At 45.3% G+C, this 57,671-nt stretch carries 44 protein-coding genes and 1 tRNA gene (2 of these 45 running past the window's edge); 26 read left to right on the top strand and 19 right to left on the bottom strand.

Going from position 1 to position 57,671, the window contains the following annotated elements:
- Positions 1-270, top strand: the final stretch of a protein-coding gene (locus tag GK108_RS26605) for a type III PLP-dependent enzyme domain-containing protein (protein ID WP_163954622.1). Its footprint begins 1,212 nt before the window's first position; 270 of the gene's 1,482 nt are visible here — the last part of the coding sequence; its start codon lies off the left edge, out of view; the stop codon is at positions 268-270.
- A 122-nt stretch (positions 271-392) separates the two neighbouring features.
- Complete coding sequence (locus GK108_RS31445) at positions 393-521, top strand: hypothetical protein (RefSeq protein WP_262887463.1); 129 nt, start codon at positions 393-395, stop codon at positions 519-521.
- Positions 522-577: 56 nt separating this feature from the next.
- Here GK108_RS31445 and GK108_RS26600 read toward each other — a convergent pair whose 3' ends face one another.
- Complete coding sequence (locus tag GK108_RS26600) at positions 578-1,096, bottom strand: D-glycero-alpha-D-manno-heptose-1,7-bisphosphate 7-phosphatase (RefSeq protein WP_163954621.1); 519 nt, start codon at positions 1,094-1,096, stop codon at positions 578-580.
- 169 nt (positions 1,097-1,265) lie between these two features.
- The gene (locus tag GK108_RS26595; protein ID WP_163954620.1) at positions 1,266-3,908 is read right to left on the bottom strand and encodes a valine--tRNA ligase; all 2,643 of its coding nucleotides are present in this window, start codon (positions 3,906-3,908) and stop codon (positions 1,266-1,268) included.
- 156 nt (positions 3,909-4,064) lie between these two features.
- Between GK108_RS26595 and GK108_RS26590 the strand changes: the two genes are divergently transcribed.
- The 5 genes from GK108_RS26590 to hisF all read left to right on the top strand — a co-directional run bounded on the left by GK108_RS26590 (position 4,065) and on the right by hisF (position 7,819).
- Positions 4,065-4,976, top strand: a complete 912-nt coding sequence (locus GK108_RS26590) for a DUF72 domain-containing protein (protein ID WP_163954619.1) — start codon at positions 4,065-4,067, stop codon at positions 4,974-4,976.
- A 177-nt stretch (positions 4,977-5,153) separates the two neighbouring features.
- Positions 5,154-5,756 carry an imidazole glycerol phosphate synthase subunit HisH gene (hisH, locus tag GK108_RS26585; protein WP_163954618.1) on the top strand — a complete coding sequence of 201 codons (603 nt, stop codon included), beginning with the start codon at positions 5,154-5,156 and terminating at the stop codon, positions 5,754-5,756.
- 85 nt (positions 5,757-5,841) lie between these two features.
- Positions 5,842-6,564 carry a 1-(5-phosphoribosyl)-5-[(5-phosphoribosylamino)methylideneamino]imidazole-4-carboxamide isomerase gene (hisA, locus tag GK108_RS26580; RefSeq protein ID WP_163954617.1) on the top strand — a complete coding sequence of 241 codons (723 nt, stop codon included), beginning with the start codon at positions 5,842-5,844 and terminating at the stop codon, positions 6,562-6,564.
- A 2-nt stretch (positions 6,565-6,566) separates the two neighbouring features.
- Entirely contained in the window at positions 6,567-6,992 is a 426-nt protein-coding gene (locus GK108_RS26575; protein ID WP_163954616.1) for a GNAT family N-acetyltransferase, read from the top strand.
- Complete coding sequence (gene hisF / locus GK108_RS26570; RefSeq protein WP_163954615.1) at positions 6,992-7,819, top strand: imidazole glycerol phosphate synthase subunit HisF; 828 nt, start codon at positions 6,992-6,994, stop codon at positions 7,817-7,819. Before GK108_RS26575 ends, hisF begins: the two co-directional genes overlap by 1 nt.
- 60 nt (positions 7,820-7,879) lie before the next feature.
- Here the strand turns inward: hisF and GK108_RS26565 are convergent, their stop codons facing one another.
- Complete coding sequence (locus GK108_RS26565) at positions 7,880-8,776, bottom strand: porin family protein (protein ID WP_163954614.1); 897 nt, start codon at positions 8,774-8,776, stop codon at positions 7,880-7,882.
- A gap of 39 nt (positions 8,777-8,815) precedes the next feature.
- Here GK108_RS26565 and gldB point away from each other — a divergent pair, with 39 nt between their 5' ends.
- From gldB to GK108_RS26545, 4 genes are all read left to right on the top strand, one after another.
- Positions 8,816-9,793: a gliding motility lipoprotein GldB gene (gene gldB, locus GK108_RS26560; protein WP_163954613.1), complete on the top strand. Its 978-nt coding sequence runs from the start codon at positions 8,816-8,818 to the stop codon at positions 9,791-9,793.
- A 93-nt stretch (positions 9,794-9,886) separates the two neighbouring features.
- Entirely contained in the window at positions 9,887-11,707 is a 1,821-nt protein-coding gene (locus tag GK108_RS26555; protein ID WP_163954612.1) for an ABC transporter ATP-binding protein, read from the top strand.
- Positions 11,708-11,808: 101 nt separating this feature from the next.
- Positions 11,809-12,225 carry a Fur family transcriptional regulator gene (locus tag GK108_RS26550; RefSeq protein WP_163954611.1) on the top strand — a complete coding sequence of 139 codons (417 nt, stop codon included), beginning with the start codon at positions 11,809-11,811 and terminating at the stop codon, positions 12,223-12,225.
- Between the two features lie 98 nt (positions 12,226-12,323).
- Positions 12,324-14,132 carry a MutS-related protein gene (locus GK108_RS26545; RefSeq protein WP_163954610.1) on the top strand — a complete coding sequence of 603 codons (1,809 nt, stop codon included), beginning with the start codon at positions 12,324-12,326 and terminating at the stop codon, positions 14,130-14,132.
- Here the strand turns inward: GK108_RS26545 and GK108_RS26540 are convergent.
- Together GK108_RS26540 and GK108_RS26535 are read right to left on the bottom strand one after the other, a co-directional pair.
- A complete protein-coding gene (locus GK108_RS26540) occupies positions 14,123-15,010 on the bottom strand; it encodes a DUF2279 domain-containing protein (protein ID WP_163954609.1) in 888 nt (295 codons plus the stop codon). The two genes, GK108_RS26545 and GK108_RS26540, sit on opposite strands and share 10 nt — an antisense overlap.
- Before the next feature lie 292 nt (positions 15,011-15,302).
- Positions 15,303-15,375: transfer RNA gene (locus GK108_RS26535), tRNA-Phe, on the bottom strand.
- 143 nt (positions 15,376-15,518) lie between these two features.
- Here GK108_RS26535 and GK108_RS26530 point away from each other — a divergent pair.
- The 6 genes from GK108_RS26530 to nadD all read left to right on the top strand — a co-directional run bounded on the left by GK108_RS26530 (position 15,519) and on the right by nadD (position 21,021).
- Complete coding sequence (locus GK108_RS26530; RefSeq protein WP_163954608.1) at positions 15,519-16,910, top strand: 4Fe-4S dicluster domain-containing protein; 1,392 nt, start codon at positions 15,519-15,521, stop codon at positions 16,908-16,910.
- A gap of 63 nt (positions 16,911-16,973) precedes the next feature.
- Entirely contained in the window at positions 16,974-17,777 is an 804-nt protein-coding gene (locus tag GK108_RS26525; RefSeq protein WP_246225191.1) for a (Fe-S)-binding protein, read from the top strand.
- A 104-nt stretch (positions 17,778-17,881) separates the two neighbouring features.
- Complete coding sequence (locus tag GK108_RS26520; protein ID WP_163954607.1) at positions 17,882-18,394, top strand: hypothetical protein; 513 nt, start codon at positions 17,882-17,884, stop codon at positions 18,392-18,394.
- A gap of 247 nt (positions 18,395-18,641) precedes the next feature.
- A complete protein-coding gene (locus GK108_RS26515; RefSeq protein WP_246225189.1) occupies positions 18,642-19,322 on the top strand; it encodes a sigma-70 family RNA polymerase sigma factor in 681 nt (226 codons plus the stop codon).
- Positions 19,323-19,789: 467 nt separating this feature from the next.
- Positions 19,790-20,389: a guanylate kinase gene (gene gmk / locus GK108_RS26505; protein WP_163954606.1), complete on the top strand. Its 600-nt coding sequence runs from the start codon at positions 19,790-19,792 to the stop codon at positions 20,387-20,389.
- A 59-nt stretch (positions 20,390-20,448) separates the two neighbouring features.
- Positions 20,449-21,021: a nicotinate (nicotinamide) nucleotide adenylyltransferase gene (gene nadD, locus GK108_RS26500; protein ID WP_163954605.1), complete on the top strand. Its 573-nt coding sequence runs from the start codon at positions 20,449-20,451 to the stop codon at positions 21,019-21,021.
- A 16-nt stretch (positions 21,022-21,037) separates the two neighbouring features.
- On the opposite strand, the gene GK108_RS26495 is transcribed toward nadD, so the two are convergent.
- From GK108_RS26495 to cysS, 3 genes are all read right to left on the bottom strand, one after another.
- Positions 21,038-21,418: a hypothetical protein gene (locus tag GK108_RS26495; RefSeq protein WP_163954604.1), complete on the bottom strand. Its 381-nt coding sequence runs from the start codon at positions 21,416-21,418 to the stop codon at positions 21,038-21,040.
- Between the two features lie 80 nt (positions 21,419-21,498).
- The gene (locus GK108_RS26490; RefSeq protein ID WP_163954603.1) at positions 21,499-22,521 is read right to left on the bottom strand and encodes a M28 family peptidase; all 1,023 of its coding nucleotides are present in this window, start codon (positions 22,519-22,521) and stop codon (positions 21,499-21,501) included.
- 1 nt (position 22,522) lies between these two features.
- Positions 22,523-24,010: a cysteine--tRNA ligase gene (gene cysS / locus GK108_RS26485; protein WP_163954602.1), complete on the bottom strand. Its 1,488-nt coding sequence runs from the start codon at positions 24,008-24,010 to the stop codon at positions 22,523-22,525.
- Positions 24,011-24,269: 259 nt separating this feature from the next.
- On the opposite strand from cysS, the gene GK108_RS26480 reads away from it, so the two are divergent.
- From GK108_RS26480 to GK108_RS26450, 7 genes are all read left to right on the top strand, one after another.
- A complete protein-coding gene (locus tag GK108_RS26480; protein ID WP_163954601.1) occupies positions 24,270-25,466 on the top strand; it encodes a hypothetical protein in 1,197 nt (398 codons plus the stop codon).
- A 67-nt stretch (positions 25,467-25,533) separates the two neighbouring features.
- Positions 25,534-26,448 carry a PfkB family carbohydrate kinase gene (locus GK108_RS26475; protein WP_163954600.1) on the top strand — a complete coding sequence of 305 codons (915 nt, stop codon included), beginning with the start codon at positions 25,534-25,536 and terminating at the stop codon, positions 26,446-26,448.
- A 197-nt stretch (positions 26,449-26,645) separates the two neighbouring features.
- Complete coding sequence (locus GK108_RS26470) at positions 26,646-27,854, top strand: glycosyltransferase (RefSeq protein WP_163954599.1); 1,209 nt, start codon at positions 26,646-26,648, stop codon at positions 27,852-27,854.
- Between the two features lie 351 nt (positions 27,855-28,205).
- Entirely contained in the window at positions 28,206-29,027 is an 822-nt protein-coding gene (locus GK108_RS26465; RefSeq protein WP_163954598.1) for a TolC family protein, read from the top strand.
- Between the two features lie 7 nt (positions 29,028-29,034).
- On the top strand, positions 29,035-31,224 hold the full coding sequence (locus GK108_RS26460; RefSeq protein ID WP_163954597.1) for a GumC family protein: 2,190 nt from the start codon (positions 29,035-29,037) through the stop codon (positions 31,222-31,224).
- A gap of 97 nt (positions 31,225-31,321) precedes the next feature.
- A complete protein-coding gene (locus GK108_RS26455; protein ID WP_163954596.1) occupies positions 31,322-38,038 on the top strand; it encodes a polyketide synthase in 6,717 nt (2,238 codons plus the stop codon).
- A complete protein-coding gene (locus GK108_RS26450) occupies positions 38,039-42,103 on the top strand; it encodes a non-ribosomal peptide synthetase (RefSeq protein WP_163954595.1) in 4,065 nt (1,354 codons plus the stop codon).
- Between the two features lie 16 nt (positions 42,104-42,119).
- On the opposite strand, the gene GK108_RS26445 is transcribed toward GK108_RS26450, so the two are convergent.
- The 4 genes from GK108_RS26445 to GK108_RS26430 form a co-directional block, all read right to left on the bottom strand.
- Positions 42,120-43,013 (bottom strand): cupin-like domain-containing protein, encoded by an 894-nt coding sequence (locus GK108_RS26445; RefSeq protein ID WP_163954594.1) that lies wholly within the window; start codon positions 43,011-43,013, stop codon positions 42,120-42,122.
- Between the two features lie 247 nt (positions 43,014-43,260).
- The gene (locus GK108_RS26440; RefSeq protein ID WP_163954593.1) at positions 43,261-44,700 is read right to left on the bottom strand and encodes an MOP flippase family protein; all 1,440 of its coding nucleotides are present in this window, start codon (positions 44,698-44,700) and stop codon (positions 43,261-43,263) included.
- A gap of 45 nt (positions 44,701-44,745) precedes the next feature.
- Complete coding sequence (locus tag GK108_RS26435; protein ID WP_163954592.1) at positions 44,746-47,058, bottom strand: T9SS type A sorting domain-containing protein; 2,313 nt, start codon at positions 47,056-47,058, stop codon at positions 44,746-44,748.
- A 113-nt stretch (positions 47,059-47,171) separates the two neighbouring features.
- Positions 47,172-48,176 carry a gliding motility-associated C-terminal domain-containing protein gene (locus tag GK108_RS26430; RefSeq protein ID WP_163954591.1) on the bottom strand — a complete coding sequence of 335 codons (1,005 nt, stop codon included), beginning with the start codon at positions 48,174-48,176 and terminating at the stop codon, positions 47,172-47,174.
- 117 nt (positions 48,177-48,293) lie between these two features.
- Between GK108_RS26430 and GK108_RS26425 the strand changes: the two genes are divergently transcribed.
- Both GK108_RS26425 and GK108_RS26420 read left to right on the top strand, forming a co-directional pair.
- Entirely contained in the window at positions 48,294-49,064 is a 771-nt protein-coding gene (locus GK108_RS26425; protein ID WP_163954590.1) for a 4'-phosphopantetheinyl transferase family protein, read from the top strand.
- A 110-nt stretch (positions 49,065-49,174) separates the two neighbouring features.
- The gene (locus tag GK108_RS26420; RefSeq protein ID WP_163954589.1) at positions 49,175-50,047 is read left to right on the top strand and encodes an alpha-1,2-fucosyltransferase; all 873 of its coding nucleotides are present in this window, start codon (positions 49,175-49,177) and stop codon (positions 50,045-50,047) included.
- 5 nt (positions 50,048-50,052) lie between these two features.
- On the opposite strand, the gene GK108_RS26415 is transcribed toward GK108_RS26420, so the two are convergent.
- The 7 genes from GK108_RS26415 to GK108_RS26385 form a co-directional block, all read right to left on the bottom strand.
- Positions 50,053-51,267, bottom strand: a complete 1,215-nt coding sequence (locus GK108_RS26415) for a glycosyltransferase (protein WP_163954588.1) — start codon at positions 51,265-51,267, stop codon at positions 50,053-50,055.
- A 21-nt stretch (positions 51,268-51,288) separates the two neighbouring features.
- Positions 51,289-52,149 carry a glycosyltransferase family 2 protein gene (locus GK108_RS26410; protein ID WP_163954587.1) on the bottom strand — a complete coding sequence of 287 codons (861 nt, stop codon included), beginning with the start codon at positions 52,147-52,149 and terminating at the stop codon, positions 51,289-51,291.
- Positions 52,150-52,217: 68 nt separating this feature from the next.
- Positions 52,218-53,672: an O-antigen ligase family protein gene (locus GK108_RS26405; RefSeq protein WP_163954586.1), complete on the bottom strand. Its 1,455-nt coding sequence runs from the start codon at positions 53,670-53,672 to the stop codon at positions 52,218-52,220.
- A gap of 53 nt (positions 53,673-53,725) precedes the next feature.
- Complete coding sequence (locus GK108_RS26400) at positions 53,726-54,820, bottom strand: glycosyltransferase family 4 protein (RefSeq protein ID WP_163954585.1); 1,095 nt, start codon at positions 54,818-54,820, stop codon at positions 53,726-53,728.
- 50 nt (positions 54,821-54,870) lie between these two features.
- A complete protein-coding gene (locus tag GK108_RS26395; protein ID WP_317166581.1) occupies positions 54,871-56,109 on the bottom strand; it encodes a sugar transferase in 1,239 nt (412 codons plus the stop codon).
- A gap of 363 nt (positions 56,110-56,472) precedes the next feature.
- Positions 56,473-56,982 (bottom strand): response regulator transcription factor, encoded by a 510-nt coding sequence (locus GK108_RS26390; RefSeq protein WP_163954584.1) that lies wholly within the window; start codon positions 56,980-56,982, stop codon positions 56,473-56,475.
- A gap of 489 nt (positions 56,983-57,471) precedes the next feature.
- Positions 57,472-57,671, bottom strand: the 3' portion of a protein-coding gene (locus GK108_RS26385; RefSeq protein ID WP_246225187.1) for a hypothetical protein. Its footprint extends 4,834 nt past the window's final position; the window shows 200 of its 5,034 coding nt (coding positions 4,835-5,034); its start codon lies beyond the right edge, outside the window; the stop codon is at positions 57,472-57,474.

Genomic DNA, 57,671 nt, shown 5'->3' with positions numbered 1-57,671 from the left:
GTTGGCTTATTCCATACAGGAGCTTATCAGGAATCGCTTGGCGGCTACGGAGGTATTCAGCATTGCCTGATTCCGGCCCCTCAGCACGTAATAATTGATAAAGACGAAGAAGGTAACCTTCGCTCCAGATTATTCGCTCCTGAGCAAAATAGCGAGGTTATGCTTAAAATCTTAGGTTTTGGCAATGCTGAACCCGGAATGACTGAACTGGAAGCGACAGAAGCTGCCGAAGAGCGTATAGAGGAAGAGTTAATAAAAGACGATAATTAAAGGGCTGTCTGCTAACAGGTCTGTAATATAGCCCGGACGATAAAGCGAAGAATGATTGTATGCTTTCTGGCACTATTTTCGTTTATTATTCTGAATTAAAGGCAAAACGGAACCGATATTTCATGAAAAAACTACTGATTCTAGGCGCTACGCTGGCGACACTGTCGCTCGGATCGTGTGCTCGTAAGGCAAATTGTCCAGCGTATGGTAGTGTGCATAAGCCTGCACCAACGCAACAGGCTAAGGTGTAAAGAAGATACGTAACATGAAAAAGGGCCAGCATTTCGAACGCTGACCCTTTTTTATGTTACGTATAATTAAGTACTAGTTTCGACGCTTCAAGTAGATTTGGAGCTTGTTTATCGGAGTCTGTCGGTAGTTCAGCGTTGTGAACGATATGTAGCGTTCGAACACCAACGCGTTTCCCCGCCTGAATATCCCGTGGTGCGTCACCGATCATCCAGGATTCATCGGGCGTAATATTATATTTCGCCATTGCTTTTTCAAGCAGTAGCGAACCTGGTTTACGGGTTAACGACTGTGTATCATAACTTGGGTGGTGGGGGCAGTAGTAGATATCATCGATAAGATGACCGCACTGTTCCTGAAGGTAGTCATAGCATTTCATTACGTCATCACGCGTATACAAACCTTTGGCTATACCTGCCTGATTCGTGATAACGATGAGTAAATAACCAGCCTCTTTTAATAATCGTAATGCTTCGGGTACACCATCCGGTATAATGAAGTCTTCAATCCGATATACATAATCGGGCCTGTCTTCATTTAAGACACCATCTCTATCCAGAAAAATACACTTATTCATTAGTAGTGACAATCTGCAATTTGGGCAATAATACAAAAAGGTATTAAAATTATTGTATTATCATGAATGCGTGTTCTATACATTATTTCTGAACGGCCGCAAAAAAGCATCTATGACAGATAATTGTAAGTCATAGATGCTTCCTTAACGTATTAAAATGAACGTATGTTTACGATTGTAAATCCCGTAAACGTTGTTCTAAAGCCTGAATTTTGGCTTCTGCATCAGCAAGTTTCTGGCGCTCACGGTCAACTACATCCGCTTTCGCATTCGCAACGAATTTTTCGTTTGATAGCTTTTTTAGCGTTGCGTCCCGGAAACCAACGTTATACTCCAGTTCTTTCTGAGTAGCAGCAATCTCCTGTTCAACGTCAATTTCGCTGGCGATATCAACAAAAAACTCATCGCCCTTAATAAGGAAGGATAAACCATCGGCCTTTTCTGCTACGTAGGAAATTGCCGAAACATTGGCCATTTTCTGAATCAATAACTCAAGCGCATTAAATCGCTCAGATGCTGAAGTTTTTATAGCTAAAGGCAATTCCGTTTTAGGCGAAATCTGTTTCGCATTACGTATGTTTCGCACGCTGCTGATGATCTCGAACAGCGTTTCGAAGTCGGTGAGAATCTTCGTATCAGCATCATTGGCTTTTGGGAAAGCGGAAACACAGATACTAGTCCCTTCACTACGTTCGCGGATTTCCTGCCATATTTCTTCTGTAATGAACGGCATGAATGGATGAGCCAGACACATCAGTTGTTCAAAGAAGTTGATGGTAGCCTCATACGTAGCACGATCAATGGGTTGTTCAAAGCCTGGCTTGATCAGCTCCAGATATTGCGAGCAGAAGTCATCCCAGATCAGTTTATAAATGGCCTGTAGCGCATCCGAAATACGGAATTTGCTGAAATGATCTTCAATTTCGACTAACGTAACGCTCAGTTTCGATTCAAACCAACGTATCGCCAGTTGTTCGCTGCCAGCAGTTGGCTGATCGCTAACCGTCCAGCCCTTTACTAACCGGAATGCGTTCCAGATTTTGTTGCTGAAATTTCGACCCTGTTCGCACAATTTCTCATCAAATAAAAGATCATTACCGGCAGCCGAGCTAAACAACATACCAGTCCGTACGCCATCTGCGCCATATTTATCAATAAGATCGAGCGGGTCGGGTGAGTTGCCGAGCTGTTTCGACATTTTACGACCCAACTTATCGCGGACCATCCCGGTAAAATAAACGTCCTTGAATGGCCGTTCTCCCCGGTATTCATAACCAGCGATGATCATACGGGCTACCCAGAAGAAAATAATATCAAAACCGGTAACGAGCGTGCTGGTCGGATAGTAGTAGTTAATATCGGCATTGTTTGGATCTTTTAATCCGTTGAAAACCGATATAGGCCACAACCACGATGAGAACCAGGTATCTAATACGTCCTCATCCTGCACAAGATCAGCTTCCGTTAAGGCAAACAATTGATAATCGCGCTGTGCTTTCCGGAGAGCTTCCCGCTTATTTTTCGCAACGATAATAGTACCGTCTTTCATGTAGAAAGCCGGAATACGCTGCCCCCACCATAGTTGTCGGCTAATACACCAGTCGTGAGGATTCTCCATCCAGGAACGATACATGTTCTTGAATTTAGACGGATGGAGCTGAATAGTATCGTTCATTACGTTCTCGAAAGCTGGTTTCGAGATCTCATCCATTTTCAGGAACCACTGTAGTGATAGTCTGGGCTCAATAACGGCATTGGTACGTTCCGAGAAGCCAACGTTCGATTTGTAGTCTTCGGCCTTAACCAGATTACCCGATTCTTCAAGTAGTTTGATAATGGCTTTTCGGGCCGCAAAACGATCCTGACCAACCAGAATCTGAGCCTTGTCATTCAGTGTACCGTTGTCGTTGAGAATGTCCAGAACGGGTAGATTATGTTTTATCCCCAGTGTATAGTCATTAGGGTCATGGGCGGGCGTAACTTTCAGCCCCCCCGTTCCGAAATCCATCGTTACGTAGTCATCCAGGATGATTGGAATCTCACGATTAACGAGCGGAATAATAGCCTTTTTACCATGTAAATGCTGATAGCGGTCATCATTCGGATTGACGGCAATAGCCGCATCGGCCATAATCGTTTCCGGACGAACAGTAGCAATCGTGATAAAGTCATTGCCCTGGCTTCCGGCAATCTCATAACGAATGTAAACCAGTTTCTGCTGAACCTCTTTGGTGATAACTTCTTCATCCGAAACCGCCGTAAGACCTTGCGGGTCCCAGTTCACCATCCGAACACCCCGGTAAATCTTTCCTTTTTCAAATAAATCAACAAATACGTCGATAACAGAGTCATACAGGTCTGGCTCCATCGTAAACCGTGTCCGATCCCAGTCGCAGGAGGCACCAAGTTTACGTAGCTGCTTCAGAATGATGCCGCCATATTTATGCGTCCATTCCCAGGCATACTCCATAAATTGCTCACGGGTCAGATCATGTTTATTGATGCCCCGTTCTTTAAGCATAGCCACCACTTTCGCTTCGGTAGCAATGCTGGCATGGTCGGTTCCCGGAACCCAGCAGGCATTTTTTCCTTCCATACGTGCTTTACGAATCAGTACGTCCTGAATCGTATTGTTGAGCATGTGGCCCATATGGAGCACGCCCGTTACGTTGGGTGGCGGAATGACAATCGTGTAGGGTTCGCGTGTATCAGATGGATCGCTGGGTGGAGTCGATTTAAAAAACTGGTTATCAAGCCAATATTGATACCATTTTTCCTCAATGTCCTGTGGGGTGTATGTTTTTGAAATCATAAAGCAGTCGGAACTACTTCGTTTTCCTACAGTAAATTGTTGTAGGTAATATGAAGCAGAATTACAGATATAACAGCAAAATTAGCTAAATTGGATAGGGTGTAAAAACGAAAGGGCTTCTTTCAGAGTTTTAACCACATACTTCATGGCTTGCCTATGGAATTTGGAAAAATACATAACCTCGACGCTATCAATCTTACCCTACCGCCTGGTCCGGCATTCAATGCGCGTCTATGGGCAGGAATAGAACCTACGAAACACCCTAATATATTTATTGGGGGACCAATCTGGGCCAATAAAGATTATGTCGGAAAAGTGTATCCTTCCAATGCAAAGGAACGTGATTTCCTGCATTATTATACCCGGCAGTTTAACACGATTGAGCTAAATCTGACCCATTATCAGATTCCAACCGTGAATATGATTGACAAATGGAAAGCAGAGGCAACATCAGGCTTTACGTACTGTCCCAAATTTCCTCAGATTATCAGCCATGAACGCCAATTAGTAGCAACCGAAGGGCTGACAGAAGAGTTCGTAAACGCCATATTCGGTCTGGAAGAATATTTAGGGATGACATTTTTACAACTGCCACCCTCTTTTGCCCCTGCTAAGTGGCCATTGCTGGAAGCATATCTAAAAAGTCTGCCCGATGATCTGGACGTAGCTGTCGAATTCCGGCATCCAGACTGGTTCAGCAAAGCCGCCTTTTGGCAGCAAACGCTCGAACGACTTCAGGCGTTGCATCGGCACTTAGTGATTACCGACGTAGCGGGTCGACGGGATGTGTTACATATGAGTTTGAGCAGTCCCGTTCTAACGCTACGTTTCATTGCCAATGAAGGTCATTCGAGCGACTATACACGTACTGATGCCTGGATACAACGGCTAAAAACCTGGTTTGACAAGGGACTGCAAACAGCCTACCTATTTATTCATGGTGGAGGAGACAACGATACGGCACCCGAACTGATTCTATACTGGATTCGGGAGTTAAATAAGCATTGTGGGCTGAATCTGCGCGAGCCTGTGCTTCAGCCCAAAGTAGTCCAGGGCAGTTTGTTTTGATTTGACTACACTACCCATTACTTTTGTTTCATGATACGTACTTACATAAACCATCGGCATCATCATTCTGGGCGGTAACGCGGCAGAACAAGATGCATGTGTTTGTGAGTTTGGAATGATAATCCCGATAACACAATATACAAAGCCCGGTTCTGCAAAGAGCTGGGTTTTTTCATTATGAAAACTGTCATAATAAAATACAACGCTGGTAACGTACAGTCGGTAATGTACGCGCTGGAAAGGCTGGGGGCAAGCTACGTATTAACTGACGACGAAGCCGAAATCCGATCGGCCGACAAGGTCATTTTTCCGGGTGTTGGAGAAGCCAGTACGGCCATGACTTATTTGCGGGAACGAGGTTTAGATAAGCTCATCCCATCGCTGAAACAACCTGTGCTGGGGACATGCGTTGGCATGCAGTTGATGTGCCGCTATTCCGAAGAAAATAATACAACCTGTATGGGGATCTTTGATATTGACGTTCGTCGATTTCCGGCCCGCCTTGGAGACGGGCTGCCTGGATTTAAAGTGCCCCATACAGGCTGGAATAATATTCATTCGCTGCAGGGACCACTAACAGAAGGGCTTTCTGAAAATGCCTATGTGTATTTTGTTCATAGTTACGCAGCTGATGTGTGTGCTGAAACAACGGCTATTTGTGATTACGTCCGGCCGTTTAGCGCCATGTTGCACCGGGATAATTTCTACGCAGCTCAATTTCACGCTGAAATCAGTGGAAACGTCGGACAGAGAATACTGGAGAACTTTCTGAAATTATAACCTTATAATCAATATATAAGCGATGTTATCCACAGAATTTTTTCTCAATTGTGGATAACATTGTGGATAACCTCTGACTTCACGAATGTATATCATACCTGCCATTGACCTGATCGAAGGTAAAGCGGTCCGGCTAACACAAGGCGACTATAGCCAGAAAAAAGAATATAATGCCCGGCCACTGGAAGTAGCTCAACAATTTGAAGATGCCGGGTTAACTCGCTTACATCTTGTCGATCTTGACGGGGCCAAGGAAAAGCGGGTTATCAACTGGAAAGTGCTGGAACAAATAGCTTCCAAAACAAGACTGCATATTGATTTTGGTGGCGGTGTTCAGTCGGACGATGATTTGCGGGTTGTGTTTGAATGCGGAGCTAAACAGGTAACAGGCGGTAGTATTGCGGTGAAGAAGCCCGAAGTTATGGAGCGCTGGTTGTCGCGTCACGGTGGCGACACTATTATTCTGGGTGCCGATGCCAAAAATGAAAAAATAGCTGTCAGCGGCTGGGAGGAGTCGACCGAAGTTTGGGTGTATGATTTTGTTGGCCAATGGGTTGAGAAAGGAATTCAGTACGTTATCAGCACCGACGTAGCAAAAGATGGCTTGCTGCAAGGACCTTCATTTGACTTATACCGAAATCTTCAGGATCAGTTTCCTGGCTTGAACGTAATTGCCAGTGGCGGAGTCAGCAATATGACCGATATAGAAACGCTGGCCGATATGAACGTTTATGGTGTTATTGTTGGCAAGGCGATTTATGAAGGACGCGTTACGTTGAAGGAGTTATCAGCTATTAATGGGCAATAGTCATGACCTCTAACTATACCATCAGCGCTGATAAAACGAAACTGAACGTTCCTGTTATTCATCGCTTTTTGAGCCAGGACGCGTATTGGTGTCAGAATATTCCCGTCGAGATTGTTCAGCGATCCATTGACAATTCGCTTTGTTTCGGTGTTTATTCGAACAATGATCAGCAAGTTGGCTTTGCGCGCGTTGTTACAGACCACGCTACGTTCGGCTATCTGGCTGACGTGTTTATTCTACCCGAACATCGGGGTAAAGGTTTATCAAAACAACTGGTGGCATTTATTATGGATTATCCGTCATTACAGGGGTTACGCCGGATAATGCTGGTTACGAAAGATGCACACGGCTTATATACACAGTTTGGTTTTAAGCCCATTGAGGAGCCTGAAAACACAATGGCTATTAAAAAATTTACCCATTACTAATGCTCACGAAACGTATTATTCCCTGTCTTGATATTAAAGATGGACGTACCGTTAAAGGCACCAACTTTGTTAATCTCCGCGATGCTGGTGATCCAGTCGCCTTAGCTGCCGTCTATGCTGAGCAAGGAGCCGACGAACTGGTTTTTCTGGACATTACGGCGACTGTTGACGAACGTAAAACGTTGATCGAGCTGGTACGTAACGTAGCGCATACGATCAATATTCCGTTTACGGTTGGTGGCGGAATTTCGTCGGTAGCTGACGTATCAGCCCTATTAAATGCAGGTGCTGACAAAATCTCGATCAACTCATCCGCTGTTCGAAATCCAGATCTGATCAATGAGCTAGCGTTGGAATTTGGGAGCCAGTGCATTGTTGTAGCTATCGATACACGCTGGATCAATTTGGAAGAAGGTGCTGGTAGTGCCGAACATGGAGCCGGAACGCTTAATGATGCAGAACCGCTGGCGGCACGCTACGAGCATATTGTGCATACGCACGGCGGACGTAAACCGACAATTCTTCGGACAATTGCCTGGGCGAAAGAAGTAGAAGAACGGGGCGCTGGCGAAATCTTGCTGACGTCGATGGATACGGATGGAACCAAAGCGGGGTTTGCTCTGGAATTAACAGCACAGATTTCGGGATCGGCTAATATACCCATTATTGCTTCGGGCGGGGCCGGTACAATGGATCATTTTGTGGATGTGTTCACGACAGGGAAAGCCGATGCCGGTTTGGCAGCCAGCATTTTCCACTTTAAAGAAATTGAGATACCGGCCTTAAAAGGCTATTTACGCGAAAAAGGAATCGAGATGCGGTTATAACGTAATAGCCTCTGGCTGTTTGAACAGGATGATGTCAAACCACCAGGGGCTAGTTGGAACTCAAAATTTGAATCCTAATTCCAGGGCAACAACCCGGTTTTTGGAAACGAGCTGGCTACCGCGAACAACATTGATCAAGCCTCGCTGATAACTCATGCCAATATTAAAAGCGTTGTTCTGATTGATTTTGTATTGAATGCCTGTGCCTAGCAGCATTTCAACATCGCCAAAACCATATTGCCGCCGATTCCCGCCACTCTCAGCCTGATATAAACCATTACGTTCGGGCTCCAGGGCTTTTTCGGCGAGTTTCAGGCTTAGCAAACCTCCCGTTTGAATATATAAGCGCATATTAGGCGCGATGTTGTTCGCAAAGAGCTTCACGCTAAGCGGTAACTGCAAGTATTGCAGATTGTAGATTGATTCTTTCTCGGGCGCGCCTGGATTCCATATCGTTTGTCCGAACGTACCGGGCATCTGAAAACCTGATCGTTTAACCGTATACCAAAGTCCGGTGCTGAATGCGTATCGGTTTTTGAAAAAGAAGTAGTCCAGCGAAGGCCCCAGACTCATACGAACCCCCGCCCCATTTTCCCGGAATCCTGAATAGCTGCCACTTCCTTCGGCTGTGTTCAAATCGAGCGAAGGAGCAAACCGGATGCTCATTTCGATGAGGTGCGTTGGCCAGGCATAATCAGGGCCAGATCCGTATCCGTTGTTTTCGTTGTCGTCACTGGTTTGCTGTTTGCGACGACGGCGTTTACGATCGTCATTATAATCCCGCCGATTTTGATCCTGACCGTCGTAATTATCGCCTAAAATTTTTCGGAATCGTTTCTCAGTTACGCTCGATTCCTTCGTTCTCATCTGGTAAAGGGCAGGAGATTTCGACTGGGCCCAGCTTTGAGCGGCAACCAGTATCATCAAAATCAGACCAAACCCTGCAACTTTTTTCATAATTTTGCACGTTTTCAATACAGAAAACCCCTGTGTTTCATGCGACTACAGACGGCCCTAGCCGGTATTTTTTGCTTATTTTTCTCCGCTTCGTGTACTAAAAACGAAGATGTTACGCTTATCCGATTAGATCAACAGCTTTTCTCTACTAAATCGTCCGATAGTGTCCGCGCATTTCTGAATCAGCATTCAGCTATTGCTCAATTGTACTTTAACGCGAACGGTGCCGGAAATGATACAGCCTTAGTCCAAGAATTGACCAACCGGGTTAATAATCCAGCTTTGAACGAGCTATATAAGCAGGTCGAAGCGGAGTTTGGCGATATGGCTGACTTGAAAAAAGAACTGGGCGAAGCGTTCACGAACATAAAAAAAGATTTTCCAGACTTTCGCCCGCCCAAAGTTGCTACGTTAGTAACAGGCTTTGCTGGCCCAGATCTGGTTGTTACGGATAGCCTTATCATCATTGGTATTGATTATTTTGCTGGACCTAAAGCTAAGTATCGTCCCCGTGGGCCGGAATTTCCTGAGTATATACTACGTCGATATCAGAAAGAATACATAGCACCCGCTATCGTTTTCTCCATTTCAGACAAATACAATGCCACCAACCGATCCGATCAGACGATGCTGGCCGATATGGTTTATTATGGCAAAGGGTACGTATTCACAAAAACAATGCTTCCGAACGTAGCAGATAGTCTGATCATCGGATACTCAGACAAGCAACTGACCGAAACGTTTAATGCTCAGGATGTCGTTTGGGGACATTTTATTGACAATCAGCTCCTCTATCAGACAAATCCAGCCATAAAACAGCGATATTTGAATGAAAGGCCGTTTACTGCCGAAATAGGGCAGAACTGCCCCGGCGCAATAGGCAGGTGGTTAGGCTGGCGGATCGTTAGTTTTTATCACGATGGTCATAGTAGTGTTAGCATTGCCGATTTAATGCGGAATGCGAATGCTCGACAAATTTTTGAGGAATCTGGCTATAAGGGTCAGACGCAGGAATGATCAATATCATATCCAGTCTGATTGTCAGGAAATATTTTTGACTGAATTACGACTATCTGAATGAGGATAGTTTATTGAGAAGCATCACAAACAATGGCAAAGCGAGGAGGAACCACTGGGGGAAGCAATTTTGGCGAAGAAGCCAGTAAAGAAGATAAAAAGAAAATAAGTCGGGAAGGATTTCAGAAAGCTTTACGTGTTTTTCGGTTTGTAAGACCCTATCGATTCCAGTATATAGTTGGATTCCTGTTTTTGATTTTATCGACAGGAACAACCATGAGCTTTGGTTTGCTCATTGGTCAGATTACGAGCGTTATTCAGGGGCATTCGGCGTTTACCCTTAACCAGGTTACGCTATTTTTCGTTGGCGTTTTAGTTGCCCAGGCTATTTTCTCCTTCTTTCGGATCTATTTCTTTTCGCAGGTTAGCGAACGGGCTATGGCCGACGTTCGTCGGGCCACCTACAGTAAAATCATTACGTTGCCAATCACCTTTTTCGAGAAGCGCCGGGTAGGAGAACTAACCAGCCGTATTTCGGCCGATGTTTCGCAGCTACAGGACGTATTGACATTAACGGTAGCCGAGCTTTTTCGGCAGGTTGCTACGTTGGCAATCGGTACCGGCATTATCTTTTACGTATCGTGGAAGTTGACATTATTTATGTTGGCGACCTTTCCGGTGATTATCGTTGCAGCTATGGTTTTCGGCCGGTTTATTCGCCGACTATCAAAGCAGGCGCAGGACCTGCTGGCTCAGGCTAACGTAGTGGTCGAAGAAACGTTGCAGTCGATAAACGTAGTAAAAGCGTTTACCAATGAGCGCATTGAAATCAATCGGTATGGTACGGCCTTAAATAAAGTGGTGGATACGGCGCTACGGGCGGCTAAATTCCGGGGTGTTTTTGTTTCATTCATCATTTTTGCGTTGTTCGGTGGTATCATTGGCGTTGTCTGGTACGGTGGCTCATTGGTGATGGCCAACGAAATGCCCTTTGCGAATCTGCTCACGTTTTTAGCCTACACAATGTTTATTGGCGGCTCCGTGGCCGGTATGGGCGATTTATACGCGCAGCTACAACGGACAATCGGCGCATCGGAACGTATTCTTGAAATTCTTGAAGAGCCGTCCGAAGTGGATGCTGATGAGGAACTACCGCTGTTTGTACCCGCTCACGGACACGTTCAATTCAACGACGTTCATTTCTCCTATCCGTCCCGTCCTGACGTAGCTGTTCTGAAAGGTATCTCGCTGGACGTAGCAGCCGGTCGGAAAATTGCCCTGGTTGGTAAAAGTGGCGCTGGCAAATCGACAATTGTACAACTGCTCATGCGGTATTATTCGACCGAAAGTGGCCAGATTACCGTCGACGATCGGGATCTGAACAGTTTCAATATTACTGATCTTCGGAAAAATATTGCCGTAGTGCCGCAGGAGGTGATTCTTTTTGGGGGAACAATCCTGGAAAATATTCAATATGGCAAGCCGGGCGCTACTGAAGCCGAAATTCGGGAAGCAGCCCGAAAAGCCAATGCACTTCAGTTCATCGAATCGTTTCCGGAAGGATTCCAGACAGTCGTTGGCGAACGAGGTGTTAAACTGTCGGGTGGACAGCGGCAACGTATCGCAATTGCCCGGGCTATTCTCAAAGATCCGGCTATTCTGATTCTGGATGAAGCCACCAGTTCGCTGGACGCCGAATCGGAGAAACTAGTACAGGAAGCATTGGATGAACTGATGCAAAACCGTACGACAATTATTATTGCGCACCGGCTGGCTACGATTCGGAAAGTAGACAAGATTTATGTGATTCGTGAAGGGCAAATTGCTGAATCAGGAACGCACGATGAATTAGCTATTCAGGAAGATGGCATCTATGCGAATCTGGTTAAATTGCAGTTTGAAACCATTGAATAGTGGTTTATGGTTTTAAGTTCATAGCTGATATTCACTGAATATAGAAATCAGTAGCATTACATACGATAAATCATAAACAGGAAACTAAATCATACACCGTCATGACTGCGGCTGCTAAAACCCTGAAAGACTTTAACCTCCGGCATACCAATGGCAGGGAGGAAGTGCTGGATTTGTTTCTGAATGCTGGGCATGCATTAGCGCATAACGACGTAGAGAGTGGCCTCGGTCCTGATCATGATCGAGTGACTATTTACCGGACGTTACGGACCTTTCTTGATAAAGGATTGCTTCATAAAGTACTTGATGATGAGGGAGGAACGAAATACGCTTTGTGCCGGGAGACCTGTGCTCACGGACATCATCATCACGACCATGTCCATTTTAAATGCGAAAATTGTGGACAAACAAAATGCCTGGAGCAGGTAAGAATTCCGTCAATTGCATTGCCGGAAGGGTACGACCGAAAGGAAATGAATCTGCTGATTCAGGGTGTTTGCCAGGATTGTAATAAGTAATTACGTAACGGAAAAAGCTTACAGGATTTAGAGCTTTCTCTTACTGTATAACTCTTGCTGTCGGCAGTGGAGACACTGCCGATTTTTTTATAGTGCATATGACCACAGAAACCACCTTCCAATCGCGCCAGAAACAATTTCTTGAGGCAGAGCAGGCTGCACAACGTCAGTATAATCAATTAGCATTCTGGCGGCTCATCTGGTTCGTTGCCAGCGCTGTAGTTGTCTGGCTGCTGGTTCAGGCAGATCAGGAAGCGGGGGCCTTCGTTAGTTCAGTAGTTGGTATTACAGGTTTCCTGGTTTTATTGAAAAAGCATCAGGCCATCCGTGAAAAACGGGACGTAAATCATTATCTGGCCTTCATTAACCAGGACGAAGCTGACCGGTTAAAACGTACTTATTTACGGCCGGAAACGGGGCAGCAATTTGCCAATCCAACCCATTTTTATTCCGGCGATCTGGACGTATTTGGTAAACATTCGTTGTTCCGTCTTCTCAACCGAACTCATACGTACGAAGGCCAAAAGCGGCTGGCCGACTGGCTGCAGACACCGACTGGCCCCGATGCCATTCGGCTACGTCAGCAAGCATCTCGTGAAATTCAGGATAAAATAGACTGGCGACAGCAGTTCGAAGCGCTGGCCTACATGCAGGAAACAACGGCTCATTCGCCTGACTCGCTAGTGAAATGGGCTACAGCCGAATTGGCACCAATGCCTGCTTATCTGAACGTAGCGCGGTTCTTATTACCTGCTATTACGTTAGGGTTATTTGTAGCCTGGCTTTCAGGTTACGTTCCCGGATCGATTGTTTTGATTGCCTTAGCTATTCATGGAGGATTACTGAGTCAGACGTCAGAGCGGGCGAAAGGGGTAAGCGAGCAAACGTTTGAAATTTCTGCCGCGCTACGTTCCTTCAGGTCATTATTCTACCAGGCTGAACAACTAAAAGGAGAGTCGTTACGGCTCAAGGCAATTAATCAGGCATTACAGTCTACGGATCGACTAGCTTCGGAAGCTATTGGGCAGCTGGCGAGTTTGACGGAAGGGTTAAACTATCGCAGAAACCCCTATTTCTATCTGTTCTTTGGCATCGCTACTTTGTGGGATGTTCACTATTTGTTCAGACTTGAGCAGTGGCGCCGTGAGCATGGGCCGCACCTTAGCCGTTGGTTTGACGCCCTGGGCGAACTAGAAGCAATAAATAGCCTGGCAGGCTTTGCGTATGCCCATCCGATGTATGCTACACCTGATATAGTCGACGATCAGCTTACATTGGTTGCTACGTCTGCTGCTCATCCACTACTTCCTCCCGACCGTAGCATAGCCAACTCGCTTACGCTGACAGGAAACGGGCAAACAATCTTAATTACAGGCTCTAATATGTCGGGTAAGAGCACATTTCTACGTACTATTGGAACGAACCTGGTGCTGGCATTAGCCGGTGCTGTTGTGAGTGCTGAGAATTTTGTTTGTTCGCCGGTACGTGTATTTACGAGTATGCGAACCCAGGATTCGCTGGAAGAAAGTACATCGTCGTTCTACGCCGAGTTAAAACGCCTGCAAACACTGATCTACTTAAGTCGGCAGTCTGAAAAGGTGCCTGTTCTTTATTTCCTGGATGAGATTCTGAAAGGAACGAACTCTGCAGACAGGCATAGAGGAGCTGAAGCGTTGATTCGCCAATTACACCGTACCACAGCATCAGGTTTCGTTTCCACCCACGATCTGGAGCTTGGGCAGTTAACGGATACGTCCAATTTTGTTCGCAATTACCATTTTCAGTCCGATCTTGTTGATGGTGAACTTATGTTTGATTACAAACTTCGGGATGGTATCTGCCAAAGCTTTAACGCAAGCCAGCTCATGCAGGCAATTGGTATAGAAATTAACCCGATTCAGAAATAAAGCCAGTGCCAACGTAGCGTAGGACCGATCTGCAGGGTAGGTGCCGGGATCTTGATGTATTTCAGCAAACCAAGAAGTAGTTTGGTGCCTGTTCTGCGTGGTTTAAAAAGCTTGACCAGATTAATATCAGGCGCTACGTACCACTCATGTCGACCCCCTAAACCATCGTGCCGAACACTCCAGGTTTGTGCATCCAGCCCCATGCCTATCGATACCTGTAGCCAGTCTGGCCAGCTCGTTTTCCAGCGATGGCCACCAAAATGCTCGGGTGAGAACGAAAACCAGTACGTCTGATTTACGTAATCATCAATAGAAAAGCGTTGTTGCGGTATGCCCCGCTCATCGAAATATTTCGTTGTCTGTTGCCAGTAGCTGGCTTTCCATTGAGCGTCTCGAAGAAAGCCCGATCGGTTTTGTAGCATGGGCCAAAAACCTCCCAGCGTTCCGGCTGCAACATCTTGCCAGCTAAATCCATACGTCGGCGAATAGGCATCTTTTAGTTCTATTCCTAACTCTACGAAAGCGGCTGATCCTAAAGCCAGCCATTCTGCTTTTCGTTGTGATAAACCTGCCCAGCGATACGCGTTGTAGTATATATCTGCAACAAAAATGCCACCTGTTAAATGAGCCACTTTATCTAAACCGCTGGCATAGGTAAGGTCACGGCCTTCATCGAAATGAAACGGAACACCTTTTTCGTTCCACCAGGTTCGTTGCAGATAAACGTAGGTTGAGCCCAGTGTTAGGAGCGACGTACTGCCAATAGCCCATAATCGGCCTGGTTTCAGTACGTGTTTTTGATCCGTACTATCGATATGGGTTGGTAGTGTATCAGCCTTATTGAACGTTAGTAGAGAGAATAATAGTAAGGTTTTCAAGCTTTTAGGATTTAGACCTGCAAGCTATTTATTTGTATTATTTTTTCTATTTTTTGTTTACTTATATTGTTGCCAATGCTTATTGACTTTTAGAATTGTTCTTTTTTATCTCCACGGAGTCCAAACATCCAACAAGCAGACTTGTTAGCAACAGAGAAAGCGGTATATTTGCCACCTTAGAAAATAGTATGCTTGCATACTATTGGTAAACTATACTTGGTGAAAATGCCGTTTAGAATTCTAACTATAGCCATAAAAAAAGCCTTCCCGAAAGAGAAGGCTTGCGTTAGGGTGGTGATGGACGGAATCGAACCGCCGACACAAGGATTTTCAGTCCTTTGCTCTACCAACTGAGCTACATCACCGTCTTGGGTGATGACCGCCGAAACGTGGGTGCAAAAGTACGCAGCCAGATTGGTTTTGCAAGACATCAACGATTTTTTTTTGTTTAAATTTCTTTGTCAAAAAGTATATTGCTGATTATCAGAGTAAAAAAAGTGTAAGGCGAATGGAAATTTTTCAGCAAATTTTATTCATCATAGCCGTAGGTAGTACGGTATGGTTTATAACCAAGCGAATACAGCTCATTAGCCGCGCAATCAAACTTGGTCGGTCTGAGAATAGATTTGACCATGCAGATGAACGGTTGAAAACGATGCTACTCGTAGCGTTTGGACAAAAAAAGATGTTTACCAACCCGTTGGTGGGTATAATGCACTTTGTGATCTACACGGGTTTTATTATCATCAATATTGAAATACTGGAGATCATATTGGATGGTATCCTGGGAACACACCGATTATTTGCGCCCTATATCACACCGGTTTATCCAGTTCTGATTGATGTTTTTGAGGTACTGGCCTTTGGGGTGCTAGCCGTGTGCGTCGTATTTTTATGCCGTCGATTTGTAGCGAAAGTAGATCGCTTTCAGGAAGAGAGACATCGTGAGATGACCCGCTGGCCACGTACCGATGCTGCTATCATTCTATTAGCAGAAATCTTTTTGATGATTGCCTTTCTAACCTGGAATGCTTCTGACAGCGTACTACGTGATCGGGGCGTGGGACATTATGGAGAGCTACAGGGTATTGTGCCCGACTTTATAATCAGCCAGTTTCTAAAACCGCTTTTTCTCAATTTCAGCGACAATGCTTTAATAGCTTATGAACGTAGCAGTTGGTGGTTACATATTTTGGGTATTATGGCATTTGCTGTGTACGTTACGTATTCCAAACACCTCCATATTGCGCTTGGCTTCCCCAATGTATATTTCTCTGATTTGCAGCCTAAGGGGGAAATGCAAAACATGCCCGAAATAACAAAGGAGGTGCAGCTAGCACTTGGTTTACCACTCACTACTGAGCCCGATGGTTCACAAGCTAATGATAATGGTGAACAACCTGGTGCGGATACGCCGGCAGAGATAGGCCGTTTTGGCGCTAAAGATGTGCAGGATCTGAAATGGATAAACCTGATGAATGCCTATAGTTGCACTGAATGTGGACGTTGTACAGCAGCTTGTCCCGCCAATATTACCGGCAAAAAGCTTTCTCCTCGTAAAATTATGATGGACACGCGCGATCGGCTGGAAGAAATTCAGCGCGGCTGGAAAACGCATGGACCCGACTACAGAGACGATAAATCGTTGCTGAATGATTATATAACGCCAGAAGAGTTGAATGCCTGCACAACCTGCCAGGCCTGCGTTAATGCATGTCCGGTCAATATTAACCCATTGGATATTATCCTTCAGCTACGTCGCTATCGGGTTATGGAAGAGTCACAGGCACCCGCATCATGGAATGCCATGTTTAGCAACATCGAAAATAACATGGCTCCCTGGAAATTTTCACCAAGTGACCGCTTCAACTGGGCTGATCAGGTTAATGATGTCAACTAAGTTTCGGCATCAGGTTAGGAAGCAATTGACCGTACTTATAGCGTAAGCTGCCTATTAACAATTATGACACAGGAAGTAAAAACATATACTGTACCGACTATGGCCGATATGGCTGCAGCGGGCCAAGAGCCAGAAATCTTGTTTTGGGTAGGTTGTGCTGGTTCGTTCGACGATCGATACAAGCGCGTAACTATCGCTTTTGTTCGTATTCTGAATCACATAGGTATCAAATTTGCCGTATTGGGGCCTGAAGAAGCCTGTACCGGTGACCCAGCTCGGCGGGCTGGCAATGAATTCCTGTTTCAGATGCAGGCCATGTCAAATATTCAGGTGTTGAATAGCTACAACGTAAAGAAAATTGTAACGGCTTGTCCACACTGTTTCAATACGCTTAAGAACGAGTACCCGGAACTTGGCGGTACGTACGACGTAATACACCATTCCCAGTTTTTACAGGAACTGATCAACGAAGGACGTATTAAAGTTAAGGATGGTGAATCGTTCAAAGGCAAAAAGATAACCTTTCACGATTCATGCTATTTGGGACGCGCTAATAAGATTTATGAAGCGCCACGGGATGTTTTAGCTGCGCTGGATGCGGACTTGGTGGAGATGAAGCGTGTTAAAGCCAATGGGCTGTGCTGTGGGGCAGGAGGAGCCCAGTATTTTAAAGAGCCTGAGCCCGGTAAGAAAGACGTCAATGTAGAGCGAGTAGAAGAAGCGCTGGGAACGGGGGCTGACACAATTGCAGTTGCCTGCCCATTCTGTATGACGATGATGTCGGACGGTGTGAAAAACAAAAATCGTGAAGATTCCGTAAAGGTTTTTGATATTTCAGAGCTAATTGCTCGGGGAGAGGGACTTTAATTTTGACCCTGGTGAATGATCATGCTACGTTCACTGTTCAGTCAGAAAACATCATTGCACCGGCGTGTGTGGCTAGCAATCCGGTCTAAATTCATCATGTAGTTATGTACGTTGATTTTGATACGTTGCCCGATCAGGCGCGGGTGTGGGTTTATCAGGCAAACCGTTCTCTTTCAGATAGGGAAGTAGAGTCTATCCAGGAAATCTTACAACCTGCCTTAAGCCAATGGGCTGCCCACGGGCAACCTTTGCTGGCTTCTGCGCAGGTTATTGATAATCGGTTTGTTGTACTGGGCGTTGATGAAGGATATACGCTGCCAAGTGGCTGTTCGATCGATTCTTCGGTTCGGACGCTTCAGGAAATTGGCCGGCAAATTTCCAGTAGTGGTAATCCCGTCGATTTTTTTGATAGATCGGCCGCTGTGAAATCTGAACAGGAGGGTGTTGTCGTATATCCGTTAGCTGCAATTAAGGCAGCTATATCGGAGGGAAAGCTGACCCCTGATATGCATATTGTTAATACGTTAGTAAAAACAAAGGCAGAGTTTTTGTCAGACTGGACAATTCGAGCGGGGGACTCCTGGTTAAAACGATACTTTAAAGCGATTGTAGCTTAATTGATGTTGCAGTCAGGAAAAGTCGGCTAATTGAAGAAAATATTTTCTTCAATTAGCCGACTTTAACATTGAGCGGATATAAAACGTTCACTGCCAAATCGTCATATTCTCTTGATTTTGAACCTTTTTTCAAACAAAGGACTGATTTTTGTGGTCAGTTCTAATAGTACTCAGCGATTTTGGTTCTGTCTAAATAATGAATTCGCTGAGAATTGCCTACGGTAAACGGCAATTTACTCTTACTTTTATGGCGACCATACACGAAGTTATGTCAGATACGCCAACTCGCGACGACGACCAATTGCTCCCCGACGGCGATTCTATCGACCAGCCCTCGGCCGATACACCTTCTCGTGGCTATACCGACGAGCAGAAGTATCAAATCTTTAATAAGGAGTTTATGCCCCACATAGACTCTATGTATAACTTTGCTTTTCGACTGACAACCGACGAGGATGATGCCAATGATCTCGTGCAGGACACTTATTTAAAGGCGTTTCGGTTCATTTCGTCGTTTGAGCAAGGAACTAACGCTAAAGCATGGCTGTTTCGGATTCTGAAGAACAGCTTCATAAACGATTATCGGAAAAAAAGTAAAGAACCTGCCAAGGTAGATTACCAGGACGTAGAGACAACGTATAACTCTGAAGATGCAGAAGCAGAGCATACGGTTGATCTTCGGGCTGAATCTGTTTCTGATTTAATCGGTGATGAAGTGGCAACAGCACTGAATTCGCTACCGGTAGATTTTCGGACGGTAATCATTCTTTGCGACATTGAAGGGTTTACGTATGAGGAGATGGCTAAGATTTTAGACATCCCAATCGGTACAGTACGTTCCCGATTGCACCGTGCTCGTAATCTATTGAAAGAAAAATTACGTGATTACGCATCTTCAATGGGATATAATGAAGAAAATGAAGATTAGACCGAACTTTTTCTAACTATATTTTGGTTCTGCTAGTAACTTAACGTATTACTATTCTTGGAATAAATAGAACATTTCCAATGCAAACGTCGTTACCATCGTCATCTTCATCCAACGCAAAGCCTGAGATGAAAGAACACTGCAGTCACAGGAAAGACTGCCTGAAGATGATACAATTAATTCTGGACGGGGAGGCAACTGATCAACAGCTCGCCAGATTAAAGGTAAATCTTGAGTCTTGCCAGCCTTGTATTGAGATGTACCATCTGGAAAAGGAAGTAAAAGAATTATTAACTAAACGAATGGAAAAACGATGCTGCCCCGAGCAGTTGGTTGCGACGATCAAATCGAAAATCTTGCGGTTTAGTTAATAGATTACAAAGCAAATTGGGGTAATCAGGGAAAACAGCAAATGTGGCCCTGATTACCCCAATTAATATTTTTACCCAACAAACTCATTACCCACCTTGGACGGTAAACTCATTATTTTCTCTGCCCCATCTGGTTCGGGCAAAACTACAATTGTCAAGCATCTGCTAGCCGAGAACAATAATCTCGGCTTTTCCATTTCGGCCTGCACCCGCGATCGGCGGGGGAGAAGTGAAGAAAACGGTAAAGACTATTATTTTTTATCGCCCGAAGAATTCAAACAAAAAATCGATGAGAACGAATTTGTTGAATGGGAAGAAGTCTATACGGGCGCTTTCTACGGTACGTTAAAATCAGAGATAGAACGTGTCTGGTCTACTGGTAAGCACGTTCTATTTGATGTTGATGTACAGGGCGGATTGAAGCTGAAAGAGTACTATGGCGAGAAAGCGCTGGCCGTTTTTGTACAAGTACCGGATGAAGAAACACTACGTCAACGCCTGATTGGGCGCGGATCAGAAACTGAAGAAAGCCTCTCCAAACGGTTATTTAAGGTTCACTTTGAAATGAGTTTCAAGGACCGATTTGATGTTATCCTGGTAAACGACGATTTAACAACGTCGCTCAAAAAGGCGCAGGAATTAGTGAACGACTTTGTTCGGGAAAATAAAGTACCAACTAAAGGTATAGTTATTTAGATTCCGTTCTGGATTATCGGCTTTGCGGTAATCCAGAACGCATAAACCATTCGCTTACTTTGCACATCGGATTATTTTTCGGTTCGTTCAATCCTATTCATGTTGGCCACCTCATTATTGCCAACACCATGGCGACGACTACCGATCTCGATCAGGTTTGGTTTGTTGTGTCTCCTCAGAACCCGTTTAAGAAGACCAAAAGTCTGCTGCACGAGTTTGATCGGTTGGATATGGTTGAACGGGCTATAGCCGACAATAGCCGCTTAAAAGCTACGGATATAGAGTTTTCGATGCCTAAGCCCAGTTATACGATTGATACGTTGGTAAGGCTTAGTGAGAAGTATCCGCAGCATACGTTCCGACTGATTATGGGGGAAGATAATCTGGAACAATTCGGTAACTGGAAGAATTACGACAAGATTCTGGATTACTACGGCTTGTATGTTTATCCGCGCCCCCGAGCTGTAGAAAGCCCATTCAAAACGCACCCGAACGTACGCCTGGTTGAAGCGCCATTGCTTGACATTTCGGCGACATTTATCCGAAACTGCATACGTTCAAATCGGTCGATACGATATATGGTTCCCGACGTAGTGGAGGAAATGATCGTACGTAAAAAGTTCTATTACTGATACGTACTAGAATCAATCAGGGTATTCCGTTCTGGAACGTTATTTCTGTTGCCAGACCAATAGCACTCATCCGTATAGCAACGGACCGGCTGGTTGATTTTGTGCCGGGCTGGTCGCAGTGCACTCCTTTTTCAAGGAAGTAAACGTAGAACTTTTGATTTCGGTCTTCGATCTGATTGACATCCGGCCGCCCAAGTAAATCGCCAATGGTGTTGGCGGTTTTACCTTTCAGGTTCGGAATCTCTGCCTTGAAGTCCGAGACAAGCGTAGTCCGAACACCATTGCAACCTCCTCGGTCACTACGCCATTTTTTCAGATCTAATTTGCCGAATTGGTCAGGGGCGGTACTGCAGTTAGTCAGCAGAAAAACGATCGATAGTAAAAAGATAAGCCTCATAGTGCTATTCGGGTTGATCGAGATAGAAAGAGCACAGAGATCGATCTCTGTGCTCTTTCTATCTCGATCAACTTCATTGATTACTCATTATAAACTACTTGTAACAACGTTTGGCCAACTGCCTTGAGCGTATTTCGATCAATATTACTCATGTCATCTTCGGCAGTATGCCAGGCTGGAAAGAAACCACCAGAGCCGATGTTGGTATGAATAATGTCAATCATTGGAATTTTGGCAATGGTATTGGGGGCCAGATGGTCGTCGGTGATTTGACCGCCCTGCGCATCAACGAAATACTGGCTGTAGCCTAACCGACTAGCCGTTTGCCATACATTATTGACTACAGAGGGAGCAAACTGCATCGAAAGCCCTTCTTTGGCAAATGTTGCCCCTTTAGCGCCGACCATGTCCAGCAGGATACCGTAATAAGCAGAGTAACCAGGCTTATGCAAATTCTTTGCCCAGTAGCGAGATCCCAGGCAGAAACCTATATAATCGTATTGATTGCCGGTTTCTTTTTCAAAGTCGTTCGAGGCTTTATCGCCATTCCCCCAGTCTTCGGCATCAAAGAAAACGATGTCAATACCAACGGTTGGTTTTTGCTGACTTTGCTGAATCGTACGGGCCAGTTCGAGCAGCACACCTACTCCGCTAGCTCCGTCGTTAGCGGCCGTAACTGGTTTTGATTGGTCAGCTTTGTCTGGGTCCTGATCGGCATGTGGGCGAGAATCCCAGTGAGAGGCCAGAACGATACGTTTGGTTGCCTTAGGATTGATAGCACCGATGATGTTACGGGCATTAAGCTTTTTTCCATCCCACGTAGTAGCCACAAAATTTTGCTCTGTAACCTCACAACCGAATTGCTTCAGTTTGGCGACCAGATAATTCCCGGTGTTGACATGCGCCGGTGTATTGGGTACGCGCGGCCCAAATTTTACTTGTTTATCAATGTACGTATAAGCCGAGTCGGCGTTGAAAGACGGAGCTGTCACTACGTTGGTTTGCTCAGTGGTTTCGGTTGCATCGCTCTGGCTCTGTTTTGTTTTACAGGCGCTAACCGTTACCAGGAAAGCAACGACAGAAAGAATGATATGTCTACTCATTTTATTCTTCATAAGCCCAGTCGATCTGGTGTTTCATGTCTTTAATGGCCAGTCCCTGTGCTTTGAAGTACGAACGAATCTGGTCTACTTTATCGTACTGCTTTTGTTCTTTATACTCCCGGTAGAGAGTCAGCATGCCTTCCAATACAGGTTGATCGCTAGTGCCTTCTTCTTTCAGACCCAGTACGTCCTGCATGAACGTAACGAATGATTCCTTGAGTAGCGTAAACACCTCTTCTCCCAACGTAGCAGACTGAAGCTGGTTGAGGTAGATCATGTTAATGTATTTCAGCAGCGTAAATAATTGCGCGATAGCAACCGCCGTATTGAGATCGTCGTTCATAGCATCGTAAAACTGCTGAACGGCCTGACGGATATCCTGTTGCTTATCGTCGCTTGGCGTTACTGAATCGTCGGGCTGATAGTCTAGGGTCTTAATAACCCGTAATCCATTGGCTAACCGACGATACCCTTTTTGGGCAGCCTTCAATGCCTCATTCGAAAAGTCGAGCGTGCTACGGTAGTGCGACTGGAGCATGAAGAACCGTACAGTCATTGGACTATAGGCCTGTTCGAGCAAATAATGGCTCCCGGCAAACAGTTCGGCTGGCAGGAATGAATTACCCAATGACTTCGACATTTTCTGACCGTTAACAGTCAGCATATTCGAATGCATCCAGTACCGAACCGGATCGAGTCCTGTAAGGCCATCGCCCTGAGCAATTTCGCATTCGTGGTGCGGGAATTTCAAATCCATACCGCCACCGTGAATGTCAAATTGCTTGCCCAGATATTTGGTACTCATGCAGGTACATTCCAGGTGCCACCCAGGAAAACCAGCTCCCCAGGGCGAATTCCAGCGCATGATATGTTCAGGGGAAGCCCGCTTCCAGATCGCGAAATCGAGTGGATTCCGCTTTTCAGACTGGCCGTCCAGTTCGCGGGTTTCGTTCAGCAAGTCGTCCAGAATCCGGCCAGACAGCTTACCGTAATTGCCTCCTCGTTTATTATAGGTTTCGATGTCGAAATAAACGGAGCCATTCGACTCATACGCCAATCCATTGGCCAGCAAGGTTTGAACAGCTTCGATCTGTTCAACCATATGCCCGGTGGCTGTTGGTTCAATGCTGGGTGGGATGGTATTAAACTGCGCCATTACGGTATGAAAATCGTTCGTAAATCGCTGAACAATTTCCATTGGCTCTACTTTTTCGAGCTTCGCCATACGGCCAATTTTGTCTTCACCTTCGTCGCCATCGCCCACCAGGTGCCCTACGTCGGTCAGGTTACGAACGTAGCGCACTTTATAACCGATGAAGGTTAAATAGCGGTATAACGTATCGAATGTTAGAAAGGTACGGACATTGCCAAGGTGAACGTAGTTGTAAACGGTTGGGCCGCAGACGTACATCCCTACATAAGGGGCATTAAGCGGTTCGAACAGTTCTTTTTTGCGAGAAAGCGTATTATACAGGTGTAATGGTTGCATCGGTTGATTAACTGTTTCTAAAATACTGACACGGCGATTGGATTGCCGAATAGGCAACTAGAGAGGAGAACGTCAGCGGCTAACAACACTGAGCGATAAGAACGACTATTTCCTTTATCAGCATACTAGAAATGATCCTGTTACGAAAGGCGAAGTTACGGATTGTTCGGCGGAAAACGCTAGCCTAACTGACGCAGCCCGAACGCTTTTGGCTATATTCGCGCTTTGTTTTTAGACTTTACCCGCTTAGACAACAGTAATGCAGGTAGTTGACGTTGGCGCGAATGCCAAATATCAGAAAGAATTTATTGAGTTTCCCGTTCGTCTCTATCGGAACGATCCTTGCTGGATACGTCCATTGGATGCCGACGTAGAGGAAGTGTTCGACCCCGCCCGGAATAAACGTTTCGAGCATGGTGAATGCGTTCGGTATTTATTACTGAACGATAAGCAGGAAACCATAGGGCGGGTTGCTGCTTTTGTAGACCGCGAAATTGCCAACCTCGACAATGACCAACCTACGGGTGGTTTGGGCTTTTTTGAATGCATTGAAGACCAAAAGGCTGCTTTTATGCTTTTCGACGCCGGAAAAGCATGGCTTCAAAGTAGAGGTATGGAAGCCATGGATGGGCCTATCAACTTTGGCGATCGTGATCGGTGGTGGGGGTTATTGGTCGATGGTTTTGAGCGTGAGCCAAACTATTGTATGCCCTACACAAAACCGTACTATATTTCCTTCTTTGAAAACTACGGGTTTAAGGACTATTTCAAACAATTTACATTTGGCATACCCACAACCTGGGCAAAGCTGGTGGATATGTCGCAGGCGGTAAAAGACCGGGCGCAACGTGTTTACGACAATCCGGATTACAGCTTCAAAACAATCAACAAAAAAGATTTACCAGCCGCAGCCGAACAGTTCAGGCATATTTATAATGCCGCCTGGGGAGGCCATAGTGGTGTGAAAGGCATGACCGCAGAACAGGCCCAGCTATTGATGAAAAAGCTGAAGCCAGTTATCGACGATAAGATTATTTATTTCGCCTACTACCGTGACGAGCCGGTTGCTTTCTTCGTCTGTTTACCAGAGCTCAATCAGGTATTTAAACATGTTAATGGCAAGTTAGATCTGATCGGTAAATTGAAATTTTTGTGGCACATGCTGCTCAAAACCAACCATAAAGCGTTTGGCGTGGTATTTGGCGTAGCGCCCGAACATCAGGGTAAAGGCGTTGAAGCGGCCATTGCGCTACGTATGCCGTACGAAGCGGATCATAATCCCGGATTCCAGTATACCGAATTAGAAATGAACTGGGTGGGCGATTTCAATCCAATCATGGTACGGTTTGTCAGTCAACTGGGTTCTAAAATTGTCAAAACACACGTTACGTACCGAAAACTATTCGACGAAACGAAACCATTCAAACGATGCCCCGTGATTGGGCGGAAAAAATAGGTTCTCAGTGAATAAATCGCGTACAGAAGCACTGAAAACTATACACTAAAACTGAAAACTTATAAAAATGAGCTTACTTACCGTTGGATCGGTTGCGTTTGACGCACTGGAAACACCATTCGGCAAAACCGACAAAATCATAGGCGGTGCCGCTACGTATATTACCTTATCCGCTTCGTATTTTACAAAGAAGAATAATCTGGTAGCGGTTGTCGGCGATGATTTTCCGCAATCGATGATTGACTATCTGCTTCAGCATGGTATCAATACGGAAGGGCTTCAGATCAAACAAGGAGAGAAAACGTTCTTCTGGTCGGGTCGGTATCACAATGATATGAACACCCGTGATACGTTGGAAACACAACTGAACGTAATGGAAAATTTCGATCCTGTGATTCCAGACTCGTATCAGGATTGCCAGTATCTGATGCTGGGCAATACGGCCCCCGCGATTCAGCAGATGGTTATTGAGCGACTGAAGACCCGTCCGAAGCTAATCGTTCTGGACACGATGAACCTCTGGATCGATATCGCCAACGCGGACCTTAAGAATCTGCTGAAACTAGTCGACGTATTGGTCGTGAATGACGAAGAAGCTCGTCAGCTGACAGGCGAATACGCGTTGGTAAAAGCTGCGGCTAAAATTCGGACTATGGGTCCTAAAACGGTAATCATTAAGAAGGGCGAACATGGTGCACTTCTGTTTAGCGAAGACCGGATTTTCTTTGCGCCTGCCTTGCCACTCGAAGAAGTGTTTGATCCAACCGGAGCAGGCGATACGTTTGCCGGTGGTTTTATTGGTCATCTGGCCAAAACGGACGATATCTCGTTTGACAATATGAAGCGTGCTATTATTTATGGTTCGGCAATGGCATCGTTCTGTGTGGAAAAATTCGGTGCTGAGCGAATGCTAAACCTGACAGATGAAGAAATTCAGGATCGAGTGGATCAGTTTGTAAAACTATCGGCCTTCGGTCTTTAGATGAAAAAAATAGAGTAGAGCGTCGGCATTGATGCTCTACTCTATTAACGTATAATTGGCTATTATTAAGTTATATATCTATTTTATAAGAAAAGGTTTATTTTTGTTACTATTTTTATTGTTGAATAAAATTTATAGGATTGTAACAAAGTGGAGGCAATCCATGACTGTCTGTTTATCAGTATAATTACACTATCATGTCTGTTCTCTACTTTATATATTTAGTTTTCTTAATCTATCTAGCTGTATCTGTATTTTATCTGGCTGTATTTGCCATTGCCGGTCGCCTTGGTCGCGCCGATGATACGTATCCGTCGAGCCAGCCTCCTCGTTTCAGAAAAATTGGCGTATTAATTCCGGCCTATAAAGAAGACGCTGTTATTATTGATTCGGTGAATGCAAACTTAAAGCAACAGTATCCAGCCCATGCATTTGACCTGATTGTTATAGCCGATTCTTTTCAGCCACAGACGCTGGCAAAACTGGCAACAATGCCGGTGCGGGTAATTGAAGTGTCGTTTGAAGTATCTACGGTTGCTAAAGCGATCAATACCGCTCTGTCAAAAATATCGGACGACGAATACGAAATTCTGGTCGTCTCCGATGCCGATAACCACATGGCCGCTGATTTCCTGAGCCGGATCAATACGGCTTTTGACCAGAACTGGAAAGCCGTTCAGGGGCATAGAGTTGCTAAGAATACCAACACAAGTGTAGCCGTTCTGGATGCTATAAGCGAAGAAATCAACAACCATATTTTCCGGAAAGGCAGTCGGGCATTAGGGTTGTCTTCGTCGATTATTGGTTCCGGTATGGCCTTCGACCCTGTTCTGATGAAGAAGGGCATGTCGAATTTACATACGATGGGTGGATATGACAAAGAGCTGGAAATGAATATTGTTCTGGCTGGCTACAAAATTGCCTATCTGGAAAATGCTTTTGTTTATGATGAAAAAGTAGCTCAGCAGGCCGTATTCGAGAATCAACGGACCCGATGGATTGCTGCACAATGGCAATTTCTGAAATTTTATTTCAGACGAGGAGTAACCGAATTGATGAATGGCCGGATGGCAAGTGCCTTCAAGGTTATTCAGGCTTTAGTGTTACCACGGGTATTATTATTGGGAGTACTATTTGTGTGCACTTTGCTGGGCTTCTTGAGCCCTATTGCTACGTTATGGCTCATTCCATTGCTTTCATTAACCGCGCTTTGCATTAGCCTGGCTTTATCAGTGCCGGGCTATCTATGGAGACAGATTGGTATGCGCGAACTTATGCTCGTGCCTGTGCTGATGTTACGTTTCGCTAGAGCTATTTTCAATATGCGGAAAGCATTTAAGAGCTTTTTACCTACCCCCCATACAAGCTCGGCAGAGCAGCAGAAGGATAAAATGAAGCTTTCCTAACCAATAGGTATGAAGTGGGTTGTACGGCGTAGGAATTAAATTTATCCATATTTCAGTCAGCCTTGTCTATTGTATCCAAGTTATAAATTACACTGAATCTTTATAGGGAATTTCTGTATTTGCTACGTTCACAGCCGATTAGATTTCTAGAAATAATACTAAATACTCGTAATGTATATTGTGACACTGTGAGCAAATTCCCGTCAAAAGTTTGCTAGAGTCTACTAGATGGACAGATAAAGTGGTAAATTCTTTACTTAACGATAAATAATTGACCAATTAATAAACATCTTCTTTAACAGGTTCGATTAGAGGGGTAAAAAAAGATGTTAACAGCAAAACTTTTAAAGAATGATGTCTGATATTCCCAGGCGGTTCGAGCATATCTATTACCGAATTGGCCTGATTTTATTATTCGGTGGCTTGGCTATTACACTTAGTTATGGGCAAAAATCCAGCGGTAGACGATTAATGATGTTCGGCCAATCGTCAGGAGCTGCCAATGACACTGTTTACCTGGATATTGATCAGGATATTGCCGTTCAATTGATTCCTTTCGAGGAGTTGCTCAAACTTGCCATTACCAACTCGCCACTGATTAAATATCAGAATGAGGTTGCTAACTCACTCGATGCTACGTATCAAGGCTCTAAGGCTCAAATACTGCAAAATGTAGCTGGCTACGCGAACTACTCGGGTGGTAACCAGTCTATTATTTCATCGGGCTCATCAATACCTAACCGGGACCCTATCGGTCAAATCGCTAACGGATATCGGGTTGGGGTTGACGTACGTCTTTCGTTGCACGATTTATTTGGCCGTAAACACCAGATTCGGCAGGCTTATTCAAACTATAAAGCGGCTGTCATTCAAAAGGAAACGATTGAGCAGCAAATAAAGCGTGAACTGATTACGATCTATCAGGATATGATCACATCGCAGCAGGTATTGAAGCTTCGACTGATCGATGAGCAGGCATCTCTGGCTGCCTACAGAATTGCCGAGTCTGAAATTCAGAAAGGAAAGATAACTGCTGATGGGCTGGCCAATGCAACCAGCCGATATATAGAAACGAAATCCATATCGGAGCAAATAAAAGGTGAATTTCTAAAGAATGTTCACATTTTCGAAGCGTTAATGGGTGTACCTATTCAGCGATTGAAGCGTAATTAGGAAAGATATGACAGTCGAGGTGTTTCTACGTCTTCTAAGGCAACATATACTCTGGTTCATTCTGATTCCCTGCGTAACTGCTGGGGCTGCTTTTTATTTTACGCGTAATGAACGAAAAGTATATAAATCTCAGGCAACACTCTACACCGGCTTAGTGTCGCGGTATTCGTTGCTTTCCGATAAGCAATCGGGCTTTGTCGATCGGTCGGCCAGTGCTATTGATAATATTCTAACAACGCTTGGTTCAAAGGAGACTTTGTTACAAATAGGGGTAGATCTGCTGACGGATCACCTACGGCTACGTGAGCCTGATACGTTAGTACTGGGGGCTGAAGGTTTTGATCAGCTTCGGCAAGCCCTTCCGACCAGCTGGCAGGCTCAGCTGATAACCGATGGTGATTCGGCTCATTTGCACCAAACGCTGGATAGCCTCGCCCATTCTCCTTACGACAATCCCATAAAAGCATTGTTGATCAAGTCAGAAACGCACTATTCTATTCAGCAAATCGGTGAAAAGCTGAAAGCTACTGCCCGCAAGAATACGAATGATGTGCTGACAATGGAGTACGAGGCCGATGATCCGGCGGTTGCTCAGCGTACACTTGTTTATGCCATTAAAGCATTAAATCAGCGGTACACGAATCTGAAAACGTCGGAAACCAATTCGGTGGTTGGCTATTATGAAGAAAAATTGCAGAAAGCAAAACAGACGCTGGCCCAGGCAGAAGCGAACCTGAAGTCGTTTAATACCAACCACAAGGTATTGGATTATGACGAAGAAGCCAGAAATGTTGCTACGTCTCGCGAGGCACTGATCAATGAATACAATCAGGAGCTGATGCGAAAAAATGCAGCTAAAGCATCACTCGATGCCCTTAACAAGCGGACGACCCAGCAGAGTACGCTCAACGCGGCCAATTCCGATTTGAACGATAAGCAAAAGAAACTGACCGATGCCGAAAATAAACTGGCTAATGCCAGAGCGTATGGTCAGCCACGCGCTGTAATCAGTCGTTTGCAGGAGGCCGTTGCTAAAGCGTCTGACGATTTGCGGGCGAGCGCTCAAAAATATGATGCAGTCACGAATGCTTCCGATGCCTTACCCGCTCAGGAAATGGCCGCAGAACGGATGTCTAAGTCGTTGGAATATGAAGAGTCTGTTGCTCGATTAGAATTGTATAAAAAGCGTATCAGCGAGTATCAGGACAAAACAAATGAATACACGCCACTAGGCTCTCAGCTACGTCAGTTACAACGTGACTTAACTGTGGCTGAAAAAGAGTATCTCGATCTATTACAGCAGGTTGAACAGTCGCAGACTCGCCGTCAGGATATAGCCATTGGCGGTACGCTTGAGATTATGGATGCGCCCGATTTCCCGCAGGCCCCGCAAGTGTCCAAACGCCTTCAGTTAGTGGCTATTGGAGCGGGAGCTGGTATTTTTATTGCCTTGCTGTTGACCGCGTTACGTTTCTGGTTAGACAATCGAATTCACTCACCAGCGCAGGCTGAATCGATGATTGGAATGCCTGTGACCGCTATTTTTCCGGTTATTAAAAAGCCGAATGTTTTCTCGAAAGCGACAATGGCAGCCCGTAATACGTTCGAGCAACTATTTAATACCATAAACGTCGAGATTGCCCAGGGCGTAACGAAGTCGCATCCGCCTATCATTACGCTGTTCAGCATAGGATCGAAACAGGGAAAAACCTGGGTTGCTAATGGGCTGAATCAGTTATATACGGAGGCCGATCAGCAGGTGGCCTATTGTTATCCACGGGCAACGGGTAAAGAACAGCGCGAATACCATAAAGGATTGACCTATTTCCCCTATACGATTCGGCCGGATTTTATGAACGTAACGGCGATCGATTATCTGGTCGATTATAAAGATGGTTTCGACGCATCGCAATTTGATCGGATCATATTCGAATTGCCGCCGTTGCTCAACAATCAGATTCCGGTTTATTTGTTGAAAAACAGTGCCTTGTCCCTACTGGTCGTTGACGCCAGCAGTGCCTGGGGGCGGGCAGAAAAGCAGCTGTTGAGTCTGTATGTACGGGTTACGAATCAACCCATATTTACAGTTTTGAATAAAGTTGAAAGTAATTATATCGACGTTCCGGGCGTAGCTGATATCAAACTGACCCAGTCAGGGTCAGAGCGATCAATAGCGCAGCAACGTAACGTACTATAATGGGCGTTGATAAATAACGTAGAGCCTTCTGCGTTGCAGTGAATTTGCCTATGAGATAAGACCAGGTGTCTTGTAGGCACCTTAACGGACTATTGGTATGCAGGTTTCGCAAGACATAGAAAATCGGGCTTATTTCTCGCCTTCCTTTGTTCACGAGTTTGTTGAAGAGATAACCCGTGAACATAAGGAGCAGGTTGCTGTAATTTTCGGTGAACAGAAACTCACATACCCACAACTGAATGATCGGGCTGATCGTCTTTCTCAGATCATTCTGAACACCGATCCTGACGCGTCTATCGTTGGTATAAGCACTACCCGTAGCCTGGAAATGGTGATTGGTGTACTGGCCATTTTAAAAGCCGGGAAGGCTTATTTACCGCTGGACCCTGCTTACCCCGACTATCGGCTACAGCAAATAATTAGTGATTCTGGTCTCAAAACGTGTCTTACAACACAACAGGATAAATCTGGATTTGAACATCTGGGGCTTCGTTGTGTTGCATCTGATGTCGTTTATACGGAAACGTCGCTAACGAAAGCAACCCCTACTAGTACCGCTTACGTACTCTATACATCTGGCTCAACCGGGAAGCCTAAAGGTGTTTCTATGGGACATGGGCCGCTGATCAATTTATTGCAGTGGCAGGCTCGCGAATCAACGGCTGGATATGGTAGCCGAACGCTACAATTTGCCCCCCTAAGTTTCGACGTATCGTTTCAGGAAATCTTTGCTACGTTAGGCACCGGTGGTACGTTGGTTTTGATTAATGAAGATCTTCGGTTAGACCTGAATGCATTACTGGCGTTCATTGACGAACAGTCAATTAATCGTCTATTTTTACCTTTTGTAGCGCTTCAGTATTTAGCAGAATCAGCGGTTAGTGCAGAGCAATTTCCGGCTTCGTTACAGGAGATAATGACCGCTGGTGAGCAACTCAAAGTGACGCCCCAGCTGGTAGCGTTCTTCAAAAATCTACCAAATTGCGTTTTATATAATCAATACGGCCCCACGGAATGCCACGTAGTGAGCCAGTTACGACTGGATGGCGATCCTGCAATCTGGCCGCTGTTGCCATCTATAGGCCAGGCCATTGATAATGTTGAGCTATACATCGTTAATGAAAGCCTTCAACTACTCCCTGACGGAGATGTTGGTGAACTAGTGATTGCAGGAGCTTGTCTGGCAGAAGGCTATCTGAATCAATCCGCTCTAACCAGCGAGAAGTTTATTGATCTCACAATTCCAGAAAAAGGTACAGTAAGTATCTATCGTACAGGCGATTTAGCGCGGTATCAGACCGACAGAACTATTGAGTTTCTGGGGCGTCGTGATGATCAGGTTAAAATCAGAGGGCATCGCGTTGAGTTAGGGGAACTGGAAGTGATTATTAACCAGATCGACGGCGTAAAACAGGCCGTCGTTGTGGCACGTGAAGGTCTAGGGGGCCAGAAACGGTTAATTGCCTATCTCGTTGGCACAACCGATCAGGTCAATCAGGCGGGTATTCGTAAAGAGCTGGAACAGCGCTTACCGGAGTATATGATGCCGTCGGCTTTTGTCTGGCTGGCCGATTTCCCAAAAACCAGTAGTGGTAAGGTCGACAAAAAACAATTGCCTGATCCCGAGCTTAAACGTCCAGATTTGACAACGGCCTATCGGAAACCTAAAACAACCGATGAGCAGGCCATTGCTCGTGTATGGCTCACGTTGTTTGAACTTGACCGAATTGGGCTAGATGATAATTTCTTTGAGCTGGGTGGAAACTCATTACTAGCTCAGAAGCTGGTTGCTGCTTTACAACACGAAAAGTACACCATACCCGTAACAAAACTCTATCAATACCCTACGATAGCCGGTCTGGCCACTTTTTTACAGTCGACGTTACGTGCGCCAAGCCCGGCATCAATCAGCCCGGCGAAAGAACGTGCTGATGCAGAAGTGGATAGGGACGTAGCGGTTATTGGTATGGCGGGCCGTTTCCCCGGCGCCAATTCCATCGACGAGTTATGGAATGCGTTAAAACTAGGAAAGGAAACCATTCGGTTTTTTAAGGATAGTGAACTGGATGACAGTATATCGGATCGGTTCAAAAGTGACCCGCTCTACGTAAAAGCGCGGGGCGTGATCGATAATGCAGATCAGTTCGATACGGGTTTGTTCGGATTACCGCCCACTATTGCCCAATTGATGGACCCTCAGCAGCGGGTTTTTCTGGAAATAGCCTGGGAAGCCCTGGAGCAAACGGGCTATTTACCGCAGCATTATGGTGGTCGGGTAGGCGTTTTTGCCGGTTGTGGCAACAATACGTACTACCTGAACAATGTACTGAGTAATAAAGAGCTGGTTGATCAGGTGGGGAGTTTTCAGGTGATGACTCTGAACGAAAAGGATTACATCGCTTCCCGAACGGCCTACCAATTAAACTTAAAAGGTCCGGCCGTTAGTGTTTACTCGGCCTGTTCAACGTCGTTACTGGCCATTTCTCAGGCTGTCCAAAGTATTCGGAGCGGACAGTGTGATGTTGCGCTGGCTGGTGGTGCCAGCATTACGTCGCCAATTAACAGTGGACATTTGTATCAGGAAAGGGCCATGCTTAGTAAAGACGGGCATTGTCGCTCATTTGATGCGCAGGGGCAGGGAACCGTTTTTAGTGATGGGGCTGGTGTTGTTCTCCTGAAAAGCCTGGAAGCGGCTCGCCGGGATGGGGATACGGTTTATGCCGTCATTAAAGGTATTGGTGTCAATAACGATGGTGCTGGAAAAGGCAGTTTCACGGCGCCGAATGCTGAAGGGCAGGCTGGAGCAATTGCGATGGCTATTGACGATGCGCGGATCGATGCATCCAGTATTTCATACATTGAAGCTCATGGAACGGCCACTCCGCTTGGTGATCCAATTGAGATGGATGGTTTGAGCATCGCTTTTGGCGAGCAATCTGAAACGCAATTTTGTGCGATCGGCTCCATTAAGAGCAACATGGGTCACCTGACTCAGGCGGCTGGGGTTGCTGGACTGATAAAAACCGTGCTGGCACTTCATCATAAACAGATTCCGGCCTCAATAAATTTTAGTGTTCCGAATCCAGCGATCGATTTTGCCAATAGCCCCTTTTTTGTCAATACAGAGCTTAGAGACTGGACATTACAGGACAATCATAGAGCGAAGGCCAGACGGGCGGGCGTCAGCTCATTTGGGGTTGGCGGCACCAACGTACATGTTGTTTTAGAAGAGTTTGCGCCGGAAGTAACGGCCATACGTACTGATTCAGACGTAGTGGAACGGCCAGCCCAACTCATTACGTGGTCGGCAAAGACAGCCAATAGCCGTGAGCTTTACGCGAATCGTCTGGCCGACGTAGTGGATAAGCAGGATGTTAGTTTGGCCGATACTGCATTTACGTTGCAAACAACAAGAGCCGATTTCAGCCATCGCCGATTTATTGTAGCCCATTCCAGCAGTGAGTTAGTCGAAAAACTTCGTGTCCCCGGTAGTACGTCTGGATCAAAAACCGCTAAAGATGCTCCGGGCGAAGTGGTATTTATGTTTCCTGGTCAGGGCGCGCAATACCTGAACATGGGCCGGGTGCTATACGAACATGAAACGGTCTATAGACAAGCCATTGACCAGTGCGCTGAATTACTGAATGCCTACATGGACACCGATATTCGTCGGGTGCTGTATCCACAAACTGGCGATCAGGAAGCGGAGCAACGATTAAAAAATACTCGTTACACCCAACCAGCACTGTTTGTTACGGAGTATGCGCTGGCTCAGCTTTGGATGAGTTGGGGAATTGAACCCTCTGTATTCTGTGGGCATAGTATCGGGGAGTTTGTCGCGGCTCATCTGGCGGGCGTTTTTACCCTGGACGATGCGCTGAAGCTCATTGCTATCCGTGGTCGGATGGTCAGTGAACAACCCCGTGGAAGCATGCTTACGGTTCGATTGCATGCCGAAACGCTTCAGTCAATGATGCCCGCTACGTTGTCGATAGCAGCTATCAACAGCCATAAGCTATGCGTAGTGGCTGGGCCTGATGAATATATTGCTGATTTTGCGCGACTGTTAGATGAGCAATCGATCCTGAATCAACCGCTCGAAACAAGCCATGCTTTTCACTCCGTAATGATGGACCCCATTGTTGGGGATTTCGAAAAGCTGGTGCAGGGCGTTACGTTGAATCGATTACAAAAACCAGTTGTATCGACCGTAACGGGGACGTGGCTTACGGATACGCAGGCTATGGATCCCGGCTATTGGGCGAATCATTTGCGCGAAACAGTACGTTTTGCCGATGCAGTTGATACTCTTTTGGCGCTAGACAATCCACTGTTGCTTGAAGTGGGGCCAGGGCACGTTACGGCTACACTAGCGCGTCAGCAAAAGGCCGCAAGGCCAATCACTATCCTGGCGGGGTTGGTTAATCATCAGGATTGGCCAACGGCCTGTCAATCAATTCTGACAACGTTAGGCCAATTGTACGTCAATGGGCTGAATCCTGACTGGCGTGCATTTTATGCCGGTCAGGCCAGAAAACGAATAAATCTACCTACATATACTTTCGATAGAAAACGTTGCTGGGTTGATCCAGTTGTGGTGGCACCAATTGCTGCCAGTAGCGCTGGTGATACGTCTCCTGTAACGACTCCCTCTACTTTAAAAACAAAGGTTAGTATGAGAAAAGACATGTTGATCCGTAAAATCAATGATTTATTAGAAGCTGCGTCGGGCATCGATATGGCCGATGCAACTCCCGATATGAGTTTTCTGGAAATAGGTCTTGACTCATTATTATTAACCCAGGTTTCGCTGACGCTGAAAAAAGAATTTGGCTTGCCAATAACTTTTCGGCAACTGACGAACGACTATGCCACCCCTGGTTTGCTGGCCGATTATCTGGATCAGGCGTTACCGCCTGAACCGGCTCCGACGTCTGAAACAAGTAGTAGTCAGCCGACTCCGACTGTAGCCCCGCAATCCATTGGGCCGGTTAATACAATACCGGCTGGTGTGCCACTTTCAACCAACGATACGGCCCTGGGTTTACTGGCCCAGCAGTTACAACTACTGGCTAAGCAAGTTGCATTAATGCAAGGTGGTACTACGTATAGCGACGTTCCTGCGTCTGCTGTTTCGCAGCCGGTGCCAGCCCAGTATGGCGCCAACGCTACGTTATCCGATCACGCACCGACGGCTAAACCCGTAAAAGCGGATGGCAATGATCTGACGCCAGAAGAAAAGGTAGAATTGAAAAAGCCATTTGGCGCTACCGCACGTATCGAACGTCAGGCGTCTGAACTAACCGACAGCCAGCAAGAGTTTTTAACCCGTTTAACCAATCGGTATAATCAGAAGACGGGTAAGAGTAAAGCCTATGCGCAGGAAAACAGATCGCACATGGCCGATCCGAGGGTTGTAACCGGATTCAGGCCGTTAACTAAAGAGATTGTTTATCCGCTGGTCGTAAATCGATCAAAAGGAAGTCGGCTGTGGGATATAGATGGCAATGAATACATCGATGCACTGAATGGCTTTGGCTCAAATATGTTTGGTTATCAGCCTGAGTGGATAAAGCAGGCCTTGCATGACCAAATTGAATCAGGCTACGAAGTAGGCCCTCAGCATGAGCTGGCTGGCGAAGTGAGTCAGTTGATTTGCGACTTAACCGAGGCTGATCGGGCTGCTCTGTGCAACACGGGTTCTGAAGCAGTACTGGGTACGATGCGGATTGCCCGTACCGTTACGGGCCGATCGTTAATCGTTGCGTTTTCGGGCTCTTATCACGGAATTGTAGACGAAGTTCTAGTACGTGGTACCAAAAAGTTGAAATCCTTTCCGGCAGCTCCGGGGATAATGCCCGAATCTGTGCAGAACATGCTCATTCTGGATTATGGAACCGACGAAAGTCTGAAAATTATCCGAGAGCGTGCTCACGAACTGGCCGCCGTTTTGGTTGAGCCCGTGCAAAGCCGTCGACCCGAATTTGCCCCTATCGACTTCCTTAAAGAAGTACGGGCCATTACGGCTGCTTCGGGAACGGCTCTGATTTTTGATGAAGTTATCACCGGGTTCCGGATGCATCCGGGCGGGGCTCAGGCTCTGTTTGGTATAAAGGCGGATTTAGGGTCCTACGGGAAAGTAGTGGGCGCTGGCTTGCCCATTGGTGTAATTGCCGGTAAACGAGAGTTTATGGATGCGTTGGATGGTGGATTCTGGCAGTACGGTGATGACTCGGTACCTGAAATAGGCGTTACGTATTTTGCTGGTACGTTTGTGCGGCATCCGCTGGCGTTAGCGGCCGCCAAAGCGTCTCTGCAATATATGAAAGAGCAGGGAGTTCAGTTGCAGCAGGAATTAACCCGCAAAACGAAGCACCTTGCCGATTCGTTGAATAGTATTCTCGACTACCATAAACTTCCCATTTTTGTTGCTCAGTTTGGGTCACTCTGGAAAATTAAGTTTACAGAGGAGGTTCCTTATGGCGAGCTGTTGTTTACGTTGATGCGCGAGAAAGGTGTTCATATTTGGGATGGTTTTCCGTGCTTTCTCTCGGAAGCGCATACCGATGCCGAAATCGGAGTAATTATCGACCGTTTTTCCCGGAGTATTAATGAATTAATTGAGGCTGGCTTTTTAGATGCATCTCCCACCTTGTCTAGTAGGGTGAAGATGGCTAGCGTAACGCTTGTAGGAGATTTACCACCCATTCCTGGCGCGCGGTTAGGTCGAGATCAAGTAGGTAATCCTGCCTGGTTTATACCGAATCCAGATCGCCCTGGTAAATATCTACAGGTTAAACAAAATGACATCTAAATGCTCAAGGCTATCCACACAAACATATCGCTTATTGAAATTGATTTTGATCCATTTATTGGCGCTGAGCTTGCCCGGTTTGCGCCAGTCACAGAATCACAAGAAGAGATATGGACATCTTGCCAACTAGGAGGAGATGATGCGAGCCGAGCGTATAACGAGTCCGTTTCATTAAAATTAAACGGTAGTTTAGATAAAACGGCTTTTGAAAAATCATTGTCGGCACTGGTTTACCGACATGAATCATTACAGTCAGTATTTAGCGGAGATGGCACTCAGATTTGTGTATTGAGAGAACTGCCAATCAACCTGGCCTACATTGACTGTTCTGAAATAGACGAGCATGAGCAAAAGCAGGTTATTGCTGATTATATTCAGCAAGATGCACTTTATGTTTTTGACCTGGTTAATGGGCCACTAATAAAGTTTGGCCTCATCAAATTATCGTCTACGGAGCACTGGTTCGTTTTAACGGCGCATCACATCATTTGTGATGGCTGGTCGATGGGGATCATGCTTCAGGACCTGAGTGCTCTTTATTCAGCTTATGCGCAGCAGTTAACGCCTTCGTTAGCGGAAGCCCCACGGTACACACAATATGCCGTCGACCAGGCGGCTTTTCAAAAAACGGCCGAAAATCAGAAGGTTGAGCAATTCTGGGTTGATCAATATAAAGAAAGCGTACCTGTTCTATCATTACCGACCGATTTTCCTCGTCCCGCGCTACGTACCTACAAAAGCCAGCGCCGGGATTATCCGCTAGATAAAGCCTTGATCGTTGCGATCAAGCAAATGGGTATTAAAGCCGGTAGCAGTTTTGTTACTACGTTAATGACTGCTTTCGAGGTGCTGTTGCACCGATTAACGGGGCAGGATGATATTGTGCTTGGCTTGCCAGCGGCTGGTCAGTCGGCTACGGGCAATCTTCGCCTGGTAGGGCACTGCGTAAACCTGCTTCCGTTACGTAGTTTTCCAACATCAGATCAGAGCTTTCTCCAATTTTTAAAACAGCGTAAAGAAGCTGTTCTTGACGCCTACGAGCATCAGCAGCTTACATTTGGCAGCTTACTGAAAAAGATACACCTCGCTCGGGATTCATCAAGGGTACCGCTGGTTCCGGTTATCTTTAATCTCGATATTGGCCTGGACGATGATGTCGCTTTTTACGGTCTCGATCATCAGCTGATTAGTAACGCCAGGGAGTTTGAGACAGTCGAGCTTTCGATTAATATTAGCGGGTCATCGGCTGAGGCATTAACGATTGAATGCTCGTATAATACGCAGCTTTTCAAGGCCGAAACGGTTGACCGGATGATGGCCGAGTTCGTGAATCTGCTGGAGGCCATTGTGGCCGATCCAACGATTCCTATTGAACAAATTCCGTTGACCGACCAGCATGAATTGATTCGAAAAATTGCTAGCTGGAACAATACGTCGGCAGAATACCCTCGTCATACACCTTTACCAGTACTTTTAGACCAGACCGCACGCGCTTATCCCCGCAAAACGGCGCTGATTTCGAATGGCAAACACGTCAGTTATGACGAGCTGATCCAGGCCGCGAACCAATTGGCCCGATCCCTTCAAAACAAAGGAATTCGCACCGGTGACGTAGTAGGTGTTTTATTGGATCGTTCGCCCGAGTTGCTCATTAGCTTGTTGGCCATTCTGAAGGCTGGCGCAGCGTATGTACCGATCGATCCGGCCTATCCGCAGGATCGTATTGTGTTTATGCTGAATGATTCATCCGCTAAACTAGTACTAACCTCAAAAAAATATGCAGGTCGTCTAACTCATCAGGCTCAGGAGGTCCTTGTCGATCAGGCGTTGGTAGAAGCAAAAGAGTTATCTACCGATCCGCCAACCGTTTCGGGGGCGGGTACTGATTTAGCGTATATCCTCTATACGTCAGGTTCCACCGGGCTTCCTAAAGGCGTTCAGGTTGAACATCGTAATCTGGTTAATCTGTTATACAGCATGATAACCATGCCCGGTATTACGTCGGAAGATGTGTTGCTGGGGGTTACAACGGTTTCATTTGATATTGCGGGTCTGGAGCTGTATTTGCCTCTATTAGTAGGCGCTACGCTTGTTTTGGCCGATGCCGAAACAACTCGGGATGGGTACGCTTTACTCCAGGCATTGAGTCAGCCAGTTTCGATAGCACCCGCCGATCAAAAACAGCCGATAACCATTATTCAGGCCACTCCCGTAACGTATAAAATGATGTTAGCTGCGGGGTGGGATCAGGTTATTCCGGTCAAAATTTTGTGTTGCGGTGAGCCGCTGTCGAAAGACCTGGCCCAGAAGCTAACGGCTCGTTGCGCTTCGCTCTGGAATATGTACGGGCCTACCGAGACTACCATATACTCGACAGGGAAGCAAATCAATGCTACGGACGAGATCATTACAATTGGTCGACCAATCAATAACACGCAGGTCTACATTCTGGATGAGCAATTGAATCTCTTGCCGGAGGGGATAGTCGGTGAACTATACATTGCTGGCGATGGCGTAGCACGTGGCTACCTGAATCGCCCTGAACTGACAAGGGAAAAGTTTGTTCCGAACCCGTTTAGCGCCGGTCGGGAAACAATGTACCGCACTGGTGACCTGGGTAAGTTTATGGCCGATGGTGAAATTCACTGTCTGGGACGTAGTGATCAGCAAATTAAAATACGTGGTTATCGGGTAGAGCCGGGCGAAATAGAATATGTGCTGGTTAAGCTGGAGGGAATTAAGGAAGCGGTAGTGGTTGCCCGCGAAGATCGGCCGGGCGATCAGCGGCTGGTAGCGTATCTGGTAACCAATCCCTTTCAAACCGGAGACGTGTTTGTTCGGAACGTTACGTTCTGGCGGAACAAATTACTGGAAAGCCTGCCAGATTATATGGTTCCTGCTGATTTCGTCAATCTGGACGCGTTGCCGGTTACGCCTAATGGAAAAATTGATCGGAAAGCATTGCCGAAGCCAGAAAGCGCGTTACGTCTGGCAACGGGTGCAGTTGTCGAGCCAACAACAGAAGCCGAAAAGCTTATTGCCTCTATTTGGGCGGAAGCACTGGGGGTATCCAGGATTGGTATTAACGATGATTTTTTTGAGCTTGGTGGTCATTCGATGATAGCCGTGCAGGTGATGACCCGGCTTGAGAAAGAAACTGGTCGGCGTTTACCACTGTCGACATTAATGACTTACCCAACGATTCAGAAACTGGCCTTGCTGATCCAGGAAGAAAAGCCAGCAGCCAAATGGAAGTCATTGGTTCCTATTCGGCCCAAAGGACGTAAAATGCCCGTTTATATCATTCATGGTATTGGCTTAAACGTCCTCAATTTTAGTGGCTTACTGGCTAACATGGACCCTGAGCAACCCATATATGGTTTTCAGGCTCGGGGACTGGACGGTGTCGATGAGCCGCCTGATACTATGGAAGCCATAGCCTCTTTCTACGTACAGGAGTTACTGGATCAAAACCCTTCGGGACCCTACGCTATTGCGGGATATTCCTTCGGTGGCTACGTAGCGCTGGAAATGGCTCGCCAGCTGAAGGAAATGGGCAAAGAAGTAAAAATGCTGGCCATGTTCGATACAAATGCGCAGGAGTCAGAAACAAACTATGATATAACTACCTGGCTGAGTCGGAAAATAGTACGTCAGTTTCCTAAAGTTATCTGGTTTACGAAATCGTTGTTGAGAGACCCTGTTTCAACAATTCGCTATCAGCAGGAGTATGCACAACGTCAATTTGGTAATCTGTTACGTTGGTTTGGGCTGCGGGAAGATGCCCCACAGGAAATAGGGTTTGATCTCATAAGCCATATTGTAGAGAAACACGAAATGGCTTATGAAAAGTATAAAATGAAACCTTACGATGGAGTTATTGACCTGTTTAAAGCGCAGGTCAGGCTCTATTTTGTGGAGGATAGTAAGTTTCTGGGCTGGAAAAAATATGCCTTAAAAGGTGTGCGCGTCCACAATGTTCCGGGAGATCACAAAATGATGCTGCTGCCGCCCAACGATAAAGAGTTTGCTCAGGTATTACAGCACGCACTAGATAACTGCTAGTGCGTGCTGACGACATTTATAAGCCAATACGTTCCTGTAAATTCATGAGTTTGCCTAACATCTTGGCATAGAGCAGTGCAGGTCGGGCTACGGTTGGCCGATACGTTTGCAGGGATAAGAAGTTATCATTGGCAAAGTCATTCCAGTTCGCTGCATTCAGGTGAACTCTACCCAGTGAAATACAGGGTTCGTGTATCTGTGTGGTGTGCCACCACTTTGTAGGAAACAATATCGTTTCCCCTTCTTCAACAGTAACTTTTATAGGGTTCGCCTTCTTGAACAAAGGGAATTTTTCGTAGTCAGGATTAAACACATCGACCTGAGAAACCTTGGCATTATCCTCTCTGGGATACATATACGGAGTCTGGTCGGGCGAAAAAAGGAAAAAGTCCTTTGAGCCGTAGAGCTGTGTAATCTGCGTATGTAGAAATAATACGTCTACATGTAGGAAAGGAAACGAACCGCCATTGCCTCCCAGGAAAATCTCATAGACTTCCGTTCCATTAAGCATGAATTTTGGCAATAACGGATGTTTGACTCGGTCCGATTTGGCGTAAAGTATTTCTGGTGTTACGTCTGCCAGTAACTCAGGCGCTTGTTTTTCAATATTAAAATTAAATGGATAGGGTGCCGGATTTTCGGGGGTAGATGCCAGCATCAGATCGACATATTCGCTTATTGAATATGTTTTTCCCTTTATAGTCTTAGTTATATGACTGTAGTTTTTTTTGAAAAAATCGGGGGTGAACTTACCCATACCTTTCCATTCTTTAGTCGCATCTTTTACGATAACCGGAATAGAGGGCTCTATATAATTTTTGATAAGTTCGAGTTGTGTAATGTTACTTACTTTATCGATTTTAGCTATAGTGGGTTGCTTCTTTTTATCGTAAGTTGTATTTGGAATCATAGTGTTGAAATTAAATAGAGTTAAGACTTTAATTTCAGGTTTGTCTATTAAAAATAGGAGATAAAATTAATAATTTAAAATTTCAACTGGTTGATTATTAAATAATTATATGCTGAGTCTATTGCTGTCAAATAGTTGTATTGATTCAATACGAATTATCTAGTAAATATTACTTATAGGAAATAAGTAATAAATCGTAATTTATAAGCAAAAAACAAAAATTATGTAAAGAATAAATAAAATACTTTTATAAGAGAGATTGGCGGTATGATCTTATTTCTGAAAATGAAAGTTTATACGATAAGGTCAATATGCCATAAACTAATCCGCCTAATGTGATCTCGGCTATTGTGTTAAATAAACCCTCGTGGCCGAAGGTTATTTTGTATATATAAATAGTAGCTATCATTATTAAACAAAATAATATTGGCTTAGCAATGTTCCGTAGAAAATCTGCCCAGAAGTTGCCAATCAGATAATGCACCAGTAAAAAATTAGCGATGAGATTAAGCAGTGTTGCCAGTAGAAAAGCCGTAGCAATGCCCATAACTCCCCAGGTTGTTCCTAACCAGTATACTAAAGGGATTTTGATAATCAGAGTTACTAAATTCAGATAGAACAAGAGGTTAGGCTTTCCTTTAGTAAAAGCTAGGGTGAATAATGGATGACTTAAGGACGAGAAAATAGAGACAAATACGAATACTTGAATGAGTTCAACTGTTTTATCCCATCCTGGGCCGTAAATAAGCGGTACAACACTGTCTGCTGTAATAAATAAGCCAGCCAGAAGGGGCATATTGCAATAACTGATAAAATCCAGAATTTTTAGATAAGAGCTTTTAAGTGCGGCATTACTTTCTTTCATTTTGGCCAGGATAGGGTAGGCTACCTGCAAAATAATTGGATTGAGTTTATAAGTAGGAAAAACGGATAATTGGTAGGCAATTGTATAATAACCCAGCATTTTTACACCTAACATACCGCCAATAAAAATATTGTCGGAGTTGGATTGAATAAAACCTAATAAGCCATCCCCAAGGTTATAAAGCCCAAATCGTAAATGCTCTTTTACATTGGTTAGGTCGAAGGCCAGGATAGGAATAAAGAACTTCAAACCGAATATAATTTGTAGAATGCTTTTTAGCGCCTGCATGGCCAATGAGCCAACAATTAACGATAATTCTTCATAACCTGAATAGGCCAGAGTGATTGTAACTACTGACCCGACAAGTGTACCGCTAATATCGATTATGGCCACTGATTTAAAACGTAATTCTTTTTCTAAAAGAAAGAAATACAACTGCCCAAAATAAGCTATTAAAAAATAACAGGAAGATAAACGTAGGATTCTATCTAGTTTGGGCTCGCTATAAAAAGAAATGATATAGGGTGTGCTGAACTGAATAACTATAAAAATTATAACGCCAACAACAAGGTTCAATAAGTAAAGCGTCGATAAAACCCGTTGATCACTTTCCTGCTTGTAAATTATTGAATTAGAAAATCCGAGGTTAGAAAATATCTGGAAAAAAGTAATGATTAAGGTGCTGACGCTAACAATTCCGAAGGCAGATGGTTCCAACAGACGCGCTAAAATGGCGACTTGCAAAAATTGGAAAAGTGTCGAAATGGTCGTGGAAATTGTAATCCATTTTCCACCATTCATTGCCTTGCTTGTATTACTCATGCGGTAGATTTACTACAGGGGTGTGGATATAAATAGCGTACTGCCTTATCTGGTCCGAATAATTTTCTTCACGGACCGAGCTTTTCCTTGTTTGATGCTCAGCAGATACATTCCGAGTGGGAGCGAACTTAAGGTGAGTCGTTCCGTAAGTATCCGGCCCGTCTTCGGTAAATGAAATTGCTTGTATTCGCGGCCAGCTGTATCATAGACCGTTACGTCTACCGGTGTGGTAGCGCCATTTTCAATACTCAATTCTACGTTGTCGGCCGTAGGATTAGGATAGACCGATATTATCCCCAGGTCGTTAGCTTCTGGATTTCCTGTTGTCATGACGAATACTGGGGTTTCCGTTACGTTCACGGTTAGTGTTCCGGTTGTACTAACCTGAACGGTCTGATTCATAACATCACGTCCGATAACAGGCGTACATATGCGGATAGTGTCGCCCTTAGGAATTGTCAGATTGTAATTCCCTGTTCGGCCTTTTTCATCAGGTATGACCAGCACGTAGGCCGATCGGCCATCCAGCTCGTACCGATCTACGAGGGGGTCATTATTCTGGGTTTCTTTAAAGCGGTAGTTGCCCAGTAATTGGTTTGCCTGATAGAGATAATCGGCGGCTGGTTTACGTGTTTTATCACCATTGACCAGTCCCATTGAGCTGAATTGGGTTGGGTTTTGGAGGTTGTCGTCGTAGAGTTGATAAAAGAAAAGCCGATCAATCCCTACGCGAGTATAGAGCAAAGCGGTACGTAAAATCCAGTCGGCCTGAGTTTCTAAAACGCTCTTGTTGCCAATAGCGATTGCTCTGAATGGGCTTCCGGGATTAACGTCATAACCGGCTTCCGTAATCCATACAGGAAGATCGTTGCCCGACTGATGAGAAACTGCCACGAAGGCAGCGGCCTGTTCGCCTACACCGGCCAACTCTGGCGCTGCGCCACGGTTGCCACCTCCTCCTTGTGATGATTTCGCATCGTTGGCATATAAATGCTGATTCATTACGTCCCAGCACAGATTGACGCGACCATCCGGTAGGTAGCCCCGAAACTCACGGCACCAGTCAATCATGGCGCGGACATAATCGGTCGTGGAGGCAGCTAAACCGCCAATGACTACAGTCATTGAAGGGTCCGCATTTTTAACACCAACGCCCGCACCGAGTGTGTTTTTGTGCCCGTCGTAAAAGGCCGATAGGTTGGCCGCATATTCACGGGCCGACTGATAAGCGTTACGTCCTTTCCAGGTCTTATCCCGCTCATTTTCGCATTCCATGTATCGAATCAGCCCCAGACCAATTTTGACCTGATTTGTACCTGCCCAGGTTGTTGTACTACTGACTTTTACGAGCGATGGATCAACGGATTTGTTACGTCCGTAGCGGGCGGCATATTGAAAACCCAGTTTGGCCTGATCGATATATGATTTGGGAGAGGAAAGATCACTACCGAACGGGGCGGGTATATTTTCATGATCGCGACCATTGGCCGGATACGTTTCTTCCAACCACTTAGGCAGAGTTTTGATGCAGGCCAATACGTCGATGTTTTCGGCCTGGCAGCGTTCGTAAATAGCATCGTAGTTCCAGCTACCAGCACTGGTAGGATTAAATGTATAGCTACCCTGCTGTGATTCCAGTTTTTCCCAGTCGATGTAATGACGTACTGACGAAAAAGCCTTCATCGCGTCGATACGGCTATCTTCTACCTGCCAGGGTGAGCTGGCTTCTTCAAAGTTCCATTCGAATACGTTTACGCCCAGTGCTTGCCTGAAAGGAGTTGAACGGGTAGGCGGTGGGGTTACTGCCAGAGCTGCCTGACCCGCCTGATACGTACCGTAAAGCTCTATTTCGGTAGGATAGGCGCCCGATGTATTGATAACCAGGTAGCGGGCACCCGTTATGGCCGATGGGAGATTGAACTGATCTGGCTGTTCCGGGTTTGGGCCAACCCAGGCCTGATATTTATCACCAACAAAGCGGGCAATGGGTATGCGTTCCCATTTATCGTTAATGACCAGGAGGGTCATAGGCGCGTCGGTATTGGTGCCTTCGCCATCATAGAAGCGGATACTCTCAATGCTCATCGTTTCGCCTGGGGCTAATGGGTAATAAGCATCATAGTTAGCAATAAGCTTATTCCAGCCGGTATTAACGCTGACGTTGGTTACCCCATCGAATGGGCCGTCGAGGCCATTGGTTACGTTATTTACCTGGTACCAACGTTTAGCATCGATCGGAATCTTGTTTGTTGAGTTGAGCGTCGACGTTGTCGATTGAGTCGGTCCTGGGCCCTGGTTTTGAGAAAAAAGAAGGACGGCAATACACAGAGTCGTTAGCATGAGCAAAATCTTTATCATTGGAGTGGATAGTCGTAAAAGAGGTATGTGACTATCGTATTGATCTATTTTGGTTACGTATATCCATACTGCCACTGAAGCCAACACCACCAGAACGTACCGTTATGAGGTGATTATCGTAATAGCATTACATACCCCCTTTTTATATATTCACGGGTCGTTGTTGCCGAGTCTGCCAGTTTGTAGGAAATAACCCAGCTGTATTCGCCTGCAGCACAGGGGGTTCCCGAAAAGGTTCCGTTCCATCTATTGCCCAGCGAGTTGCTATAAAAAACAGCATTTCCCCAGCGGTTATAAATCGTAATAGAGAAGGAAACGGCGTCTTTTATAAAAACGGCCAGTTCTTCATTCGTTCTATCGTCATTAGGTGTAAAAACATCAGGAACAAAAACTGGATCCGGTGCGCAGGCATCACACTGTTTCAGTTGTATATCGTCCAGCGCCAGATCATTGCCGCATCCGCCGGCTCCCCGATTGTTAATCAATTTGACAACGACTGGTTCCGTTGTTGTTGGCGCCGTAAATAAGGTTGAGTAGAGCTTCCAGGTAGGCGTTGTTGTTAAATCAATAGAGCCAAAATCGATTGTTTGTAGCACCTGTCCGCTATTTGTTTCAATCTGAATCGTCAGATTGGGTAGGGTAGGGTCGCTGCAAATACCCGGTTTAAGTAAGTTTAAACCCCATACAGAAAACTCGTATCGAGTTCCACCGCATAGACCCGGTAGCGGTTGCTGATAAAACGTTCCGGCTTCGTCAGACGCATTAATAATCAGCATATTTCCGCGGACGTCGTTAGCTGTATGATCTTCTGTTACGTAGTGCCAGGTATTTAGAAAACAGCTGCCATCGACCGTCGGGGATAGGGTATACTCCCCATTTTCCGGACAACTAGATGATACGTATCGATACGTTGTCTGGCTGGTTAGCGACGGAGCATTACTGGCTGTACCGAACGATTCATTGATGAGCAGATTATTGGACAATCCGGGGCATAATTGCGCAAGACAGGAATACCGACCCGTATAAATAAAACAGAAAATCAGGGTTATATTCACACGGATTGCTTTGTTGAGCCGCTGCCCGGCGACGCCAGAAAACCTAGTCGATGCAGTTACCATAACTATTATTAAGACTATTAAAAAAAGCTTCCGTCACCCATTTGTAGTCTGAATTATACATTGTTAAATGCTCTGCTAATCAAAGTGTTACTGCTTTGTTGAGTTTAGAAAGTTGTAATGAATAAGTCTTTGATTTTTGTTTCATATGATTACATTGAACATCCTGATTGGCAGCCCTGGACGAGTTGCCAGTACATGGATGAATTGGCTATTTTCCGATGCATGATTAGGGCTGGAAACCTGGCGGATACGCTGCTGTACAAGGTGCTGACCCCAGATGAACGCAGCAGAGCCGACCGTTATCGACGAAAAGAAGATCAACTGCGATTTATTGTCGGGCGGATGTGTTTACGGTTGTTGGCTGCAACCTATTTACAGCGATCACCGGCCGATATTTTACTAGTGGAAGGACGTAACGGAAAGCCTGGAATAAAAGATGCCGGGAATTTGCAGGTAAATGTATCCCATGCTGGCGATTGGGTATTGGTAGTTGTTGGAAAGTCTAGTGTTGGCATCGATATCGAAAAGGTTAATCCCGACCTTTTATTTGGCGACCTCCTGGATCAGAGCTTTGCCCCAGCGGAACAGGAATTTATACGGCAAAGTGAAGACGCTCGACGGGTATTCTATCAGCTTTGGACGCGTAAAGAAGCCATCGTAAAAGCGACTGCTAAAGGAATGGACGACGATTTTGCGTTGATACCCTCTCTTGACGGGACGCACGAAGTAGCTAGTTTATTAATTGGCGAAGTGGGAACGTGGCAGGTGGATAGCGTTGATGTTGCCAATGGTTATGTTGCCTCTGTTGCGCGGGAGCTTCCGTGCGGAATGCCTAAGTTTTACACGTTGGAAAGTGGCTTCTTTGAACAATTCAAGTCAAAGGAATGAAAGGTGTAACTTGTCGCCCCTAACTCTATGCTTTGGTTTCTGTTGCAATCGATCGGAGAGTGGTACCTTACAGGTTGGGCGTCATAAAAATAACGTAATGCTTATAAGCAATGGTCATTGCTAGAATTTCAGGGGGATTAGGCAATCAACTGTTTCAGTATGCGCTGGGCAAAAGTCTCGCCCTGCTAAACAATACGTCGCTCTATATTGATTTAAGCTACTATAAGTATGAGTATGAGACAGATACTCCCCGAAAATTTAAACTTCATCCTTTTGCCTTAGACTGTTCTATACTCGATACGTCGCCCTACGTATACGTATCAAAAGCGACAAAGTTGTTGCCTAATCGTAGTTTCAGGCCATTCGTTCAATTCGTAAAAGAGGAACAGTTTCATATTGATCCGGCTGTATTGAAAACCAGAGCCAATTTAATTATACTCGATGGTTGCTGGCAATCAGAGGGCTACTTTGCGAATTGTGCAGATGTTATTCGGAAAGACTTGACGTTTAAGCGCGAAACGGGCGATCTGTTTGCGAGTTACAGGTCAAAAATTGAACGTACTGACGTTCCGGTTTCGCTGCATATTCGTCGGGGCGATTACGTCAGCCATCCTGAGTTTAGCCAATCGTTTGGGTTTCTTGGACTTGACTATTATAATAAGGCTATTCCAGTAATGATCCAACGCTTTCCAAATGCTACGTTCTTCATTTTTAGCGATGATCCTGAGTGGGTGCGAGAGAATTTACCGCTAAATGTTCCGCATGAATTCGTTATCAATACAGGCCGTGATGCGGATCTGGATGATCTTCAACTGATGAGTTTATGCGATCACCATATTATTGCTAACAGTTCGTTCAGCTGGTGGGGAGCCTGGCTTAATCCTAAACGAAATAAACAGGTGATTGCACCTGAACGCTGGTTTAAAAACAAACCGAGCTGGGATACGAAAGATCTGATTCCGGCTGCCTGGATGCGGATTTGATTACATTAAACAGGCTGAGTAGGCGTTCTAGTAAAGGCCGACGGTATTTTCTTGATAATATCTTCAAACTCTACCGCACGTTTCTCCCAGGAATTATTGTGAGCCATTGCAATGCGATTCTCAATACGTTGCGCAGACGTATCGGCCAGAGCACTACGTATCGCCTGACTAAACTTGTCGGGGGTATCGGCTAGTTCTACAACGCCGTTAAAATCGTCGAGTAGCGAAAATGGTGTCGACACTACTGGTAAACCGGCTGCCAGGTATTCATTTATTTTGAGCGGATAGATCGTATACGTGTGCTCATTACAGACAAACGGAATCATGGCTGCACTCATTTGGGCCAGTAAAGGAGGTAAACCGGCTGGTTGATGGGGCGGAGTGAAAACGACGTTTGCATACGTTGAAAGTCGTTGCGTAATCGACGGTTCGTGAACCTCACCAATAAACTGAAAGGTTACGTCGGGCATAACTCGCACACAATACTCGATCAGGTCCAGATTAAGGCGATCGTCGGCTGTTCCCAGATAACCAACAATGGGTTTCGTGGCTTTATGGGGCTGTACGAGTGAGCGAGCCTGATTAAAAAGGGCGAAATTGACACCATTTTTAACGCAGTACGTATTCGGCTGTACACTTGCTTTAGCTATTCGTAGCGTTTCAGAAGTGGTCACTACAGCATCGACGCGTTCCAGATACAATCGCTCATAGCGTCCGCCGTGGCGGTTCATCCATTTGGCAATTGTGATTTCATCGAAGCAGTAATAAATGGTTGCGCATTCGTTGAGTTGCTTCAGCATGGGTAGACCAAAAACAGGATTCAGACCGTTGATGATCAACGGGCGAGTCATGTTTAGCTGGCGCATTACGTTGCGAAGACCTTTAACTAAGCGAGCTACGTTCCACTGTAGAAAAAAATCGTGCGGTTTGGGCGGCAGCCAATTAATAGGGATCATGGCCGGGGGAGTCCAGACATAAACGGCCTTGTCATGATCGATAGTCTTCAACTGAGTTGGAGTCGACAAGCGCAGCGATTCCCGAATTGGCACATCCCGACTACCGGTCATACCCGATAGCAAATCTTTGATTGTATATTGATAGTCAACGTATAGAACCCGGTGCCGTACGGACAATTCCGTAGCCAACTGAACAATCGCTTTCTGGAAATCCCCTTTCCAGGGCGTTTGGCCAATACAGATGATGCTATCAAAATTAGTCATGAACGGTGGGAGGGAAGCTGTCTAGTCTTCGGAGGTTTTTGGGTCGTGTGGCGGATGAGGTGTCAGATAGGAAATGGCACGTCCTATTTCTTTCCTGGCTCGTTTTCCCAGCGCCTGCCAAAGCGTACCATCTTTCATTAACGTTCTTGGGCCAGTCCAGACACGAGCAGAACGTGTTTTCATTGGAACCACCTTGCCATACTGCATCATTTCAAAGCAGATTCGACCGTCTTCGCCCCAGGTTCTCCGGTGCATCATATAGCCCGCCTTGAGCCCGGCTTCCCGAAGATAACCCATACTGATACCATAGGCATTCAGATAAGGACGTTTGTATTGACGGGCCTCAGCGATAAGGTCTTTTAGCGTTTCATGGATGGTTAACTGCCATCTTGGTAGCTCTGGATTAGCAATGAACGAATAACGACCATACACGCAAACAACCCCCGGCTGCTGCAGTTTTTTCATCATTTCGTTCATCCAGTTGGTAGGGTAAAAACAATCGGCATCGGCTAATAACATGTACTTACCAATGGCGTTCTCCTGTGCCATTTGCCGGGCCGGGCCACAACCCTGAATGGGTTGAAAAAATTTGCGAACGTGGAGTTTATCAATTGTTTCCTGTGTTCGATCGCTTGAATTATTGTTAACGGCCACGATCTCGAATGGAATATCGGTTTCGAGACAGGAAAGTGTACTAATGCTCCGAAGAATGTTAACTTCTTCATTATAGGCGATCACCATAATGGAAACCAACGGAGTTGTACTCAAACGCTTGTCGAGCCGTTCGTTAATCCTATCAAAAACAGACTGGGGCACTTCATCAATGCTGTTGTATGGGTATTGATGCTGTTCGAGCCACTTTGGATTTGAGAAAAGTATCATCGGTAATGGTATAGATTATGTTATGTATGGATTAGTATTCGATTGGTGAGTGTAGTTCGAGGTATTGACTAGGCTGAAAAAAGCTGATGTTGAGGCTTTGTATCCCAGCGTTCACTGGTTGTAAAAAGTATGGAGGTTATGTATAAAATGGTACAGGTTGGAAACTGGCTTAAGGTTGGATTGGAATAACACATCAGCGCGATACCAATAAAATCGGCCAGCAGAGCAATCATGAGTTTGAATAACCAGGGGTCTTTGATCTGCCAGACTTTATAAACGCCAACCCCTATAATGCCCAAGAGCATTATCAGATAAATGGATAGACCAACAATGCCGGTTTCAATCCAGATTTCTACGTACCAGCTATCGGGTGGTATCTGCGCGGCAAAATGATTCGGTGAAAAGCGAGCGCCTGTGTCGGCCGATGTACCTATTCCGGCCCCAAAAGGCAAATTGCTTAGATACGCTTTGAGCTTTTGTTGATTTTCCAGCCTAAGCATGAACGAAGCGTCTTCGCCAGGACGTAGTGCCGTACGTATTCGATAAATGTGATAGTTAGAGTCACCAATGTGCGTGAATAGCAAAATGGCTAACAGAGGAATGGCCACTGCGGCTCCCTGAAGCATTAGTTTGATATTTCGGCTAAGTACCAGATAAGACGGGAAACCGGCAATCAGTACGAAGAAAGCGCTACGTGTACCTGAAATGGCAAATGCCCAGAAGAACAACAAAGCTAAACTCAGGTACACGACCTTACGTAGTGTTTCTTTTTCTTCCAGGAATCGGAAGGCGCAGAAAAGCGTAACACTGGCCATTTCGGCGCCAAATTGCGATGCGTCAGAGTAGAATGAAAAGGTTCGGAGCTGCCCCCAGAGTAGGTGCGTTTTAGCATTACCTTCTGCCAGCCACCGTTCTTCGGCTTCTGCCAGACCAATATACTGCTGTTTAAACCCCCACAGAGCCGCCAGAAAAGACCATATTAACCAGGTTTTTATCAGAAGCTTTATTTCGTCTTTGGTAATAGGAAGAACGAGCATAATGGTGCCGACGTAGAACCAGTTTAACGAAAAAGCACGGGCATGATAAAACCAGGCTGGTTTGTAAGGAGCTTCTGGATTCAGCAGTTCGAGAATGGTATAGACCAGCCAAAAAACCAGCAGAAAATAGACTGGATGGCGTAGCCGTTTCCAGTTCATACGTTTGGCATTGAATAGAACGCTGAGCAGGGTGAGCATGATGACCCCATCCAGCGCTAAACCAAACGGAATTTCGCTCTGAACAAAACGAGTAAAACCCAGCGCGAAGCCCAGGTGGATATATAGTAATAAGCCAATTTTGGGCTCTAATAAAATACTAACGACAAAAAATAAAGCCACAGGGAGCCCCACAGTGATAAGACCGCCCATTACGCCAAAATTACCAATTAGCCAACCGGCCATCACTGCTATCAACAGCCCTAAACCGGTGAATAGCTCTCGGTTGTAGCGCAGTTGTTGAACAAGGATAAATGTGCGGTCAAACATATAATTAGGCAGTGGATTATGGCTGTTTTATAACGTAGTGTTAATTCAGCGATTTATAGCGATTTATACAGATCTAATGTGCGTTGAACTGATGAGGATAAAGGGAACTGCTTCAATCGATCGGCCCCTGATTTTATCAGACTTTTACGGCGTTCAGTATCCGTAATCATGGAATCAAGAGTAGTCTCCAGATCGTCGATATCCTTGGGGGAGAAATAGGCCGCACTGTCGGCGGCAACTTCCCGAAAACAACTGGTATCGCTTAATACAACCGGGCAGTTTGCTCGAAATGCTTCCAGAATAGGTAATCCAAATCCCTCGTACAAGGAAGGATAAACGAAGCATAATGCGTTTTGATACAGATACGTCAGTTCGTCGTCGGTCGAGTTAAAGTGCCGAACCCGATCATGGAGGCCTAGCCGATGAATAAACTCCTGATCGGCAATTCCTAAATAACCTCCACCGGTCAGAATTACATGTAAATCGGGATACCGATGCTGCAGCCGTTTAAAGGCCCTGAGAAATAAATAAAAGTTTTTATAACCCCCGCGATCGCCAACGTAGAGCAAATAATGGGATGGTAAATTTGAAATAGGCTGACTTTTTAAGGAGGCATTATTGTCAATGCCGTGGTGTATCACGTGAACCTTCGCTGGATCTACATGAAGTAAATTAACCAGGTCGTTACGTGTGGTATTAGAAATCGCAATTATTGCATCTGCCCGTTCAATATTCATACGTTTCTGGTAGGTCAGCGGATCATGCGCCCAGAAATACTCCGGTAGTTGCTCATGCGTCATGTCGTGAACCGTCACAACCAGGGGCTTCCGAAGCCCTTTGATAAAGTAGGGACTGTAATAGGTAGGATGGAAAACATCGAAATCCTGCCTGTTCAGAAGTTGACGGCAGTACTGCTCATTCAGCCAGTAACTAGCTGTTTCTTTTGTGCTGATTAGTTTGCCTAATGCGCTGTTATTGAGTAGTATACGCTCTTTTTGTAAGTAATGATTTTGACTATGTAAAACCCCAAGTTTATACGAAACATCGGAAGAGTTACGAATGCCATCTATAAGGCTGACGAAGTAACGGCTAATTCCTCCGTAGCGCTGAGTGCTAAACTTTTGGTGATCAATTAGTACGTCTGTCATTACGTAGAGGAACTGGATAGTAGTTCAGGTTAAATCGTGTTTTAGTATGATTATACATTCTCCTTTTGCCATAAGCTGAATAGCGTTTTCCAGATAATAAACATGTCTGTTTTAAAAGAAAACGTGTTCGCATACTCAATATCGAGCTGCGTACGTTCCCAGTCCGACATGGGACCCTGACCTTTGGCGCGCTTTTTAATCTGCCATAACCCGGTCAGGCCTGCTGGACCAGCAAAACGCTTGGCAAACTCATCAGACGTTAGCTTTTCTGCCTCATAAAGCGGTAATGGGCGATTGCCCACCAACGACATATCGCCAAGGAGAATATTAAATAGTTGAGGGAGCTCATCAATGCTGCTGTTTCGGAGAATGGTACCCAGACGGGTAATTCGTGGGTCGTTGCGAAATTTCATGAACTTGGCAGCGTCCTCATTTTCCCGTAAAAACAGCTTTTCACAAACCAGTTGATGCTGATCAATTAAGGGTTGCTGGCATGAAACACCCCGCTGACGACACGAATCACACAAAAAAGCAGATCTATAATCGTCTAAAAGACTATCTGAAAGGGGCGTTAAAGAGGGTTTGGAATATATATTTTGTGAGGCCAGATCATGTAATTGCTGATCGGCTTTGGTGCTCATGGTGCGGAACTTATACATATTGAATATGCGAAAGTTAGTTCCAGCCCGTTTCGATTTATAAAGAATTGGTCCTTTTGAGTCTAGCTTAATGAGCAAAGAAACCAGTAAAAGAATAGGTGAAAGCAGGATCAGGATTACCAGAGAAACGGCAATGTCAATGGCGCGTTTCCAAACCGGCAGTTTGAGAGGTTGATGATCTGAAGGGCGTTTAGTTACTGGGAGTGCCAGAATACGGGTTTTTAAATCCAGGTAATAGCGTATTTTAAACTGAAGGCTGTAGTTGTCTCCATTGATATCTAAAATATCCGTTGCGCCAGTACGGAGAGCCGCTTTAACAAGAGTAGGTCTGATCTGTTGCGCAGCGATTAATACAGGGGTTGATTGGTCTGCCAGCAGGTTTCTAAGGCGCGGTACAATCGCTTCACTCGTGTTATTGCCTACGATCAGCAGATCTATTGAAGGATAGGTAGAAAGCCATTTTTCTGCATCCTCTATGTCTCGAAATCGTTCGACAGAGCACATATCACCAGCTAGATGGATAATTTGGCTGGCAACCTCATCATCCATCTCTATCAATACAAGGCATGATACGGGAGATATATCCACAAGGTTCGATTTAATGAGGCTTCCAATCATTGCGTTTTGCACTTTGGCATATTTTTTGACGGTGTAGGCGATTAGCCGTTTATGGCCTAGGCCCGAGCTTAGGTGCTCATTGCATCATAAAGTGCCCTATTATTCTTTATTCGCCTTTTAGAGTATAGCTTTTGCCCTATTTTTATACGTCAATTGCTTAATGAAGAGTCTTTCTAAAATGTAGCGTAAATGTTTGCTAGTCGGCGAAATAAATGGTGTGGTTGTGAGTTGGAAGTACTGTGTGTTATTAGCTTGACTATCAGGTGTCTGTTTGTATAGGTGAAGCCAGACGGAACAATATGCGTTATTCGTTTTTTTACGTTTATAGCCTAATATGACAAAGTTGGCATATCGTTTGCTGGCTTTTAGACATGTTCATGCACTTTGGGCTACCAGAGTGCTTCTGAATAAAGCTGAAAATATTTTTGATTTGGTTGGCCAGAACGACTTGTCTTCGGCTTGCAGGCTAGCAGAAGCGTTCGTTTGCTGTACAGGTTCTTGAGAGGTGGCCGTGCGCCGTAATATGGCGTGAATTTTGGCTTTTACCTCAAGAGGGTTAAACGGTTTCGTGATATAACTATCAACACCTTGCTCAAGACATTCAATACGTGTGTTGCTGTCAGGGACGTTAGATAGTATAATAACAGGAGTTTGAAAAATAAGCTTGCTCATTCGAATCAGCTTAGTTAATTCAAGTCCACTGAAAACTGGTAAATCTAATTCAGTGACCACGCAGTCAAACCGGTTCCCTTGTATCAATAAGCGAGCTGCCTCATGACCTGTGTGTGCTACAGTTACGGTAAAGTCTGCTTTTAAAGTCTGAATAAGAATATCAGCTACGTAGGGATTTTCATCCACTATCAGCAAATGATATTTTGGATTCATTTTTATGGTCTTTAAGTTCCGTGATGGGTTAGATCTAAGTTTTAGACTAATTACCTGATCTCTGGTTACCTATATATGAAAAAAAACTATAGGCTTTAAAGTCTATAGCTTATACGTATTGTTATAGGTTGAATTACTGTATTTGTTCTGTTTTGTGTTATTGTATTTTAGTTAAGTATTTGATTTTTAGTTATTTAATGGAGGGTTTGTATAGAGGTCTATAAGCTATTGTACTTTACTATTGTATAATTTTTTTAAGAAATAATCATAAAATTAAAAATATCTTATAAAGGAAAATTATTCCAAGTTCTCGCTTTTGTGCTATTCCTTATAACGCCCTTTTGTTTTGATAAAAGCCATATTACAGCGTTAAAATTGTCATATTTCGTTTTTTCGGAACATAGCGTTAGCCTTATAAAAATTGGCTGGCTTTAGTTGGGTACATAAAAAATGGGCTTGAAACGATTTTCAAGCCCATTTTTTATGCATCTAGAAGCCCTCTTTTTCGGCCTCTTTATCTTTCTTCTTTTCTTCCTTTTTCTTCTCAACAACTTTTTGCCCTGGTTGTACCTTAGGCTTAGGCGCTGGTTTGGTTTTCGTTTTGTATTGATCCAGATAGCGGTCAACAAAAATAGTTTTCTCATCAGCAGTGGCCGCCACGACCTCTACAGCCGCCTTTGAGCTGTTCT

The organism is Spirosoma terrae (assembly GCF_010435915.1).
In the GTDB taxonomy this organism is placed as follows: Bacteria; Bacteroidota; Bacteroidia; order Cytophagales; family Spirosomataceae; genus Spirosoma; species Spirosoma terrae.
Note: the sequence above shows the minus strand (reverse complement) of the source record. Positions and strands in the feature narration are given on the sequence as shown.

What these genes read in the sequence shown, in the direction of transcription:
- GK108_RS31445 (WP_262887463.1), top strand. Translation starts at nt 393, where the DNA reads ATGAAAAAACTACTGATTCTAGGCGCTACGCTGGCGACACTGTCGCTC.
- GK108_RS26600 (WP_163954621.1), bottom strand. Translation starts at nt 1,096, where the DNA reads ATGAATAAGTGTATTTTTCTGGATAGAGATGGTGTCTTAAATGAAGAC.
- GK108_RS26595 (WP_163954620.1), bottom strand. Translation starts at nt 3,908, where the DNA reads ATGATTTCAAAAACATACACCCCACAGGACATTGAGGAAAAATGGTAT.
- GK108_RS26590 (WP_163954619.1), top strand. Translation starts at nt 4,065, where the DNA reads ATGGAATTTGGAAAAATACATAACCTCGACGCTATCAATCTTACCCTA.
- hisH (WP_163954618.1), top strand. Translation starts at nt 5,154, where the DNA reads ATGAAAACTGTCATAATAAAATACAACGCTGGTAACGTACAGTCGGTA.
- hisA (WP_163954617.1), top strand. Translation starts at nt 5,842, where the DNA reads ATGTATATCATACCTGCCATTGACCTGATCGAAGGTAAAGCGGTCCGG.
- GK108_RS26575 (WP_163954616.1), top strand. Translation starts at nt 6,567, where the DNA reads ATGACCTCTAACTATACCATCAGCGCTGATAAAACGAAACTGAACGTT.
- hisF (WP_163954615.1), top strand. Translation starts at nt 6,992, where the DNA reads ATGCTCACGAAACGTATTATTCCCTGTCTTGATATTAAAGATGGACGT.
- GK108_RS26565 (WP_163954614.1), bottom strand. Translation starts at nt 8,776, where the DNA reads ATGAAAAAAGTTGCAGGGTTTGGTCTGATTTTGATGATACTGGTTGCC.
- gldB (WP_163954613.1), top strand. Translation starts at nt 8,816, where the DNA reads ATGCGACTACAGACGGCCCTAGCCGGTATTTTTTGCTTATTTTTCTCC.
- GK108_RS26555 (WP_163954612.1), top strand. Translation starts at nt 9,887, where the DNA reads ATGGCAAAGCGAGGAGGAACCACTGGGGGAAGCAATTTTGGCGAAGAA.
- GK108_RS26550 (WP_163954611.1), top strand. Translation starts at nt 11,809, where the DNA reads ATGACTGCGGCTGCTAAAACCCTGAAAGACTTTAACCTCCGGCATACC.
- GK108_RS26545 (WP_163954610.1), top strand. Translation starts at nt 12,324, where the DNA reads ATGACCACAGAAACCACCTTCCAATCGCGCCAGAAACAATTTCTTGAG.
- GK108_RS26530 (WP_163954608.1), top strand. Translation starts at nt 15,519, where the DNA reads ATGGAAATTTTTCAGCAAATTTTATTCATCATAGCCGTAGGTAGTACG.
- GK108_RS26525 (WP_246225191.1), top strand. Translation starts at nt 16,974, where the DNA reads ATGACACAGGAAGTAAAAACATATACTGTACCGACTATGGCCGATATG.
- GK108_RS26520 (WP_163954607.1), top strand. Translation starts at nt 17,882, where the DNA reads ATGTACGTTGATTTTGATACGTTGCCCGATCAGGCGCGGGTGTGGGTT.
- GK108_RS26515 (WP_246225189.1), top strand. Translation starts at nt 18,642, where the DNA reads ATGGCGACCATACACGAAGTTATGTCAGATACGCCAACTCGCGACGAC.
- GK108_RS26495 (WP_163954604.1), bottom strand. Translation starts at nt 21,418, where the DNA reads ATGAGGCTTATCTTTTTACTATCGATCGTTTTTCTGCTGACTAACTGC.
- GK108_RS26490 (WP_163954603.1), bottom strand. Translation starts at nt 22,521, where the DNA reads ATGAGTAGACATATCATTCTTTCTGTCGTTGCTTTCCTGGTAACGGTT.
- cysS (WP_163954602.1), bottom strand. Translation starts at nt 24,010, where the DNA reads ATGCAACCATTACACCTGTATAATACGCTTTCTCGCAAAAAAGAACTG.
- GK108_RS26480 (WP_163954601.1), top strand. Translation starts at nt 24,270, where the DNA reads ATGCAGGTAGTTGACGTTGGCGCGAATGCCAAATATCAGAAAGAATTT.
- GK108_RS26475 (WP_163954600.1), top strand. Translation starts at nt 25,534, where the DNA reads ATGAGCTTACTTACCGTTGGATCGGTTGCGTTTGACGCACTGGAAACA.
- GK108_RS26470 (WP_163954599.1), top strand. Translation starts at nt 26,646, where the DNA reads ATGTCTGTTCTCTACTTTATATATTTAGTTTTCTTAATCTATCTAGCT.
- GK108_RS26465 (WP_163954598.1), top strand. Translation starts at nt 28,206, where the DNA reads ATGATGTCTGATATTCCCAGGCGGTTCGAGCATATCTATTACCGAATT.
- GK108_RS26460 (WP_163954597.1), top strand. Translation starts at nt 29,035, where the DNA reads ATGACAGTCGAGGTGTTTCTACGTCTTCTAAGGCAACATATACTCTGG.
- GK108_RS26455 (WP_163954596.1), top strand. Translation starts at nt 31,322, where the DNA reads ATGCAGGTTTCGCAAGACATAGAAAATCGGGCTTATTTCTCGCCTTCC.
- GK108_RS26450 (WP_163954595.1), top strand. Translation starts at nt 38,039, where the DNA reads ATGCTCAAGGCTATCCACACAAACATATCGCTTATTGAAATTGATTTT.
- GK108_RS26445 (WP_163954594.1), bottom strand. Translation starts at nt 43,013, where the DNA reads ATGATTCCAAATACAACTTACGATAAAAAGAAGCAACCCACTATAGCT.
- GK108_RS26440 (WP_163954593.1), bottom strand. Translation starts at nt 44,700, where the DNA reads ATGAGTAATACAAGCAAGGCAATGAATGGTGGAAAATGGATTACAATT.
- GK108_RS26435 (WP_163954592.1), bottom strand. Translation starts at nt 47,058, where the DNA reads ATGATAAAGATTTTGCTCATGCTAACGACTCTGTGTATTGCCGTCCTT.
- GK108_RS26430 (WP_163954591.1), bottom strand. Translation starts at nt 48,176, where the DNA reads ATGGTAACTGCATCGACTAGGTTTTCTGGCGTCGCCGGGCAGCGGCTC.
- GK108_RS26425 (WP_163954590.1), top strand. Translation starts at nt 48,294, where the DNA reads ATGAATAAGTCTTTGATTTTTGTTTCATATGATTACATTGAACATCCT.
- GK108_RS26420 (WP_163954589.1), top strand. Translation starts at nt 49,175, where the DNA reads ATGGTCATTGCTAGAATTTCAGGGGGATTAGGCAATCAACTGTTTCAG.
- GK108_RS26415 (WP_163954588.1), bottom strand. Translation starts at nt 51,267, where the DNA reads ATGACTAATTTTGATAGCATCATCTGTATTGGCCAAACGCCCTGGAAA.
- GK108_RS26410 (WP_163954587.1), bottom strand. Translation starts at nt 52,149, where the DNA reads ATGATACTTTTCTCAAATCCAAAGTGGCTCGAACAGCATCAATACCCA.
- GK108_RS26405 (WP_163954586.1), bottom strand. Translation starts at nt 53,672, where the DNA reads ATGTTTGACCGCACATTTATCCTTGTTCAACAACTGCGCTACAACCGA.
- GK108_RS26400 (WP_163954585.1), bottom strand. Translation starts at nt 54,820, where the DNA reads ATGACAGACGTACTAATTGATCACCAAAAGTTTAGCACTCAGCGCTAC.
- GK108_RS26390 (WP_163954584.1), bottom strand. Translation starts at nt 56,982, where the DNA reads ATGAATCCAAAATATCATTTGCTGATAGTGGATGAAAATCCCTACGTA.